The organism is Oribacterium sp. C9 (genome assembly GCF_002007235.1).
In the GTDB taxonomy this organism is placed as follows: Bacteria; Bacillota; Clostridia; order Lachnospirales; family Lachnospiraceae; genus Oribacterium.
Genome location: NZ_MUHW01000004.1, coordinates 1 through 57,671, shown reverse-complemented (window position 1 = coordinate 57,671; position 57,671 = coordinate 1). Strand labels below are relative to the sequence as shown.

Below are 57,671 nucleotides of genomic sequence, written 5' to 3'. Positions count from 1 at the left end.
TCTTCATGAGCTCCTCAGTATTTTTATTCTTATATAAGATGGCCTTTGCACTGACCATCTCTGTTGTGGTGAGTCCCGCACCCATTTCATGTACCAATGTTCTGAACGGGAGGTCTGTGACCCCCGCCATAGGCGCCATCACCACATTGTTTTTAAGTTCAATGTTTCCGATTTTCATTAATATTCTTTCTAAATCACAAATGTACTAAGAAAAACCAGCCTCGCCGGCTGGGCGGCATCCGCTTTCATAGAAAGCGGATTAATCCCCAAATAACGTATGATATGCTGTATTCTCTGCGTCCGGGTCATCCGGGTGTACCGGCATATCCCATGAGCCCGTCATACGGATGGAGCCCTGCTCATTCTCCGCTACTACCGTCTTGTCCACCTCGGAGGATCCATACATTGATTCTACCTCCTCGGCTGTCGCTCTTCTAACTTCAGCGATTCCCTCCGGGTTGTTGGCACCGGGCTCTGCATTTCTGTCCTCGTCTGTGATCTCTACCTCGCTCTCGCCTCTTCTGACATTGCCATGAAGAGCCTGGATAGCAGAATAATAGGTCTCAAGCTTTGTAAAAAGTGCTTCGTACTTCTCGGCGATGCTGTTGATCTTCTTTCTTGAGTTATCCTCATCGAACATAACATCTCCGTCCTCGTGCATCGACTTGAGCACCAGCTTGTTGTCGGCATTGAACTCCATAAGGAAGATACCGCCGATCTCTTCCGTATACTCTACGGATATTATCTTAAGCTCCTTAAGCACATCCTCCGGAAGATTGTTGTACTCCGGATTCATGAAAAACTTCTGATTATATGAATTAGCCGCGCAAAGGACCACGTTGTTTCCCTCGAGGCTTGAATTTGCATTTGTTGACATAGCTTTACCTCCATATCATATTGAACCCATACCGGCTCTAAAGTGACACATATTAAAGCGAAAAAGCTTTCGGACATAAGACTGAATATCGAAATCAGGTCACATCAGTCACTATTCTCCGTAACGCGTATGATAACAATTAAACGCATTCATATCACACATTCCGCCATTTATCTATTCACCGTAAGGCGCATGATAACACAATTATCAATTGTGTGCAAATAAAAAAGATAATCGTCCGGGCGAAGTCATGATAATAAAAAAGATGCGGTGAAGAAACTACCCACACCGCATCCCTATTATCTTCTATTATTTATTGATCCCGCCGGAATCAACTATGGTAAGCAGAATCGTCCGTTATCTTACGAGAAGACTTGCGATTCTGTACTGCTCCTCAGGGATATCCTTCTTCATCTGAAGTGCTTCCTGAATGTCGAAATCTACGAACTCACCGTTCTTATAAGCAACTACACGGTTTGACTTACCCTGACAAAGGAGCTCTGCTGCCTTTGCACCCATCATGGATGCATAGTAACGGTCCTTACAGGTCGGTGAACCACCACGCTGGATATGTCCGAGGATGGTAGCTCTTGTCTCGATACCGGTTGCAGCCTCGATACGCTTTGCCATAGATGCACTGTGACCGATACCCTCAGCATTGATGATGATATAATGCTTCTTTCCTCTCTTACGTGCCTCGATGATACGATTGATGATAGCCTGCTCGTCGCCATCGTAACGCTCAGGAATGAGGATCTCCTCGGCACCGTTGGCAACACCGCACCAGAGAGCGATATATCCTGCGCGCCTTCCCATTACCTCGATGATTGAACAACGCTCGTGAGATGTGGAAGTATCTCTCAGCTTATCGATAGCATCCATAGCTGTGTTGATGGCTGTATCAAAACCGATAGTATAATCTGTGCAGGCGATATCGAGGTCGATAGTACCCGGAACACCGATGGTGTTAATGCCTAATGCTGAAAGCTTTCCTGCTCCGCGGAAAGAACCGTCACCGCCGACAACGACTATACCGTCGATTCCGTGCTTTCTGCAGATCTCAGCTCCACGCTGCTGACCCTCAGGTGTTGTAAATTCCATACATCTTGCTGTATATAAAATAGTTCCTCCATGGCTGATGGTATCGGATACGGATGTTGTATCCATATCAACGATTTCCTCCTGAAGAAGGCCTGCATAACCTCTCATGATACCTTTAACCTTAAGTCCCTCATGAATAGCGGTTCTTACAACAGAACGAACGCAGGCGTTCATTCCCGGCGCGTCACCACCTGATGTTAAAACGCCTATTGTTTTTACAGATTTTGCAGCCATAGTTATTCCTCCACTTTTTGTCTAGATTCTCCCTAATAATAGCCTTATGGCGACATTTGAAATCGAAAATTAATTCAAACTGAGTTTATATAATAGTTTAATTTTGTATTTTTTTCAATACTTTGTATGTAACTTTGACATTTTTTTCACCAACCATATGTTCAAACTCCTTCAGTAGTGCATCATTCACATGAACCGCCTGATTCCTGTTCAGATTTTTCACTGCCTTTTCCTTTCTGAGATAAATAGATACAAAATCCGAACCCTGGTGTTCATATATGACCCTGTCTACCTTCTGCTGCAGACCAAGGAAGCTTTCCTTGGACTCAAACTGAAGCCACAGCTCCTTAGGTGCCTCCTCAAAGCTGTAGATATTGTCGGCAATGAGCTTACTGTCTCCGTCACCGGTGCCATCCACATACCCGTAAATAAACACCTTTCTGTCCTCGGTAAGAAGTGAACGCTTTATCTCGAAAACATTCGGGAATACTACAACCTCCACTGTACCCACCATATCTTCAAGCTGTATGAAAGCCATCTGCTTTTGCTGCTTCGATGTTATCTTGGTCTTCACCTCAGTGATGATTCCACCGATAGTGACCCTCTGCTTGTTCCTGAGATTCACATTACCGGACTCTGGATCCCTTCGGAAGTCAAAGCTCGACGCTGAAACATTGGCCTTTATAGCATCCATGTACTCGTCCAGAGGATGACCGCTGAGATAGAATCCCAGAGCCTCCTTCTCGAACTGAAGTATCTCTCCCTTGGTATATTCAGTGAGTTTCGGCATGGTGATGCGGAACTCCGCCGCTTCCTTGTTATCCTCTCCCAAAAGATCTGCGAGAGTCATCTGGCCTGCCATGGAATTCACCTTTTCCTTGGCCTTGCTGTCGATGATCATCGGCGTCACAGCCATCTTTTCCCTGCGGTTTCCCTTCATTCCGTCGGTGCCGCCGGCCTGGATAAAATACTCTATGGCTCTTCTGTTAATGCCTTTCTCCGTCACTCTCATGACGAAGTCTTCAAAATCCTTAAACGGACCATGAAGCTTACGTTCATTTATGATCTGGAGTGCCGCGGTACGTCCTACTCCCTTTACGGCACTGAGTCCATATCTGATGGCACCATCGCTTACTGAAAAGCCTATCTCTGCCGTGTTCACATCAGGCGGCAGTATCTTTATGCCGAATGACTTCACCACATCTATATATTCGGCAGTTTTTCCCTGATTATCCATAAAAGATGTCATAAGAGCAGCAAAAAATTCTGCCGGATAATAGCAGCGAAGGTAAGCGGTCTGATATGCTACCACCGCATAGCAGGCAGCATGGGACTTGTTGAAGGCATACTTGGCGAAATCGATCATCTCATCATAGATGTGATTTGCTGTAGTTTCATCTATACCCCTGGCGATACAGCCAGGGATCCCTTCCTCCTTGTTTCCGTAAACGAAATTCTGACGCTCCTTTTCCATGACAGAAGCCTTCTTCTTACTCATGGCACGGCGAACGAGGTCGGAACGTCCCATTGAATAGCCCGCGAGATCACGAACGATCTGCATAACCTGCTCCTGATAAACGATACATCCGTAGGTGTTTTCGAGGATAGGTTTTATCTCCGGGCAGTCATAGGTGATGAGTCCCGGATTGCGTTTTCCCTTTATATACTTCGGAATGAAATCCATAGGGCCCGGTCTGTAGAGTGCCACTCCGGCTATGATATCTTCGATGTTCTCGGGTCTTAACTCCTTCATGAAGTTTTTCATACCCGCAGATTCCAGCTGGAACACTCCCTCGCACTTTCCCTGTGAGATCATGTGATAGACCTTAGGGTCGTTGTAATCCATATTGTCTACAGTGAGCTCTATGCCACGGGACTGATTTGCAAATCTTATAGCATCCTTTATGACCGTCAGGGTACGAAGGCCGAGGAAATCCATCTTGAGAAGACCGAGCTCCTCAATAGTGGTCATAGTGAACTGGGTGGTGACAGAACCGTCGGAACCTCTGGAAAGAGGCACATAGTTCACTACAGGCTGACCGGAGATAACCACTCCCGCAGCATGCATGGAGCTGTGTCTCGGAAGTCCCTCAAGTCTCTTACTCATGGTGATGATACGATATGTCTCTTCGTCAGACTCATACATCTTTTTAAGATCCGGACTGATCTCGAGAGCCCTGTCCAGAGTCATGTTGAGCTCATTTGGAACCAGCTTCGCTATAATATCGCACTTCGCATAAGGTATGTCCAGAACACGCCCCACGTCTCTGATAACGCCCTTTGCCGCAAGAGTACCGAAGGTGACGATCTGTGTTACATTGTCCTTACCATATTTTTCAGTGACATAATCAATGACCTCCTGACGTCTTTCGTATTCGAAATCCACGTCCACATCGGGCATGGTTACACGTTCCGGATTCAGGAAACGCTCGAAGATAAGATTGTAACGCATAGGGTCGATATCGGTAATGCCTATGGCATAGGCGACTATGGATCCTGCCGCTGAACCTCTTCCCGGACCAACGGATATATCATGTGTCTTTGCAAAATGTATATAATCCCAGACTATAAGGAAATAATCCACAAAACCCATGGATGTGATGGTATCAAGTTCATACTGAAGACGTTCTCTGTGCCTGTCTGCTTCATCACCGTAACGCTCTTTCAGTCCGTTCTCACAAAGCTCTGTGAGATAACTGAGTGATGTATATCCCTCAGGAACCTCATACTTGGGAAGATGGTAATGTCCGAACTCTATCTCGACATTACATCTCTCCGCGATCCTGTGGGTGTTGTCCAGCGCTTCCTGGGCATATGGAAAGAGCGCACGCATCTCTTCCTCAGACTTAATGTAGAACTGTCCTCCCGGATAGCGCATACGATTCTCGTCCGCCACCTTTTTTCCTGTCTGTAGACAAAGAAGTATGTCGTGAGCCTCAGCATCAGACTTGAAGGTGTAGTGAATATCGTTTGTAGCCACAAGAGGTATACCTGTTTCTTCATGAAGCTGCAGGAGACCTGCATTGACACGCTTCTGCTCCGGATATCCATGATCCTGAAGCTCCAGAAAGAAATTACCCTCTCCGAAGATGCTCTGATAGTGAAGGGCTGCAGCCTTCGCCTCATCGTACATGCTTCTCGCCAGATTCTTCGATACTTCTCCCGCAAGACAAGCCGAAAGAGCTATGATTCCCTCATGGTACATCTCCAGAGTCTCATAATCCACACGGGGCTTATAGTAGTAGCCGTCTGTGAATCCCAAAGAAACTATCTTCATGAGGTTTTCATAGCCTGTATCGTTCTCAGCCAAAAGTACCAGATGATAATATCTATCGTCGCCCTTTACGATCTCCCTGTCGAATCTGGAACCGGAAGTCAGATATATCTCGCATCCAAGTATAGGCTTTATTCCCTGCTTCCTGGCCTCTTTATAAAAATCAATAACGCCATACATAACTCCGTGATCCGTGATCGCCATGGAGTCCATCCCCAGTTCCTTGCACCTCGCCACCATCTCCGGTATCCTTCCGGCGCCATCCAAAAGACTGTATGAAGTATGTACATGTAAATGTGTAAAACCCATCTGAAACTCCTTAATATTTATCACGACACTTATGTCATATCATAGCACATCAAGTTCAATTTTAGAATATATGTTCTGATTTTTATCAAAAAAAGACAGCCGCATAAGCGACTGCCTGAATATCCCGTAATGATCTATATGTCAATTAAACTGCTTCGCCGCGAAGATACTCTGAGATAGCAGTTACTGCATCAGCCTCATCTGAACCTTCTGCAGATACAACAAGCTCCTGACCGTTGTTGATGCCAAGTGCCATCATACCCATAATAGACTTTGCGTTAACTTTTCTTGGGCCGTCTGCCATGTAAATACGTGACTCATATCTACTTGCGATCTGTACAAGCATAGCAACCGGATGGTCATCAGATTTCTTTGGTAAATTTACTACCACGTTTGTGTCCTTCATCATTGTCCTCCATGAAGATCAGCTAGATGTCCGCAATGAAAATCACGTTTTACATTGCTAACCAACAAAAAACTCAACTTCTTTTTTATACTCCCCTTGCGGTCTTTTTACGTAACTCATCGGCAATACTTGCCAGCTTCCTCATACGGTGATTGGCTCCGCTCTTTCCAATCGGTTCACTCAGACGTTCTGCAAGTTCAGCAAGGGAAGCATTGGGATCCTCTAAGCGCTTCTCGGCTATCTCTCGCAGTCCCGGGTCTATCTTACGAAGTCCCAGTTCCTTCTCTATCAATTCTATATCTTCAATCTGCCGTATACCTGCCGAAACTGTTCTTTGAAGGTTGGCAGTCTCACAGTTGACACGACGATTTACTTTCTCGCTCACTTCCTTCAGGATACGCGTATTCTCAAATTCCATGAGTCCGTCAACCGCACCCATGAGATTCAGAACATCGGAGATCTGTGAAGCATCCTTTAAGTACACAACCAGATGACCGTTGCGATCCATGATCCTCGGCTCCAGTCCGAATGTACGAAGTTCAACAGAAACACGATCGGCATCTTCCGCTCCATCGCATACGAACTCCAGATGATAATCCTTCTTCGGATCAGTCACCGACCCGGAATTCAAAAAGCGTTCTCTGACATAAGAACGAGTCTCAAAATCACGTGAATCGACGTTTCCAATATTAATAACTTTTTCATAAGCTGTAAAGTCTTTTTTCCTTAACTCATCCTTTACTCTGCTTGAAAAAGACACCTTAGATTTTGACCCTTGCGCCATAAAACCTCCGGGCATTATATAAAAGTATTATAATAGTTCTTTAAAGCCGGTCACATTTTGTTGAACATTTTTCTCTTTATCAACAAATATAGGCGATTACGATGAAAAATCCATCTCCTATACAAGCTTCTTATAGTGTAACAGCTTTACCCATAAGAAAATTTTATAGCTTCAATGCTGGCTAATGTCTCTGTGGTCCAGTCTCAATCCATAATCCGCGGTCTTCTTCAGTTTATCATATAAAAGACTTGCTATAGTCACGGAACGATGCTTTCCGCCTGTACAGCCTATCCCTATCACCAGCTGATTCTTTCCCTCTTCTATATAATGAGGAATGAGGAAGCTGACCATGTCATGTAACTTTACCAGAAATTCATCAGCTGTGCCATCCTTCCTGACAAAATCCCTCACATCCTGTTCCAGTCCCGTATGAGTCTTTAGTTCAGGAACATAGTATGGATTCGGAAGGAATCTCACATCAAAAAGAAGATCAGCGTCATCCGGGATTCCGTATTTGAATCCGAAACTGAGTATGGTCACCTGCAGATTTTCATAGGCGCGGTTCTTCTCGAAGATATCCGCGATCTGCTTTCTGAGCTCCTTTGTAAGCAGATGGGATGTGTCGATGATGAAATCAGCCTTCTCTTTGAGCCAGCCCATTTCCTGTCTCTCGGCATCGATTCCCGTCTCCACCCTGCCATCCTTACTCAAAGGATGGGCGCGTCTCGTTTCCTTGAATCTCTTGATGAGAGCCTCGTCAGAAGCATTGAGAAAAAGGACATCGTAATCCACGTTGCCCTTTATATCCCAGTCATCAAATATCTCCTTAAGTAAAGGCAGGTCCTTTCCGGAACGCACATCTATACCGAGAGCCGCCTTGGTTATCTGCTCGTTTCCATCAGTTATGAGTTCTGCAAACTTGTCTGCCAGAGGAATCGGAAGATTGTCAACGCAATAGTATCCCATATCCTCCAGAGATTTAAGCGCTATGGTCTTTCCGGCGCCGCTCATGCCTGTCACTATCAGAAGCTTCCCCATAATTTGACCTCCGGAGTGAGCTCCACACCCTGCTCCATAAGAACTCTTTTACGTATTTCCGCGATCAGCCAGTAAACGTCTGCTGCCCTCGCACCTCCGTCGTTAATGACAAAGCCGCAGTGCTTCTCGCTTACCTGTGCACCGCCGTGTCTGAAGCCGCGAAGTCCGCAGTCCTCGATGAGCTTTCCGGCAAAGTGCCCCTCAGGTCTCTTGAAGGTGGAGCCTGCAGAGAATTTCTCTATAGGCTGCTTGTCCTTACGTCTCTGCTGGTAGTCAGCCATCTCAGCCTCTATAGCCTTTTTGTCACCCTTTTTCAGTGCAAATGTTGCCGCCGCCACAACATACCCCTCCTCGGGAACCACGCTGTAACGGTACGAAAGCTTAAGCTCTCCGGCAGGAAGTTCCTTTAACTTTCCGTCCTTAGTGATGACCTCAACCGATTCAAGAACATCACACATCTCTGTACCATAGGCTCCTGCATTCATGGTCACGGCACCGCCCACTGTTCCAGGTATGCCCCTGAGGGCTTCCATGCCTGTAAGGCTGTGATTTGCCGCAAACTGTGCTGTCTTTCCTAGAGATGTTCCGGCGAGGGCTCTGATACGATAGATTCCGTCAGCATCCGCACACTCTTCTTTTCCACCACCGGCGACAAATTCAATACCATCCAGAGATTTTCCTATCTCTATGACTATGGAATCAACACCCTCGTCACTCACCAGCAAATTTGTACCGTTTCCTATTATATTGTATAAAAGCTTCTCTGAGTGTAAGAACTCTATAAGTTTCATGAGCTCATACTCATCCTCAGGAACCACGTAAACCTTTGCAGGACCGCCTACTCTGAAGCTTGTATGCTTGTCCATAGGTTCATTTTTTAAAACCTTCATAAACCTCCAAATAAAGAGAATATATCATCAATCTTCGCCTGACTTCATGTTGGCTGTAACTCTGTCATAGAGTACCTGAGCCGCATTGTAACCCATCTTCTTTGCACGGTTGTTTACAGCCGCACACTCAACGATGATGGCGATATTACGTCCAGGACGAACCGGAATATCATAGCATATAACTTTGTTTCCGAGAAATTCCGTATAATTATCCTTGAGACCCAGTCTGTCGTAGTCCTTGTCCTTTGACCACTCGGCAAGCTTGATGACCATGTTGATATTCTGTGTATCCATAACGCACTCTACACCGAACATCTGCATAACGTCTATGATGCCAATGCCTCGAAGCTCGATAAAGTGCTTGGTTATATCAGGCGCTGAGCCTACCAGAGTCTCGTCACTTACCTTTCTGATCTCAACCACGTCATCGGAAACCAGTCTGTGTCCGCGCTTAATGAGCTCGAGCGCCGCCTCTGACTTACCGATACCTGAATCTCCCATGATGAGAACACCTTCACCGTATACGTCTACCAGAACTCCATGAACGGAGATCATAGGAGCCATCTTTACCTTCAGCCAGCCGATGATCTCAGCTTCAAGCTCTGTAGTAGGTCTCGGTGACTGAAGAAGCGGTATCTGAGCAGCACGGCAGGCGTCTATCATGCAGCTGTCGGGCTCGATATTTCTGGCATAAATGATGCATGGCATGTTGTATTTCGTGATGGCATCATACTTTGCACGGCGCTGAGGAGCCTCAAATGACATGAGATAAGCATTCTCAACGTTTCCGATGATCTGTACACGTTCAGAATCAAACTGATCGAAGAAACCTGTGAGCTGAAGCGCCGGACGGTTTACATTGGGAATATTTATAAATTTATCATCGGTACTCACATCAGGAGTGAGGTTAACAAGCTTTTCCTTCTTTATAAGTTCACTTACACTGACCTTGTCTACACTAGTCATAATGGGCCTCCATTCTGTAGAAACATAGTTAGTATAAGTATATTTTGCATAAGTAAAAAAATCAACAGCACATAGTCGATGGTCCGCTCTGCCATAGACAGCGGGACTTCATTCTGCAACCATCGGTCTCCGCTGCTTTAGCCGGTGGCACCCGCCGACTTGATTTCCTCATTAAATAGAACTATGCTGTAAATATCATAGCGCGATCAGTTGTTTGTTTTTTATTGTTGATATAAGCCCTGATCGGCAATATTTATTATTTCGGAGAAATGCAAATGATTTCAAAGTCATCTCCCATCGGAGTTTTTGATTCAGGTGTCGGTGGGATCTCGGTACTTCGTGTCCTCAAACACGATATGCCAAATGAAGATTATATATTTTTAGGAGACAGCATAAATGCTCCCTACGGGGAAAAAAGCGAAGAGCGGATAAAAGAGATGTGTGACAGCAACATTAACTTTCTGTTCGAGCATGGCGCAAAGGCTATAGTCATAGCCTGCAACACCGCTACCTCTGCTGCTGCCACCTACCTCAGAGAAAAGTACCCTGAAACCATAATAGTAGGTATGGAACCGGCAGTGAAGCCGGCAGTGGATAAGGCCGAGACAGCTTACCCACACGTCCTTGTTCTGGCCACCAGTGCCACCATCCATGGAGAACGTCTCCATCACCTCATAGGACGTTTTTCCGAAAATGCCGATATCCACGCTGTAGCGGCGCCGGGTATCGTTCCTCTCGTGGAATCAGGAAAAGAGAATTCCCGGGATCTTCTCGATTATCTGAAGGACCTTCTTAAGCCCTTCAGAAAAACAGAGGACGGAGGCGAAGGCAAGCTTGTGGACAGCGTCGTTCTGGGCTGCACCCACTTCCCCTTCGCCATGAAAAAGATACGTGAGGCACTGGGGTATGATGTGACCTTTTACGATGGAGCCTACGGAACTTCCAGAGAGACCAGAAGACGCCTAAAGGAAGCGGAGCTCCTTAACGACAGAAAGTCTGAAGGCAGTATCAGACTTTTCTCAACCGCAAAAGGCGAAGATCCCACTGCTCTTGCAGACAGGCTCCTGAATCTTCCTTTCGATTACTCACCTGAGAACTAGGCAGACATGTATACTGATCCTGTGACCCGGAGTCTGTACTGACTATAACAGTATCAGGTCAGTTCAAATCCTCTTGCATTTGCAGTTCTGTCGTGTTATAGTACTACGGTATTTCAAATTATATTGTTTGTAAGGTGGTGAGGATTTATGAAAATCGCACTTGTTATTATATTTTGTCTTATTGGTTTAGCTCTTTCTGCTATCATTCTTATGCAGGAAGGTAAGAGCGCCGGTCTTGGTGCTATTTCCGGTATGGCTGAGTCTTACTGGTCAAAGAACAAGGGTCGTTCCATCGAGGGTGGACTTGAGAAGTTCACAAAGTTCGCAGCAGTTGCTTTCTTTGCTGTAGCTCTCATCCTTGATATCATTTGGTAAATTAAAGCATTGATTTAATGACATTTGCTACGCGCCTGCATACAATGTATGCAGGTGCGTTTTTTATTGCACCACCCCATTTCGACGGACTATACTGTCCGGACAAGGAGTTTTTTTATTTATGGAAGATTATCAGAAGGAAAAGCTTTCCAAGCTGATCGTGGATCTCGTAAAGGACAAGATCTATCAGCCCATGAAGGCAAAGGAAATGGCAAATCTTATCGGCATACCAAAGGCTGAACGCGCCGCCCTCCAGGAGGTGCTGGACAAGCTGGTAGCCACCGGAAAGATAGGCATTTCCCAGAAAGGCAAATACGGACGTACCGAGAACTTCACCCACGTAGGTACATTTACAGCAAACCAGCGAGGCTTCGGTTTCGTAAGTCTCGAGGGTCATGAGGATGAGGAAGATATTTTCATCCCGGAGGACTACATCGGTCAGGCCCTCGATGGTGATAAGGTCAGAATCATTATCACAAGGAACAGTGACGGGAACCATCGTTCAGAGGGTCATATCACTCAGGTTCTCGAGCACGCCAACAAGGAAATTGTCGGTATATATCGAAAGAATAAATCCGTAGGCTTCGTTGAACCGGATAACCAGAGGATACTGAAGGATATCTTCATCCCTCAGGGCAAGGACATGCGTGCCGTCAACGGTCACAAGGTTGTAGTAAAGATCCTTAACTATGGAGACGCACATCACAAGCCGGAAGGCATCATCAAGGAGATACTCGGACATGTCAATGATCCCGGCGTGGACATCCTCTCTATCGTTCGTGCCTACGGACTTCCGGAGACATTTCCGAAGGACATCATGAAGGCGGCGGAATCCGTGCCGGACAGCGTGCCTGAGGAGCTCATCGCCCAGAGAAGCGCCCACGATTTCAGAGATCTTACTACTGTCACCATCGACGGTGAGGACGCAAAGGATCTGGATGACGCTATCTCTCTCGATTATGACGAGAAGACAGGCATATACAAGCTTTACGTACATATCGCAGACGTTACTCAGTATGTAACAGAACACTCCCTCATCGATCAGGAGGCTCTGAACCGAGGAACTTCGGTTTACCTCACAGACAGAGTCATCCCTATGCTTCCGAGAGTGCTTTGCAACGGAATCTGCTCTCTCAATGAAGGTGAGAATCGACTGGCTCTTACCTGTATAATGGATTTCGACAAGAGCGGTAAGATGCTGGATCATGAGATCTGTGAGTCAGTCATCAAGTCAAATAAACGAATGACCTACAACGGTGTTCATTCCATCCTTACAGGCGCAGAGCTCACAAACGGCGAGGACCTATCTACTTATCTTCCGTATAAGGAGATGATCGAAAGGATGTACGAGCTTTCAAAGATCCTTCGTAAGAAGCGTCATGAGCGCGGTGGAATCGATTTTGACTTCCCTGAGACGAAGATCCTGCTTGACGAAAAGGGTAAGGTCACAGAGATTCTTCCTTACATCCGCAACGAAGCTCACATGCTGATCGAGGACTTCATGCTGGCAGCCAATGAGACTGTGGCTGAGGATTTCTTCTGGCAGCAGATACCGTTTGTCTACAGAGTTCATGAGAAGCCGGATCCTGAAAAGTTCACGGCACTCAGCCTTGCAGTTTCCAATTTCGGTCACTTCATAAGAATGCGTGACGAGGAAAGCATACGACCAAAGGAAGTTCAGAAGCTTCTCGAGTCGATCGAGGGTACCCCTGAGGAGCCTATCATAAAGACCATGACCTTAAGGTCAATGAAGCAGGCACGCTACTCAACCGAGTGCAGCGGTCACTTCGGCCTCGCCGCAAAGTACTACTGTCACTTCACTTCTCCTATAAGAAGATACCCGGATCTCCAGATCCATCGTATAATCAAGGAGGATCTGAGAGGAGAGCTTAAGAACCGCCGCCTTGAGCATTATCGAAATCTGCTCCCCAACGTTGCAGATCGCTCTTCCACTCTGGAAAGACGTGCGGACGAAGCCGAGAGAGAGACTGACAAGCTTAAAGAGTGTGAGTGGATGATGCGTCATATCGACGAGGAGTTTGACGGCGTGGTTTCAGGAATCACCAGCTATGGTCTCTATGTGGAGCTTCCTAACACCGTTGAGGGTATGGTGTCTCTCCGACTTATGGACAGCGATTATTTCATATTCCACGAGGATAAGTACGAGCTCGTGGGAGAACGTACCGGCAAAGTCTACAGACTTGGAGACAAGGTTCATGTCAGAGCCATGAGAGCCGACAAGCTCACCAGAACCATAGATTTTCAATTAGTACAACCTGTCGAAGACTGATTTAAGTGAGGTAATATATGGCTAATTACGGAAAAGAAGAAGGCACAAAGCTTATTGCCAACAACAAAAAAGCATATCACGATTATTTTGTGGACGAGACCTTCGAGTGCGGCATCGAACTTGCCGGTACCGAGGTCAAGTCACTTCGTATGGGTCAATGCTCCATCAAAGAGGCCTACTGCAGTATACGAAACAGCGAGGTATATATCCTCGGCATGCATATAAATCCCTACGAGAAGGGCAATATCTTCAACAAGGATGCTCTCAGGGACCGTAAGCTTCTCATGCACAAGTACGAGATCAACAAGCTCGTCGGAAAGCTGAAGGAGCAGGGCTACGCTCTCGTTCCTCTCAGAGTTTACTTCAGAAAATCTCTTGTAAAGGTAGAGGTAGGTCTCTGCCGCGGTAAGAAGCTCTATGACAAGCGTGCGGATCTTGCGAAGAAGCAGCAGAAACGTGAGCTCGAAAGAGATTTCAAGGGATCAAATCTCAGAGTCTGATATCATAACATCACCCATGTGTTTTAATACATGCCGAAGATAATAAGTTATTTTTTCGCATTATTACAAACATGTGGGTTTTTTTTATTATTATGTATATATTTTTTGTCGATAGCATTTGTGATGTGTTATTGAGATTACGGATCATACTGTTTATTGGCGGAGAAATATGTATCAGAAAACTTTTATAGCTCGCGACATCCATGAAGTAAAAAAAATAGTCGAGAACTCTGACCTTAAGGGTTTCTTTTCCAATACAGGGGACGCCTATGTTCAGATATATACAACCAGAATTCCCGAGGAGGATCTGAAGGATATTCTGGATCTTGTTCATACATCTTTACCCGGTATAAAAACCGCAGGTATTTCTCTTTTTGGTGCACCGGAGATCAACAACGAAGCAATCATCATCCTGAGCTTCATGTTCTTCCACTCTACGCACATCGAGACCTTCCTTTTTGATTTCACAGATATGAGTGAAGAAGAGGGTTCTGCACAGCTTAACAGGTTCCTCCGTTCCGCAAAGGACTTAAAGGGAGTTGCATTGTATCCTGCAGGCTATTCCATCGGTATCTCCAAGATCATCGAGGATGTATCGGAAGGACTTTCACATATTCCGTTTTTCGGAAGTCTCGCCAGTGTTCATATCGATGACTTCAAGGCGACCCATCTTCCCTATGCATTTACAGATGACACAGTCAAGTACGGTCTTGCCGTAGTAGCTTTTTACGGTGAGAATCTCAACATCCTCATCGATGCATGTCTCGGATGGAAGCCTTTGGGCAAGGCATTTACTGCTCATGTCAATGACTCCATTCAGATGCGGGTCGGTGACACCTGTCTCGAGATGCTGGATGAAACTCCGGTCCAGGATATATACAAGTACTACCTCGATGCCGAGATCGAAGGCTATAACATGATAAACATTAACGAATTCCCTCTTCTTCTCGAAAGAGACGGAATTCCTATCGTTCGTATCCCTTTCTTTGCCGGGGACAATGGTGAGTTCTACTATTACGGTGACATAAAAGAAGGCGAAAAGGCTCAGATAGGCTACGGAAACCCCAGAGAGCTCATTCTGGAGTCCGAAAAGCTGAGTCTCAGAATGCAGGATTTCGTTCCGGAAGCCATGTCTTCCTTTATATGTGTCAGCCGTTTTATGCTCCTTCGTGATCGCTTTGTTTCAGAGATAGATAATCTGACCCGTATACTGCCTCAGGCCACTTATGCCCACGGCGCGGGTGAAATATACAAGTACAACGGTTTCGGTGGTCTCCTGTCAGGTTCCATCGTTACTGTCGCCATGCGCGAGGGTCCTATAACAGATTCCATGCCGAGGACAGACTTTGTACTTGGAGCCGAGCCCAAAAACAACGGACTGGTTCCTCTTTCAGAGAGACTTGTAACCTACCTCGAAAAGACCTCTCTTGACCTTAACGATATGGCTCTCAGAGCGGAGCAGGCAAATAAAGCAAAAAGTGAGTTCCTTTCCAGGATGTCTCATGAGATAAGAACTCCTATCAATGCTATAATAGGTATGAATGAGATGGTTCTGAGGGAATCCACAGATCCTCAGATCCTTGAGTATGCCGGCGGTATCGCCAATTCCGGAGACATGCTTCTCAACATAGTGAACAACATCCTCGACTTCTCGAAGATCGAGGCCGGAAAGATGACTCCTATCCCGGTGGACTTCGACCTGTTCAAGCTGATCATGGACCTTGTACAGATAGCCCAGCACTACTGTGAGAAAAAGAATCTGAAGTTTGATGTCATAGTGGATGACAACATGCCGTATCTACTTAATTTTGATGAAGTGATGCTGAAGCAGATCATCTCAAATCTTATTTCTAATGCGGCAAAGTACACCGACAAGGGTACAGTCACCTTCTCACTTGATTATGAGAAGATCGACGAAGAGTCAGAATATCTGACCGTTCATATAAAGGACACCGGTATAGGCGTAAAACCGGAGGATCAGAAGAGGATGTTCATCGATTTCGAACGTTTCGATGAGCAGAATCACCGCACCACTCAGGGCAGCGGTCTTGGACTTTCTATAGTACAAAGACTGCTCAATATGCATGACAGTAAGCTGGAATTTGTATCCGAATACGGCGTAGGTTCGGATTTCTATTTCACAATCAGGATAAATGTCCGTGATTGGGCAACTGTAGCCTCACATAAGGCTGATTATGAAGGTGAGATAATTAAAAACGCTCACTACCATGAATCATTTAAGGCGCCAAACGCTCATGTCCTCGTAGTTGATGATGTGGACGTCAACAGATTTGTTTTTAAATCTTTACTTAAAAAAACTGAACTGCAAATAAGCGAAGCATCCGGCGGTCAAGAAGCCCTTGACCTTTGCAGAAAGAACCGTTATGATTTGATTTTCATGGACCACCTGATGCCTGATATGGATGGAATACAGACCTTCCATGCTATACGAGCGATTGATCAGGACTGGGTAAAGGATGTCCCCGTCATAGCTCTCACAGCCAATGCTATCTCAGGTGCCAGAAACATGTATATCGAGGAAGGTTTTATAGATTATCTTTCTAAACCTATATCACCTACCTATTTAGAGTCAAAACTGATACAATATTTACCAGAGAATATAGTTCAGATAGTTGAGAAGGAAGAATCCGAAAAAACCACTGTTAAGGATGCTCTTCATATAAACAGTGCGAGTTCGAACCTTGACGACCTGGGTGTCATGCCTCAGATCTCTGAAGTAGACATTATGACGGGTCTCAAGTACTGCGGTGACTTCCTGACCTATCAGAAAGCACTTGCCGGATTTGTCGAGAACATACCAAAGCAGTTAGACAAATTCAATGAATATAAAGAATTAGACGATGCAGATGGATATACACTATTGGTTCACTCCATCAAGAGTACATCCAGAGTTATCGGAGCTTCTCAGATCAGCAGGCTGGCAGAGGTTCTCGAAAAAGCATCGAAATCACGAAATTTCGAGTTGATTCAGGATAATATGCCTATATTTATTTCAGGACTTTCAGCCATTTATGAAAAACTGGCTCCGGCCCTGAAACTGTTCCGGGAACGATATCCGTCAGGAAATCCGGAAACAACGACACCTTCTGCAGGTACGATAGTTTCCGACGTAAAAGCATCCAGTGGTTCCATAGAAGTAAAGACCATAAAATCGGGAGGAGAATCAAAGGATATGAGTAATGACCCAATTGGACGTATTGGAGAGATCCGTAAACTAAATGCGGAGGAGATGTCAAAGGCCTTTGGTGTTCTTAAAGAAAAGGCCGATGAATTCGACTTTGATTCATGTGAAAAGCTTGTTGATTTCCTTACAGCTCAGTCCGTATCAAATGAAATGAAAGCTACGCTTATGGAAGTCAAATCTGCACTTGAAGATATTGATTGGGACAGAGTACAGAGCCTCATCGCAGGTTTCTGATCTCTGATATTTCTTAGTAATAAGGACTTAGGAAAACACTGATATGTTCAGTGTTTTCTTGAAACATGTTCCAGTTTTAGACAACCATTCTATTTCACGGCGCAATATAAACTATTAAAACTTATTTATTTTATTAAGGGGCTATTATGGCAACAGACGATCGTAAATTAGTATTATTAGTAGATGATGACATCATGTATCTTAAGATGCTTCATGGTGCACTGATGCAGCATTATCGTATCGCTATGGCGAAAAACGGTGATCAGGCACTGGCATATCTCAAAAAGAATAAACCTGATCTTGTTTTGCTTGATTACATGATGCCGGTTAAATCAGGTCGTGAGGTTTTCTATAACATGCATGATGACCCTGAGCTTTGTGATATCCCGGTCATCTTCCTGACAGGTGCCAACGATGCTGAGAGTGTCATGGAAGTCCTTAAGTTAGGTCCTGCAGGATATGTACTTAAATCCACAACTCTTATAAAGATAGCAGAGACTGTCAATGCTTTCTTCAAAAAGCAGGCACAGAATACAGCTTCTGAATCAGCGACACAGGACTGAACATTATATATTATGATTTGAGAGGTCCGAAAGAATCAAATTAAATCAGGCAGTGTTACTTTTTATGGTAACACTGCCTTTTTACGTTAAACATCCCACACAGCTTTCGGCATGTGAGATGTTTTATTTTTATTGTTTTTTATATTCCCTAAACTTATGCGGAATCAGCTTCTGAGTGAAACACCCATTCTCTCGAGACCGTTAAGGATCTTCTTAACAACTCCGTTGATCTCATCATCTGTAAGTGTGTGATCCTGTGCACGAAGTGTAACCTTGTATGCCATTGACTTGTAACCGGCAAGAACCTGAGCACCGATATAAACGTCGAAGAGCTCAACATTCTCACAGAGCTTACCTGTTCTCTGAATTAGAACGTCCTCGATCTGACCTGCTGTAACATCAAGTGGTACAAGCATAGAGAAGTCTCTGGTCACAGACGGGAACTTCGCAAGCGGTGTGTACTTGGTATCGTCGTTAACAAGAGGATAAACCTCAGGCATATCGAGAACTGCAACATAAGCCTTCTCACCGATAGAATAGTTCTCAAGAACTGTAGGATGGATCTCTCCGAGGAATCCGATCAACTTTCCATCATAAATGATATTAGCGCGGCGTCCCGGGTGAAGGAATGGCTTGGTGCAGCCTGCTGCATCATACTTGAAACGTCCGAGGATTCCGAGCTGGTTAAGGATATCCTCAACGTCACCCTTCATGGTGAAGAAATCTCCCTCGCCGATGAAACCGAGTGTCAGAGTCATACGCTCGTCAGGAAGCTCAGTGAGTGGTAATGCCTTCGGAATATAAACATTGGCCATCTCATAAAGCTTTGCAGACTTGTTTCTGCGGTTATAGTTTGTTGAAAGCGAAGTGAGCATTCCGTTAAGGCTGGAGGTTCTCATAACCGAGAAGTCCTCGCCGAGAGGATTGCTGATCTTGATCTGCTGCTTCTCTACTGCATCCTCAGGGAAAAGAAGCTTGTCGTAAACCTTTGGAGACTCGAAGCTGTACATGAAAGCCTGTGAGTAGCCAAGAGCCTGAGCATAATGTCTCACTCTCTCATTTACTGCAAGATCAGGAGCAAGTCTTCCTGCTACATCTGATCCACCCGGAAGTGTAGTAGGAACGTTCGCATAACCAAAGAATCTTGTGATCTCCTCAGCCACATCACACATACGGTGAATGTCCTGACGGAATGTAGGTGCTGTAACTGTAAGAGTATCTCCGTCAGCTCCGATCTCTGTGCTGAGCTCGATCCTCTCGAGGTACTCCTTCATTTCCCCAGCTGTAAGATTGAATCCGATAAGGTTGTTAATGTCTGAAGCCTTGCAGACAACAACTGACGGCTCACGCTTTACAGGATATACGTCGATCATGCCACCTACAACTTCACCTGCCTCAAGCTCCTCGATAAGTGCACATGCACGATTGATAGCTGACTCTGCGAGATTTGGATCCAGACCCTTCTCGAAGTAAGCGGAAGCATCTGTTCTGTCTCCAACCTTACGTGCACTGAGACGGATGTTTGTTCCGTCGAAGGTAGCAGCCTCGAAGACCATAGTCTTTACATCATCGGTGATCTTTGAGTTCTCACCGCCCATGATTCCGGCGAGACCGATGGCACCCTCTGCATCGCAGATAGTAAGGATAGTGTGGTCGAGCTTTCTCTCCTGCTGATCCAGAGTCTCGAAAACGTCACCGTCCTGTGCACGCTTTACGACGATCTTGTGACCTCTGATCTTATCGTAATCGTAGCTGTGCATAGGCTGACCATACTCAAGCATAACGTAGTTTGTGATATCAACGATGTTGTTGATAGGACGGATGCCTGCACTTGCAAGACGGATCTGCATCCACTTTGGTGATGGAGCTATCTTGATATTCTTTACCATTCTTGCTGTGTAACGTGGGCAAAGGTCTGTGTCAATGACTTCGACACTCAGGTAATCATGAACATCCTCGTTGTTTCCTGACTTCTCTTCCTTTGGCATGTGGAATGCCTTCTTAAATGTTGCGGCACCCTCTCTTGCGATACCGATAACACTGTAGCAGTCTACTCTGTTTGATGTGATCTCATACTCGTGGATAGCATCATTGAAACCGAGAAGTGTAGGTGCATCCTGTCCAACAGCGGTTCCCTCAGGGAAGATATAGAGACCCTCCTCAGGTGCTTCAGGATAGAACTCACGGCTTGAACCGAGCTCCTCTATTGAGCACATCATACCGTAAGACTCGATTCCTCTAAGCTTTCCTGCCTTTATAACTACTCCATCCTCAGGAAGCTCACCGCCGTCATGTCCTCCGGCTACCTTACCGCCGTCGAGAACTACAGGAACAACGTCTCCTACCTTCTGGTTCTGTGCTCCTGTTACGATCTGAACGAAATCATCCTGTCCTACGTCTACCTGACAGATCCAGAGGTGGTCTGAATCAGGGTGCTTCTCCATGGACTTGATCTGTCCCGTTACGATCTTATCAAGGTTCTTATTTAAAATGCTGCAGGTCTCTACCTTTGTACCTGTGAGAGTAACTGCATCTGTCCACTCCTTTGGTGTACAGTCAAGATCAGGAACATACTCCTTGATCCAATTCATAGATGTATTCATTTTGATTCTCCTCTATATATTCGAAATCTACTGTATCTGAATTCTGATGTTTTCTCATATCGGCTATGTGCTGTACTATGCTGCACTTAGCTCCGTATCACTCGAAAATGACGATAAAGCTCCTTTATCAGAACTGATTGAGGAAACGGGTGTCATTCTCATAGAGAAGACGCATGTCATCAATTTCATACTTGAGAAGAGCGATTCTCTCCAGACCTACACCGAATGCAAAGCCCTGATACTCGTTAGGATCGATTCCGCACATCTCGAGAACGTGTGGATGAACCATACCACAGCCGAGGATCTCGATCCAGCCCTCTCCCTTACAGAAACGGCAACCCTTTCCACCGCACTTGAAGCAGGATACATCAACCTCTGCTGAAGGCTCTGTGAACGGGAAGTGATGAGGACGAAGCTTTGTCTTTGTTTCAGGTCCGAAAAGCTCCTTTGCAAAGGTATCAAGTGTTCCCTTGAGATCTGCAAATGTAACATGCTTGTCGATCACGAGACCTTCAATCTGGTGGAAAGAAGGTGAGTGAGTAGCATCAACAGCATCTGAACGGAAAACACGGCCCGGACAGATCATTCGGATAGGAAGCTTACCCTGTTCCATGACTCTTGCCTGTACTGATGAAGTCTGAGTTCTGAGGAGGATATTCTCATTGATGTAGAAGGTATCCTGCTCGTCTCTTGCAGGATGTCCTGCAGGGATATTGAGCTTCTCGAAGTTATATTCGTCAAGCTCGACTTCAGGTCCTTCAACAACCTCATAGCCCATACCCACGAAGATCTTTTCAACCTCTTCAAGGGCCCTTGTGTTTGGATGAGCATGACCGTAAGCCATCTTCTTTGCAGGAAGCGTTACGTCGATGGTTTCTGAAGCCATCTTTGCTTCCTTTGCCTTCTCCTGAAGCTCTGTCATGTGCTTCTGAAGTTCCTCTTCAACCTCCTGGCGGATAGCATTGACCATCTGACCGAACTTAGGCTTTTCCTCTGCGCTCAGATCCTTCATAGACTTAAGAAGGGAAGTGATCTCACCCTTCTTACCAAGAAATTTTACTCGGATATCATTAAGTGAATTGATATCCTGTGCTTCACGGATACAATCCGAAGCAAGCTTCTTCAGCTCTTCCAACTTTGTGTTTTCCATGTTTTTCTCCTTATTATTACGGATATAATCCGATTTTCCTTCATGAAATCGGATTATTATAATGAGAAAATGCCATTTAGTGCGCTTCGCGCAGGCATTTTCGTTTGATTTCGGCTAAAGCCGAAACCAGCCTCGCCGGCTGGGGGGCATCCGATTTTCCTTCGGAAAATCGGATAATAAATAAAAGTCCCTGTGTCAAAAGACACAGGGACGAATTATCGCGGTACCACCCTAGTTCCTGATAACGCCAATACAGCACTTTATCAGACTCTCAATATGCTTAACGCGCATACACGTTCCGGACTACTACGACTTCACCCAGACAACTCCGGTGGGAAAATTCGTTTCAGATATCTCTCAGACCGCTCTCAGCGCCTCACGGTCATTCTCTTTAGAGAGATGGTTCCGAACTACTGAACACCATCAACATCTTTTAGTTTATTTGATTAAAACTTTGTTCATCATATTTCTTTCTCGCAAAAAAGTCAAGATAACTTTGGGTTATATTCCATATGCGATACTACTTATGGCTTGATCTTCATCTATGGTTTTACATCTTCTTCAGACACTTTTTTCTGTTTGTCTCCCAGCTTCAGCCATGTGCCGTTTTCTCTCAGAATCTCAACTCCGGTTTTCCACTTCATATCTGACTCCTTTTTATTTATTCGGAAATATCATACTGTACCTCTCATGTGTACGAGTCCAAGCTTGACCGCCTTCCTTTCTGCATCCCCACGTCCTTTAACACCCAGTTTTTTGTAAATGTTTCTGTTGTGCTTTTTCAGACCATCGTAACTTATACCGAGATTTGCACATATCTCATCCATGGACAGCCCGGCACAAAGCATTGAAAGCACCTGAGACTCACGATTGGAAAGAGACACTTTTTCCTTTGGAATATATTTTAGATAATCAGGGAAAAAGCCTGCGACCTTAACACACTCCTTATAGGCAGTATGAAAATAACTCTTATCTATGTCTCTCAAAGCACCATCCTCAGACAGTTTTATGAGAAGCGGAAGTAAGGCTATTCCCTCAAGAGAAACTACCCTTGTAAAATGATATTCACCTGCTCTTCTCAACGCATCAGTCAGATGATTTTTCCAATGCTCATCTCCCATACGATAAAGGACAATCGACTTAAGAATCTCATTTTCAATATAATAGAGCCTTCTTTCGTAAGACTCGAAATACCCTGTCAGAAATACAGAAAGGTCAAATGCTTCCTGAAGTCTGTTCACTGCAATAAGACATCTCAGCTTTATCATCTGCCTGTACCTGTCAAGAGTACAGAACATAACTCTGGCATCCGGAACGCTCTCGATATATCGTGTCAAATCACCATCTGTTCCTCCAAAAAGAGAAAGCTTGGTTCCGAAGGCATCTATATTCGGAAGAAGATGAAGTGCTCCCTCATTTCTTACCCTTTCACAAAAAGTGTCATAGACTCTTTTTGCTGAAGGAAGCTGTCCCTCCAAAAGATGCTGTCTAACCTGAATTCCCACAGAAACAAAACACATTTCGATTTTTCCGCCATGAGCAGCGTCTTCATAACCGTCATTGCATCTTGTAAGAACCTCATAGGGAGACATTGTACCTTTTTCAAATCCGCTTTCTGCAAGTGCGATAGTGATGAGACCGTTTCCGTAACTTCCGAATAAGGATGTCAGGGCGGATCCCATAAATTTTGCAATCTGGGTATCATTTTTTGACCACTCACAAAAATCCAGCGATCCATTCATGATTGATGGAAGATTGCCTGTCACGGTAAACTCCGGCAGAACGATCTCTCCCTGCTGAACAAGACCGAACACATTTTTCATGGTCCGCAGTATCCCCTTACTTCCCCTGTGAGGGAGGCAGATATCCAGATATGCAAGTCTTGTCTTCGCTTCACGTCGGAGTTCACGGCTGTTCTGCGGATTCTGATAGAACTTAAGAAGCTCGCCATACCACTCCTCTGACTTATCAGGACGTAATGTAAGATCATAAAGCATACTCATCCCTGCCATCAGCACAGGTGATCTTTTTATATTCTCTTCAGGAGTTTCGAGATAATACTCCCTTGTTTCCACGTAATGTCCCGTTCCGGGGTGCCTGTAGGCGTTGTGTATCAGAAGTTCCCTTATCCTATCGGTAGCTCCTGCCTTTTTGTAGTATTTAAGGGCGTTGGATATATCATCATGTAATTCGTAATAGTACGCCGCTTTTCCGTAGTTTGATCTTATATCCTCCGGAGACCAGGATATCTTCTGTTTCCACATAAAATAGCCTTTTGTTTCCGGTCTTATGCGATAATACCCCTCTGTTCCTATTATCAATTGATTGGTTATCTTCTTTGAGTATTCAATTACAGATAAGATATTTCTGTTTCCGGTAAGATACTCTGCCATCTCAACAGTAAATTCATCATATTGACAGACGTTCAATGCAAACTGAACAAATTCGTCGGACCACTGTTCGTAGACCTGACCATCCCAGATATGATATATATCCTGCAGAACGGCATTCCTTATTTCATCAGAATATCTGTAACCGCCCTCCATTCTCATGGCATAGCAATGCACAGCCCGCGGATATCCTCTTGAGGTTCTCGTGATCGGTTCAACATCTTCCGGACACAGTTCCTGCCCTCTCTCACTGAAATACTGTATTATTTCCTTTTCGGTAAAAGCAAAATCCCTCTCCTGTATCCGTACAAAGTCCAGGTCCATCTCCTCAGCCGCAAGATACTTAGGCACACCACCCCTTGTCAGAATAATGACATGAATCCCCTTTTCTCTCAAAAGCTTCCTGACAAAACGTATGGATTCTTCCTCTGATATCCAGTGTAGATCCTCTATGATGACAACACTTCCTTTGAAGGAATCAAGTTTTTCCGTATCCTTGATCCTTCCATCGGCACATCTGAGAATAAGCGGATTTTTCCTGCGGTAGAAATACTCCGCAGCCGCAGTCTTTCCCCAGCCTGTTGCAGCAGTCATGATGACCGGTGAGAAAAACTCCTCCGCTTTTTTCAGCTTTTCATATACCTTTGGAACCTTTATATAGCCCATAAGGCGCGTCCTCCCATCAAATCATTTCATGATAATATTTTAATGCAAACTATGCCCATAAAGAAGCAGCATCCGAGCTTTTTCATCACTCGAATGCCACTTCCATAAACATCTTTATTTAGCTTTGAAAATCACTGAACACATCAGCAAAAACAGATATTACTTAGCAACAGCCTGATAAAGTGCATCTGCCTCTTCCTCTGAAAGACGTGCTGCTCCGTAGATATTTCCATCTGAATCAACGATATAAAGGTCATCGCCATTCTCAACGTATCCGATCTTTGTCTGTCCTACAGTAACAAGAAGATACTCTGTACCATCATCCAGATTAGCCTTTTCAACACTGTACTCTGCAACTGCTTCATCACTACCGTCATTGATGTAAGCAACATCACCGGCAGCACCCTCATAGAAAGCGATCATAAAATCGCTGCCGTTACCGTCGGTGGCATAAAATCCATCAACATACTTAACATCAGAATTGGCATCAGCTACTGTCTCAGCCTCTGAATCCTTAACAGTCATTCCATCAACAACATTGCCAAGACCTTCGATGATCTTTACCATAGCGTCATTGATGTCCTGGAAATCCTTGCTGTTTGTGAAATCAGCCTCGCTTAATTCACCCATCTCGCTGATAATATCCTTAGCCTGAGTCAGAAGAGCCTCAATGTTATCGTCCTGTTCGATCTTGTCATTTAAATAAAGATCCTCAACCTTACCATAAACATCAGTCAGGATCTTATAATTGTCCTGAAGGTCCTCAAATGTAAGTGATCCTGCTTCTGAAGCTGCAGCTGTTGTTTCAGCCGCTGTGGTCTGTGCAGCTGTTGTTTCAGCTGCTGTAGTCTGAGCTGCTGTTGTTGCCTCCGGAGCAGTAGATGAACCGCCGCATCCTGAAAGCATAAAGCTACTGATTACACCTGCAAGCATCACAGTCAAAAAAGTTTTTTTCATAGTTACCTCCGATATGTTGTTTTCTGCCAGATCACCGGCAAATTGCTAACGCATACATTTATATCAAATTGTATACACAATCGGATAGTACCCCTGTGGCTACCTGCGCTGTTTTTTTCTGATAATGTGCCTTTTTTCCCTCATTGTATTCAGAAATGTCATTCAGGAATCTTTATTTTTTCCCAATACAGGCATCCCCCTTCAGAATCACGTGTATTCTTAGCCTGTCTGTAGATTCCGGCATCATACTTATCTCCCGGATTTCTCACAAGGATGTTCACATGTTCAAATCCGGCACTTTTTGCGCTTGCCAATGCCTCTTCAAAGCACCCATCCAGAAGCTCTTTCTGATGGGCATCAGATGAAATAAGGATCTCACCTCCGATTTCACAAAGGTACTTAAGCAGCTCCGGTCCCGGATATGCATCTTTCTTCCTGCCTCTGTTTACGGCACCGCAGTTCATCTCAAAGGGTATGCCGTACCTGACAAGCTTATCAAGGGCTTTTCTCGCCGGTCTCAGATAGTTCTCAGAGGTCTCGGAAAGAAAATGTCCACCGTCCTCCTTCGAGAGGTCATTGAATCTAGTGATGAGATCAAAGTGTCCTATAAAAGCAGGGCTCATTCGTTCACAGATAAGGGACTCGAACTCAAAATATCTCGCTGACATCTCATAGAAATCCCCATTGAAATATTTTTTACATTTATCATGAAGAACTTCGACACTTCCGTCCACTCCGCAGAGTCCTGAATCCGGATCTGTCTCAAGATGGGTTCCGTTCTCAACTGTTCTTTCCCAGACTTCACTTCCCGGTACAGGAATAAAATGAGTAGAACCGATGTAATATTCAACTCCCGGCACTGCTTTCGGATCGTAGGCATTATCAAGCTCAACGCCCCGAATGATGTCAAGCTTTCCCTTGTAACACTTCTGTAAACGTCTTATCTCTTTGTCATATTCCGAAAAATCCATTCTGACACCGGGATCGATGTGACCGCTGAATCCGAGATGAGTGAAGCCCTTTTTTATTGCTTCTTTAACTACATCCTCTGCAGTATCCGAACCATCACAGAAAGTGGTGTGTGTATGATAGTTTGCTTTTATTTCCATTCAGACCTCCAAAATTGAAGCTTTTATACATCCATAAAATTCTATGAATATGTGACTGATAACCCCCGCCTGATCCGGTCTTGGCTGATTTCACATCTCAAACGGCGAATCTGAAGCGAAAAACACGCAGTTTTGTGGTGCATATGGATTCAACTCATCATCGCATGGAAGAAGGAATGTGTAATTGAAGACCTCTGCGAAGACCTCCATATCCTTTTTCGGCTGCAGAGAGCCCGGTCCTTTAAGAGGGATCACCATATTTGCGGCATATATTCCATTTTCATTGAGACATGTCTTTATGAGCTCTGCAGATTTTTTCAGCAGTGAGCTGGACTTATGTCCCACGAAGGCATCATTTATGATGACATCATATTTCAAAGAGTCTTTTTCCGGTTTCGAGATCATACCGGACCCGTTCTTTGTATTTTGAGCTTCGGTATCTTTTTCTGAAGCTTCCATCTTGTTTTCACAGCTTCTGATCTTCAGCGCCAGATCAATGAGATAGGCATTACCATCTCCTACTATGATCCTGAGATGCTCTCCGGCCTTCTCCTCCAGCTCACTCAGTCCGAAATATCCCCTGGCAACATCGATAACTGTCTGGCTTATCTCTATTGCGTCGATATAACGGTTCGGAAACTTCTCCAGATAATACTTCGGATAAGCAAACCCACCGCCGCCTATGAGAAGAGTCCGCCTTATGTTCTTATTCAGCCTGAAAATCCAGTTAAAGCTCTCCATATAATCGAATGGAAGCTCCAACTCGCCATCTCTTTCAACAAGCTCCGCCGACTGCATGGAACCATCCACCAGAAGAAAACGCATGTATTCTTCGTCATAGTACCCTTCGCAGACCTCTATCTTCCCTGTCAGTGGGTCTTCTGTTGTATAAAGCGTCTTACGCTCGTCAATTATGTCGTCTATATCAAATTTATCCATCAAAAAATCCTTTTCACTGCTGTATCATCCTGACTGCAGGGGCGGAGATTCCCGCTTCCTTGAACTTCCTCGTGATCTCCTGCATCAGTTCATAGTAGACATCCCAGTAGTCGACGGTCTTCACCCATGCTCTCGCCGTAAAGATCATGGATTCATTGGTTCCTCCGTCTATGGACGCAAATGCCTTGTGGACGGGTGCATCCTTCAGTACTTTGGCATTAGCCTCCATGGCATCAAGCAGTATGCTTCGTACTCTGTCAATGTCTTCGCCCTTTCCTGTACTGAACTGAAGATCCACTCTTCTGAATTCCTCACAGGAAAAATTTGTAATGCTCTTATTCATAAGCTCCCCGTTTGGGATCATTATCTTTTTGTTGTCGTTGGTGAGTAGTGTGGTGTACATGATGCTGATAGCTTTGACATTGCCCTCAACTCCGTTTGCAAGGATATACTCACCAACATTGAAGGGTCTGAAAATGAGAAGCATGATGCCTCCGGCGATGTTTGAGAGAGCTCCCTGTAAAGAAAGTCCTATCGCCATACCCGCCGAAGCCAGCACCGTGATCACTGATGCCATGGGAACTCCCAGAACATTTATGATACTAAGTATCATGACGATGTCCAAAAGGATATTCACACCGCTGATCACAAAGGTGGCTACTGTTTTATCTGCTATGGAAATGGCATGCAGCTTCCTGACCATCTGCATGATGTACCTGATGGCGAAGCGCCCGATTATAAATATAAGCAGCGCCAGTAAAAGCTTACCACCCGCCTGAGTGCATAAACTTACGATCTCATCCATCATTTTTTCTATATTCAGCATAATCCTCCTCCCTGCCTGTTTTGTTCATACATTGCACATATAGTGTGCCCTGATACGTACACAACTTCGCAGTCTGCTCTTTCAACTCGCAAATCCTGGTACAGATCCTACCGCAGTTTCTTATTTCCATATCATCACTTTTCGATTCCAAGTGCCTGAAGCAGTCTCCGGTAATGCAGGAACTCGGACTTCCCATTCAATTCTTTAATTTCTTCGATAGTTGCAAATTTATGATCGATAGCTTCCGATTTCTGGATATTAACGTCCTTTTCTTCAAAAGGAAAAACAAAATGATAGATATCCACGAAATAATTGTCCCCTCTTTCGAGATCCTCATTCATGTAGGAGAAAACCGGAATTTTCTGCTCATCCGAACAGACTGAAATTTCAAGGTCTGTTTCTTCCTTTACTTCCCTCGCAACTGCTTCAAGAGAGCTCTCTCCCGCCATTGATGCTCCGCCAGGGATCTCCCACGCACCTGCTGCCCATTTCTTATCGAGAGCACGACGGGTTATAAGCATTTTACCATCAGACGGTCTCTCCAGAATAGCCAGAACATACATCATGAACTCTCCCTTCTTAAGGGGTGTCTTTCTGTCGGCTATGCGCCCCGTCTTCTGTCTGTTTTCATCATATATATCCATGTATTCAACTGTTTTACCCATTATTCCTCCTAAACCCGGATCATACCGGAAATACTTATATTTTAATAAAAGCCTGTCCATCATACAATGACGAACAGGCTTTATGTGCTGACTATTTTCAGATCTCATCTTTTACATTTCTCGCCGGCTTGTTCTCCTGCCAGTCTTTATAAAGTGAATCATCGAAACAGCTGTCGTTTCCTCTATGACACGCCGGACCATCCTTCACCACCTGAACGAGAATAGCATCCCTGTCGCAATCAGCCTCCATGGTGACGATATGCTGAAAATTGCCGCTGGTGGCACCCTTTAACCACAGCTCCTGTCTGGAACGTGACCAGAAGCAGGTACAGCCCTTTTCAAGAGTTATGCCCAGGGATTCACGATTCATATAAGCAAGAGTCAGAACTCTTTTCGTAACATAGTCCTGAACTATGCATGGCACCAGCCCCTTATCATCAAATTTAATTTTTTCGATATCAAAATTTTCGATAGCCATATGAATCTCCATTCTTAGATTCTAACAGGAATGTTTTCTTCCTTCAGTCTCTTCTTCAGGTCATCTATCTTCACCTCTCCAAAATGGAATATGGAAGCCGCAAGACCTGCCGAGATATCAGGGATCTCATTAAACAGATCAACAAAATCCTGAATGGATCCTGCTCCTCCTGAGGCGATGACAGGAACCTTCACCAGCTCATTGACAGCCTTCAGCATCTCCAGATCGAAGCCCTTCTTCACGCCGTCGGTGTCGATGGAATTGAGAACCACCTCTCCGGCTCCGCGCTCAACACCTTCCTTTACCCACTTAAGAGCATCCATTCCGGTATCCACACGTCCTCCGTTTAAAAAAACATGATAGACTCCATCAACTCTCTTCGCATCCACGGAAAGTACCACGCACTGATTACCGTATTTCTTTGCGGCTTCATCGATGAGGGAAGGATTCTTGATGGCACCTGAATTCACAGAAACCTTGTCGGCTCCGCACTTCAGCACCCTGTCGAAATCGTCAACAGTATTAATGCCTCCGCCTACAGTCAGTGGAATAAAGATCTGACTTGCCACCTCCGTAAGTATATCCGTGAAAAGCTTACGTCCTTCAAAGCTAGCCGTGATATCATAAAATACCAGCTCATCTGCTCCGCACTCACTGTAGAACTTTCCGAGCTCCACAGGACTGTTTACATCCCTGAGCCCCTCAAAATTCACACCCTTTACAACACGCCCGTCCCTTACATCAAGACATGGAATAATTCTCTTCGTAATCATGATTCACTCCCACCATTCAATAAATGCCAAATCATAGATCCTGATAAAATACTATCCGGAATAACCTCTGTTATCAGTTCAGGAATTCACCAGTTTAAGCGCCTCTGACAGCTCGATAGCACCGTTGTACATAGCTTTTCCAAGTATGGCTCCATAGATATTCATGTTCTTAAGTGCCCTTATATCATCAAGTGTAGAAACTCCGCCTGATGCGGTAATGTCTATGCCGGAAAGTTCTGACAGCTTCTCATAGAGTGGAAGGTTTGTACCCTTCATGGCACCGTCCTTTGAAATGTCTGTAACTATAGCAGTCTTCACACCTATTTCCCTGATATCCTGAAGGAAATCAAACATATCGATATCCAGTACGTCCAACCAGCCGTTTACAGCAACTAATCCGTTCTTTGCGTCGACTCCTACCGCTATTTTCTCTCCCCATCTGGAAACAGCTTCCTTCAGAAACTCAGGATCCTTCACTGCCTTTGTGCCGAGGATGACTCTCGAAACCCCTGCATTGAGATACTTCTCTATAGTTTCGAAGGACCTGATTCCACCACCTATCTCTACCTTTAGGCCGGTATCCTTTGCTATGGAGCTCACCACGTCGAAGTTCGGTGTGGTTCCATCCTTTGCGCCCTCCAGATCCACGAGATGGAGCCATTTGCCTCCCATCCCCTCTATCTTCTTTGCTATCGCCAGAGGGTCATCACTGTAGACAGTCATTTTTTCATAATCACCCTTCAGTAACCTCACTACCTTATGATCATATAAATCAATCGCAGGAAACAAAATCATCAATCAACCTCACATATCAGAAATATCATTCCAAATATCACTTGCCCGAAAGCTCTGTCAGTTGTCAGGTTCACCACGTATCAAAGCGATGACACCACACTAAGATCAAAGCTCTGCAAAAGCCTTCAAAATCTTCATGCCTACCTCACCGCTCTTCTCCGGATGGAACTGAGTGCCATAGACATTGTTATTCTGCACTGCTGCAGTAAGCGGAAAACCATACTCCGCTGTTGCGGTAAGATTTCTTACGCACTCAAAGGCGGCAAAGCTATGTACGAAATACACGTGATCTCCCTCATTCAGATTTCTGAAGATCGGTGATCTTCCTGTAGGAGCACCAAAGGCATCACACTTATCCTTTGAAAGTCCCAGCCTTTCTATGAAATGAAGGCTGTTCCAGCCCATGTGAGGAATATCCAGATTCTCGGGTATATCGCCTTCCAACGGTCTAACCACTCCCGGCACCAGTCCCAGACCTTCATGTTCACCGTACTCATAGGACTTGTCGAAGAGAAGCTGCATCCCGAGACATATACCGAGAAACGGCTTTCCTGTAGCTGCCTGCTCCTTTACGAAATAAAACAGATCCTTGTCCCTAAGCTTCGAAACCGCATCCCCGAAAGCTCCTACTCCCGGAAGTATGACATGATCTGCCTTATCGATGATCTCCTTTTCCGATGTCACCACCGCCTCGGCTCCGATAGATGCTATAGAACTTTTCAGTGAAAAAAGATTTCCTACTCCATAGTCAATTATTGCTATCATAATAGTTCTCCTCAGTCCCTGTCCTCTTTTCCAAATCTGATATCCACAGCACGGGCATGAGCTGTGAGACCTTCCTTATTTGCGAAAAGTGAGATCTTGTCGTAATCCTTCTCCAGAGCTTCCTTTGTGTAGTAGCTGTACTGCATCTTCTTAACGAAGTCATCTACAGACAGCGGACTATAGAAACGGGCTGTTCCCGATGTAGGAAGTGTGTGGTTAGGACCTGCGAAGTAGTCACCCGTAGGCTCAGCATTGTAACGACCGAGGAACACAGAACCTGCATTCTTTATGAGAGGGAGATAATCGAAAGGCTGATCCACACAAACCTCCATATGCTCAGGAGCGATGCGGTTCGCAGCTTCTATTCCCTCCATGAGATCACGGGCTACGATGATCTTTCCGTTGTTCTCTATAGATGGACGAGCAATGTCTTCTCTTGTCAGCTTCTTAAGCTGAACCTCCAGTTCCTCCTGAACCGCCTTTGCAAGCTCCATGGATTCTGTGATGAGCACTGCAGAAGCATTCTTATCATGCTCTGCCTGACTGAGCAGGTCTGCCGCCACAAAACGGGGATCCGACTTTCCGTCTGCGAGAACCAGAACCTCTGAAGGTCCTGCTATCATGTCGATTCCAACCTGTCCGAAGACCTGCTTCTTTGCCTCCGCCACGAAAGCATTGCCTGGACCTACGATCTTATCAACTCTCGGTACAGACTCAGTGCCGTAGGCAAGTGCTGCAACAGCCTGCGCGCCACCAACCTTAAAGATACGACCCACTCCCGCAACATGTGCCGCTGCAAGGATGTAAGGATTGACAGAGCCTTCCCTGTTCGGAGGAGTAACCATGACGATCTCCGAAACTCCTGCGATCTTTGCAGGAATGGAATCCATAAGAACAGTTGAAGGATATGCCGCTGTACCACCGGGAACATAAAGACCTACCCTTTCAAGCGGGATGACTCTCTGACCGAGGATAACTCCCGGCTTATCTGCCATGATGAAGCTGTTTCTAACCTGCTTACTGTGGAACGCACTGATGTTCTCTGCCGCCTCCTCAAGCACTGCGATGAACTCAGGCTCCACCTGATTAAGAGCTGCCTCAATCTCCTCCTCAGTAACCAGAAAATCCGAAAGATCCACATGATCGAACTTAGAGCTGTACTCTCTCAGGGCATCGTCACCCTTTTCTCTCACATGAGCGATGATATCCTTTACGATATCCTCAACACTGCTGGTCGGCTCAAAACGGGCGAAGATCTCTTCGTCCTTTATCTTTCCCATCTCATAAATTTTGATCATTTATTTCTCCTTTAGAAGTAGCATTGCGTGAGCGCTAGCGGAGCAATGCGTAGGACTTATACTTTTGTATTATTACATTTTAATGCTCCAGCTTGATGGTCTCCACCTTCTCGCCGCTATTCACTATCCTTCCAAGTCCGTCGCGAAGCTCCATTATCTTCTCGTGCTTGAACTGGAAGCTCACCTTGTTGCAGATCAGTCTCGCGCTCACCGGCACCACTTCCTGAAGTACGTGGAGATCATTCTCTCGTAAGGTACTTCCCGTCTCAACTATATCGAAGATCACATCACTGAGTCCGAGAAGCGGAGCGATCTCTATGGAGCCGTTCAGCTTTATGATGTCAATGTCTCTTCCTATAGACTCATAGTACTTGCTGGCAACATTGGAAAACTTGGTCGCAACTCTCAGAGTCCTCTCTTCATTGTCATAAAAATCCTGAGGGCCTGCCACGCACATACGGCATTTTCCTATATCCAGATCCAAAAGCTCGTAGATATCCGGTTCATATTCAAGCAGGATATCCTTTCCGCAGACGCCAACGTCCGCTGCGCCTCTCTCAACATATATGGCAACATCCGACGGCTTGACCCAGAAGTAACGAACGCCCTTTTCTGTGTTTTCAAAAGTCAGCTTTCTGTTCTTCTCAAGTATGGCAGGACAGTCAAAGCCCGCAGCCGCCATCATGGAATATGTCTTCTCACCGAGGCGTCCCTTTGCAAGTGCGATGTTTATCATATTTCAGCCGCCTCCTTTTCCGCTTCCTGTAAGCTTAATGTCTTTCTCGCTTTTATCTTATGCTCCATAGTACTGAGCTCATCCAGTCTCACACTTCTCACCTTACAGTCAGCATGGTTAAATGTCTCAACAACTGCCGCCACCTTCGCCGCAGTATCCTTTTCACCGTCATAGGTGATGAGATAATCCACATCATAGTCATGAGGCTTCACAAGATAGTTCTCAACCGTATCTAGGTAAAGAGCAAAACCTATAGCACCTACCTTACGTCCCATCTTCTGAGGAAGCTTGTCATAGCGTCCGCCTGAAAGAACCGTGAACGGAATATCCGCAACAGCTCCCTGGAACATGATTCCATTGTAGTAGTCCATGGAATTCACCAGAGAGAAATCAAGGAATATACAGTCAAGTACACCGAAGCTTTCAAAAATAGCCGCAAGCTCTGCGAGATGTGAAGCCATCATGGCAGAGACATTGGAAATAGCATACTTCTTGAGCTCTGCGACACCCTCCTTGAAAGGCATGTACAGATCCACCATCTTTTTAAGCGTAGCGGCACTTGCCTCAGTGAGCATATCCTTGCTGACCAGCTCGTCAAAACCTGCGGCATTTTTCATGGAGAAAAGCTTCAGAGCCTCTTCCTCCGCCTTTTCACCGAGCCCCATAGTCTCAAACATCTGCTTGAGAAAAGCCGCATCTGAAATTCGGATAACATACTTATCTGAAATAAGCTGGAGAGATTTAGCCGCCAGAGCGATGACCTCCGCCTCACTATAAGAATCGATCTTTCCTATACATTCGATACCCGACTGAAGTATCTCATGATATCTGTGATTCTTCGGACGATAAACAGTCTCGTTGTAGTAGACCTTCTCCTCACCGCCGAGATTTGACTTGATGATACTGAGGGTCACATCCGGCTTCAACGCCAGAAGAGAACCGTCCAGATCAGTAAAGGTAATAAGCTGATTTGACTTAAGAAAATCCCTGTTATCAGCATAAAGATCATATGGTTCAAACTTCGTCATCTTAAACTGACGATAGCCGTATCTTTCATATAGATTGTTTAATTTTGTGGTGATCATCAGGCAAGTACCCCCTTGGTGCTGGGGATGTCAGTTCCGAAACGTTCATCCATGGAAACCGCCTCTCGGAGCGCACGGGCGAGTCCCTTGAAACATCCCTCTGCTATATGGTGGCTGTTGAAACCTGCAAGCTCGCGCACATGTAGCGTGATGCCTGCATTAGCCGCAAATGCTGTCATAAATTCTGTCACAAGCTGAGTGTCGAAGGTTCCTATCTTTTCCGTCGGAAACGGGATGTCTCCATAGAAGCCTCCCCTTCCGCTTACATCAACAGAAACAAGGATCAGTGCCTCATCCATGGGAAGTGTGAGGCTGGCGTATCGCCTGATACCCTTCTTATCCCCGAGAGCTTCCTTCAAAGCTTCACCCAGTGTGATGCCAATGTCTTCGACGCTATGATGGTCATCCACCCAGGTGTCTCCTTCACAAGTCAGGCTCATCTGGATGCCGGAGTGACGGCTGAAAAGAGTCATCATATGATCAAAGAATCCTATACCTGTCTTGATCTCTGATTCCTTGCCGTCTCCGTCGAGGTCAAGCCACAGGTTCACATCTGTTTCATTTGTTACACGATTTATTTCTGCTGTTCTCATTTCCACACCCCAAAAGTACTGTATTTCAATTCAACTAATTATTCAGGAACCGCATCTCAGGTCCGGGAAGTCAAGGAGAGCTGATACCTGATCCAGAAATGCGTCCATCTCTTCTCTTGAACCGACTGTTATTCTGTTGAAGTTTGAGATCTTCGGATCAGAAAAATGTCTGACAAGAATTCCTTTTTCCTTGAGAGCCTTATACAGCTCTCCTCCCTCTATCATATTGCTTTCAGCAAAGAGGAAATTGGTCTCCGACGGAAGAACTCTGAATCCCAGTCCTTCCAGAGCTTTCTTTGTATATGCTCTGTTTTCCTTTATCTTCCGGCAGTTTAAATCAAAATATTCTTTATCCCTCAGTGCCTCCACCGCGCACTTCATGGAAATTCTGTTTACATTATATGGATTGTTGGAATTTCTCAGAGTCTCCAGATCCTGAATAAGCGCTGAATTTCCGAGAGCAAATCCCACTCTCGCACCAGCCATGGATCTCGATTTCGAGAAGGTCTGAGTCACTAAAAGATTATCGTATTTATCGATGAGTGCGACAGCCGAAGATCCCTCCTCCGCAAAATCCACATAAGCCTCATCTATCATGACAACATGGTCTCTGTTGGCTTCACAGATCTTCGAGATATCATCGAGGCTTAACCTGATTCCTGTTGGAGCGTTTGGATTTGCTATGACAATGCTTTTGCCTATACCCTTGTAGCTACTCTCAGAATTTGCGCTCGAACTACCTTCTGAACTTTTGTCAGCTTCTCCCTCTGAGTTTCCTTCAGATGCTTTTTCTCCAAGATATGCACTTATATCCACTGTGAAGTCTTTATTTAAGGGCTTTATATCTGTTTTAACCTGATTGAGATCCGCGATAACACTGTAGAAGCTGTAGGTGATGTCAGGGAATGCTATTCCATCTTCACAGAATGCCATGAAAGCATAATTGAGAACCTCGTCAGAACCGTTTCCGATGAAGACATTGTCCGTATTTACAGAAAAGGTCTCAGCTAACTGCGCCTTCAGAGGCTTAAGCTCAGGGTCAGAATAGAGTCTGAGATCTGCTGCCTCTCTGTCATTGACCGCTGCGATAACTCCCGGTGCAGGCGGGAAGGGAGACTCGTTTGTGTTGAGCTTTATGTACTTCTTATCCTGTGGCTGCTCGCCAGGTGTATAAGGCGTAAGCCCTTTATAAATCGAATTAAAAAACTTTGACATGTGGCACCCCTTCTCTATCAAAAGTCTGATCGTTTTTCTAAATCAATGCAGAAAATCCCATCTGATTAAAGCTTCCGCTCTCATATATACTTGTACTCTTTTAAGTATATCATCATAATAAAACTTTCTGTCATAAGATTTCATTATGTCTGCAATTTCCGCTTCATCGCTCTGCCATGGTAGCACGCTAAAGTGTATGAATGAAATAATACAGACCTCCCGGCGGTCTGTCAAGAAAAATTTAGAGCTGCGATTTCTCGCAGCTCTCTTCAACTTTTTAGTCCCAGCAAATCTATCTTACTGATATTATTATAGCAATTATTGCCATATTTTAGCTATATTGATATAATAGTAGCAGTAATTAAGGAGCATATATGGACGGATATATTTGGGAAACTCCCTCTGAAATAAATAAAAATCTTGCTCAAAGAGTGAAAAAAATCAGAAAACGAAGAAAGATCACTCAGGTTCAATTAGCAGAAAGAAGTAATGTAAGTTACGGGGCTCTGAAGAAGTTCGAACAGACCGGCGAGATATCACTTCTGTCCCTGACAAAGATTTCACTGGAACTGGGGATAGCCGATGAGATCAAAGAACTATTCACTCAGGTCCCCTACAGAGATATCCAAGAGGTCATAAATGAAGCAAAAAACACTTGATGTCTATTACAAAGGAAAACTGGTCACAGGGATTTCCCTGTATGATTTAAATTCCGATTCAGTTTCAGCCTTTTTCCTATCATACTATCAGCGCCTCCTATACATCAGAACTCTCAGCTATAATTCCTTATCCCTTCTGACTTTTATAATACTCTTCCATCTCCTTGATGAACTCCGCCTCGCTCTCTCCCAGTCTTTCAGAAGCTATGGCAACATCCAAAACCTTATCCTTCACCAATGAGAACAACAGCGACTTACTTCCTTCAAGACGACCTTCTTCCCGGCCTCTCTTAAGCCACCTGTCTTCCTGTAATTCAAGTACCTGTCCACCCACGAGATTCACCATCCTTTCCTTCAATTCATCATTAAGTTTCCTTGTCACATGACTCAATATAATCTTTGACAGCTCGGCAAGCTTTCGCGTATCGTCTTCAGTGATAATTCCACTTTCACATGCCTCAATCAATCTTCCATAATATTCTTTCAATTCTGTATATATTTTAACATATTCAGGATCGCTAATATCTGATATTTTTCTAAACCGTTTCTCATATCTTATAGCATAAAACGGAATCAAAAAATATAGCTCATTGTTATAAATATCATCCTCTGAAAACATCTGCACATTCATTACCGGAACCGGCATGACTATCTCCTGACCCGAAAATCTGTATATTATCTTCATTTCCGAGAACTTATCCTGACCTTCGAATCCCCTCAGCTTGATGAGTCCTGAACTCGGAAGTTCAATGCTTATGGCGTAGCCATCCGACATCTGCTCCGCTCCATCCAGGGCTATACGTACATTATATTCCGCCAGTCTGAACAGTATACTTCCATCCTCAGTAGACTGACACTCTACATGATAGTACTTACCTGCTATCTTAAAACAACTGTCCGATAGTTTTCTGGAAATCTTTAAGCCATCATCATCGACAAAATATCGCTCATTTGCAATCCTTTCCATTTCCTCCCGTTCAGCCAATGTGGCTTTAATCCCAAACATCATTTCGATAACAGGTATAAGAAAATGCCCCATTTTTTCTGTTTCTGTCTTAAATACATCATCAAATGGCGTGCCAGATACCATATTCTCTCTTTCTTCTTTCATTTTCGCACCAAAAATACAGCTTCCGTATATCAATACCAAGCTTCATTTAATAAACATTTCGTTAATTGGATTTCTCTGCGATACGCAGCTTTAAGATTTTTGTCTCCTTAGAACAGAGACCAGATTATTCAGTACTGAAAAAGCACCGGCAAGGAGTCTTTCACTCCTCACCGATGCTCTTTATGTTAAATGTTTACGAACCTCATGTCAATGTATACATCTGGGTTTATTGTTTTACTCAATAAAGGAGAGCTGCGATTTCTCGCAACCCTCACAATTTATTGTCCTGCACCTACGAATCGATTATCTGGATTACTGTTTATATATATACCTCCATTAATTGATGTACCGGTGATATTAGGTGTTCCTCCTGTTCCACCAACCAGCCCTCCGGCCGCGTTAGAGTTGTATATCAATATCGCTGAACAACCATTTATAAGTGAATTTGTTATGGTAACATTGCCTTCACTTCTTCCTATCATTCCTCCGGCTGCACCATAGTTATCACCTAAAACAGCATTCACATTTTCATTTATTGCAACATTGTTCATAGATACAGAATGTTTTGCATAACCTATTATTCCACCAATATATTTTTTTCCACTGACATTAACACTATTGAATATATTGATATTTTCTATTGTTACAGCTTTATTGCATTCTCCTATAAGACCTCCGATATTTTGTCCATTAGTGATATTGATATCTCCCAAAACTGCAACATTATTCACATAAAGATTCTCCCTTGCTTTTCCTACAAGTAGTGCCTTTGGATCTCCACTTGCACTCTCACTTACCACTGGATCTTTTAATATCAGATTCTGTATAGTCATGTCTTGTATGGTACTGGAAAATAGTCCGACAAACGTCTCCTTCATATTTTGATTTATTCTTAGTCTATAAATCGTATAACCTCCACCATCATAACTTTTCAAATCGGGACACATTAAAGCCATCATCATACCCGGAGCAATAGTATTACCATGAGATTCATGAATATTTGCATCTGGATTTTCAGTCAGATACGGAGGATATAATGCAGTATAGTATGGTTTTCCTTTTTCATAACTTCCGTCGTCCTCCCAATATATATTTCCTGTTTGTTTTGCTCTCGTAACAGTAATTCCGAGTTTCGAAATATAAGGATTAAGATTTTCAAGATGCCTTGCATTTCCTATGAATGCAGTATAGGTATTTGGACCATCGTCATTAGGTTCAATTCTCTCAAACAGACTATTTACTTCTACATATTTAGAAGATTCATTACTAAGACCTTCCAAAGTATCACTTGAATATAAGCTTATATTCTCACCAGGAATCAATTCAACACCATTACCAGAACGCCCATCGAGAATTTCATAAAAACTTGAACCTTGTTGAGCTATATCATCAAATGTTATTTCAAGATATCCATTCAATATACCTGTTACAAATTTTGCTATAGCATTGGTAAATGAAAGTGTATTTCCGCCCCAGTCCGGATGTTTGATAATTACCCTATCTTCATTAAACATCACTTTCCATCTGAACTCAGCATTACTTAGTTCCCCTTTTAATCGAATATATCGTACGTAATAAGTTTCACCATCCAGATTTTCAGTTTGCCACCCAACATCTGGAGGAATAAGATTAAACTTTAAATCATTGCCATTAAGAACATACTCTATGGATTCTATCTTCTCCGGCACTACCCAGTCACCATAAAAAACATGATTTGTACCTATCATGGTACTGTCCTTATATGGAAATCTTTCGTTAGCAGGCGTCCTGTTAAAAGTTTTTACATCCATCTGACCTACGTCTTCCTGTACTATATGAGTATCGTCATGAGCTACTGGAGTTATTCCGCTGATCGTACAAGAATTATGGCTAAAAGATACGTTTTTGAGATTTGTATCATCATTAAAATCCTTTCCCATCAATACATAAACGTTTTCAAAGGAATTATTATCTGACGGACCAGGTTGTTTGTAGTCTCCAATAAATGAACCGGCATAAGCTGTGCCAGCATAAACTTTGCCCTCCATGTAACAATTACTATATTGCTGGTGTTTATACTGAATTCTTCCAACAAATCCTCCAACTGCTCCATCATTTGATTTAGATTCCCCACAGTATACAGATGCTGTTGTAAAGCAGTGTTCTATTTTGGTTATAGAGTCTATATTTGTCTCTAAGTTACCGAAAAATCCTCCTACAGCTTTATTTCCACAAATATTATAACCACCTTCATGCTCAGGACTAATTGTATTCGAATCACCGGATACCACATAATCAGCCAAATACTCTTGACTCGAATTAATATGTCCGCCAACAAAACAATCTGTAATATTAGTAGCTTTATCAGGTTCAAAGTCACCGATAAATCCTCCGGCATAAGCCGCCTTATCTTCTGCATACACATAGGACGATGAACCACAGTTACTGATATTATATCCACCACCAACAGCACTGCCTATAAATCCTCCGGCATCTGTACCATTACCGTTATCCTTAACATATATTGCTCTGATCAATGATTCTTTTCCGTAGATGAATACATTAGTAATATTTAAAAATCCACTTGAAGAAACATTTCCGATAAGTCCTCCGGAATATCCGTTCCTTGACACTATCGTAGGTTGAACAACATAAAGGTTTTTAATATCCTTAGTTGCATCAGAGTTTATATTTAATTTTCTGAAAAGACCAGCACTATATTTTTCATTATTATCAGTATCACCACCGTTGCTTATTAAGATGTTATTAATGCTATGTCCGTCACCATCGAAATCGATAATATTATCATTAACTATTCCATAAAAGGCATTGTTATCTGAAACAACATCATACTCGTTAGTAGCCGTATATGGATAAATGCTAAACTCTTCACTGCTTCCGTTCTTTATTGCAGTTATGAAATCGGTATAATTTGAAGGCATAACATTTGTATTACTTGGATCATTTGCTTTCCAATAAAGATTTCTGCATATCTTAGCTTTCTTATATGTATATCCAACACCGGAAACTGATGTATCCAGATTCTGAAGATGTCTGAAGTTTGATATAAGAGCTATCTCTCCATACGCGCCTGGGGTTTGAACATTATTAGCCTTATCAATATCGCTATAATAGGAATCTTTATAGCTTGAATTTCCTGAACCGGATTTAAAAAGGCTGTTTGTCCTTCCTGTGATAGGCGCACGCATCTCTTCTGGAAGCTTAAGTTCTGCATCAGCATCTGTACTTAATGTATTCCAGGAAATAGCGCCCCATTCTGCCGTCACTCTTATGTCTTCACCAGGAGTTAGATTGGTAAACATAGCAGCGAAATTCTTTTTAAAAGTAGTTATGTCATCAAGGTCAATATAAAACTTTGTTTTATCATCCTCTACCTTTCTAACAAGACTCATATCCGATGGGAACGAATACTCAGGAAAAACTACATCATTATAATCAGAAGTATCCCCACCACCTGAGGCAGTTATATTGGTAATCGCTGTATTTCTGTTGATTGGTACTATATAATCTGGAAACAACTCAAACTGCATATATGCCGTTTGAGCACTGCTTTCACCTTCAATACACATAGATACATAGTTATGTACCCCCGCTCCTGTTGAAATATCACTCGTGGGCACATTAAGAATAGCCGTCAGTTTTTCGGCATTCCTGATTTGAAGTACTAGGCTGTAGTCCTCTACTTCTGTCCAATCACCATAATGCATGTTTATGGTTCTTGAAATTCCTTCCAGCTCGGTAGGTAAAGTAGGTGCAGGTATTTCCATTATAGTCCAATATGGATATACCTCTCCCAATGTACTATCCCATGGCTTGGCATCATTTGTACTTCCGGATACCGAAATTTCATTTCCTCCGGTTGATGAAATATAGTCAACATTTCCACTTGCACTTGCGCTTAGAGTAGCGTTAAAGCCCTTTCCTTTGAGAAAATAATTATTTCCATGCGCACTTACACCTTGACATGCAAAACCTGCGGCTGTACCACCGGCTGCTATGTTTACCGGTCCGGCACTGTAGCAGTTATTGACCTCCATAACTGTACTCTTTCCAACAAAGCCTCCAGCATATCCACTGCTTGAAGAGGAATATACTGAGCATGTGCTATAGGAACCGTAAATTCTTGTTTGCGCAGAATTATACCCGATAAATCCACCTGCTATGCTATCTGAAATTACATTATAGTTTTCCGCAGTGGCATTTTTAGCAGTACCAGTTCCATAGTTACCATCTTTCGTATGTCCTGATGTATAGCAGAACAAAATATCACTATTTCCCTTTTCGATATAGCCTATGAAACCACCGGCATTTGCTGTAGCAAAAACAAATGAAGAGCAGTAAGTATTTGTGATTTTAAGTCCACCGTTGGAAATGCCCATGATTCCACCGGCATTTTCACCTGAAACCATGGCATTCTTTCCTGTCACAGAACATGAATCCATGATGACAAGACCGGCTGCACTTCCAAGCACACCACCGGCATTTTTTCCTGTGACTGTAAATTTTTCTCCTGCTGCAGAGCATGATTCCATAGTTACTGCGCCTGCTGCATTTCCAAGTATTCCACCGGCATCACCATTGTCTGAAGTGATATTCAATTTATTACTATACACAATGCAGTTTGTAATATTTGATTTTTCTGCTGCTATATCTCCTATAATTCCACCAGCGGAAGCTCCTTTAGATGTTATATAATTTTCATTTCCTTCCTCATTTAAAAAAAATGAATTATCTATATTAAAAGTGCCTGTACTATACCCTACTAACCCTCCGGCCTTGCCATTTTCTGCTTTTACATTTGTAGATTTTATCGTACAATTCTGTATCGTGAGTTTTCCTGCACTGTACCCAATAAGACTACCTGCATTGGCAGAAGCCTCGAAAGTACTATTTTCAACAGTCAAGTCACGTAGTTCAAAAAGATTAGTCTCTGCAAATATTCCTGTATTTCCATTAGCTCCTTTCTTTGAATCAACATTAGATATACTATTGTTAAGTCCATCATATTTAATAAGCCCACTATTTGAGATACCATAGTAACCAGTTGTTGAATCTGTTCCATCATATTTATAAATAGTATTAGCATTATTTGTATCCGATACAAAAGAATCAGTTCCACTATATATTAGGTCAACTATCTGATATGCCTTAGTAACACTAATTTTTGACGCCTCGTTAACCAGCCCATTCAAATTAGGGTCATGTGATTCTTTGAAACAAAGATTAGATATTTCCGTACTAAGATTCTCAAGATGTCTAATGTTTCTTATTACTACACCATTGGTATCTATCAAATTATAGCTTCCAAATAGACTGTTAACACCCTTTACTTCATTACTTACCTTAGGTGCTGTAATAGCTGATGTATCGCTTATAGTTGCAACAACTCTAATATCTTCCCCTGGTATAAGCACAGGGAATGATTTGCAAAAGTGTCCCTCTTTATCTGTTATATCGTCAAGTATGAATGTTAGAACTTCTATTTCTTTTCCATCTTCAATTATTACCTTTTGTTTTATTGTCTCATAAGTCCTTGATTTTTTTTCTTTATACTTTAATGGAATATTTTCTTCTTCATCTGTTACAATCTCATAGCTAGTTAAAAAACTGTTTCCTGTTGATTTAATTTCAATTGTCTGAGAATTTTTACTGGTCTCACCAGTAACCTTCAGAGTAATTATTTTTGAAGAATCTCCCTCTTTATAATTTGGATTAAATATATTGGCTGTAAGCTTCGCCTCATTATCGACAGTAAGTGTAAGTGGTATCAACGTACCATTTGGAATCTCATCCTTACCATCTGAAACATATCGTCCAATAACAGAGTCTTCATCAGAAGATGGATAATGCTTACGTTTTTCCTTTTTATTTACTGCTTCTTCTATATCTTCCTTCTCGTTTTCATATGAGTCGTTAAATGTATGAATTTTCGCTGATCCAAAAAAAGTATGGGTCTGCCCAGAATAAAACACCCCAAGAATACTTGCAGTTTTAACATCATAAACTATGATATAATTGCCGTTATCCGAAATCTCTTGATCAATTGAAAAATCAGGCAACATATAAGATAGTACCCCTGATTTCGATGAACCTATTGAATCACCATTATAAACCTTGTATCGAAATTCATGTTCTGTTCCCGTCAATGTTCCGATATATGACGGAATATCTGTTATTTTATCCCCAAAAAATTCTTCATAAGATGATTCATCATTCTTAAGCTTTGACATTTTTCTTTCATATTCGCCACTTGCATAGGCTTCACTTAGATGATTTTGTGCAACGATAAAAAGTTCCTTTGCCGTGTTATCCATTTCCAGAACTTGAAAATTTCTAACATAAGTATTTATCGCAACAAAAGAAACTCCTGCAAGTATCATCATAATGGCAACCACCACTAGAAGTTCAGCAAGAGTAAATCCATTTTTATTCAATTTAATTCTTCTTATTTGTTTTATTCTATCCATAAGTTCAAAGCTATATATTGAAATATCTTATTCAGAGACTTAGCACGCGTAGATTGTTATTATTGATTTCACGCTCATTTTCATTAATCAAATTCATTCGGCTTTTAATGTTTGAATTGTAAGGTCAATTGGTAATATTACTTCTGAATCATCCACAACAGAAAGATTTATAGGAATTACCATTGTTTTGTCGGTTTGAGATTCAGGATCATCTATCTTCCAATCAATATATATACTTTCCTTTTCCTCATATGAAACCAACTTTTCAGTAACTATATTTCCATTAGGTCCATCATAAGAAATCCATATTCCTTTGTTTTTACCATTATCTTTTTTTTCAAATATCGTTTTTTCCCCATCCTCTATGTGGCAAAAAGTAATTGCATCTTTAGATGAACTCACTTTAATAGTACTTGGTTCCGCATATATAAGTTCATCCTCAAGTAGTATCATAGTGGTGCTTAAAAGCATCTGTGCTTCTGCATATTTTGTTACCTGACAATAAACTTTTATAGCTGTTCCTATTCCAGCAGATATCATGATTCCTACTAACGATATAATAAGGAGTGTTGATAGGGTTTCTGTCAACGTAAATCCACTTTTGCTATTTACTTTTCTAAAAAAATTACTCTCTTCATTCATATCTTTTAATTATCATACTATGTGTGATTCCATTGCTCTCAGATGGTTGATTCTCATACACTTTCACATCATATGATTTCTTATCGTAGACCAATGCTGTATCATCAAACTTTAAAGTTCCATTTTCTATCTTTACACCATCTTTTATAACCATTTTTGAAATCCATATATAATAATTTTTGATTGTATCTCTGCCATTTTCAATAATATTCTTTGATGCTACAACCATGCTTGCAAACATTATCATGGCCAACACTGCTATAAGTGTTGAAACTAGAACTTCAGTTATTGTCTCCCCTCGTGAACTATTTAATTTTTTAAATATATTTTTTTTATCCATTCAGAAAACACCTTTTTATCACAAGCACATAGGCAAATAAGACGCATAACAAACAATAATCAAGACACCAAAAACAGATGTTTGCTTTATCTCTTTTCCAATGATTTTGTTTCAAATGTAAAAATATATGTTTTTTTCTCAACAAGATCACCCGCTTCAGATTCTTTTGAATACTTAGGCTCTTCATTACATTGCATCTTAAGCTCTATTGAATATTTATTATCTTTTTTTTCACCATCTTCCGAATTAATGAATTTCAAAGTCAAAACTCCTGTGGAGTCCATCTTTGCATCCATATTAACAGATAATTCTCCTTCAGTATTTTCAGATATTGTTATATTTCTAGGCAAAGGATAATATTCTATTTTTTCATTTTCACTCCCCTTGAACCAAGGATCATAGAAAACATATGGATATTTTTTATCTTCGTGAGAATCGTTATATTTTTTTTTCTTGTCATAATTACTAATATTCTCGTTCATAAGCATGTATAATATCATGCCGGAATTTGGCGATGAGATCTCAGGTAATGCACTTGAAGTATTCTTTTGTCCACTGTCATCAACTTCAACCTTATAAAACACAGGAGGAGTATATATATACGTTGTTTTAGTTTTATAACTTACATTTCCTGTTACAGGGTCGGTAATTGGTACCATTTCCACATGTTTCCTAACCTTTTCTTCAGCTTCAATATATTCTTTCTTATTAAGCTGTTTCTCAACAAATTTGGTCGCCGATCTCACCGCATAGTAATTCTGATCCGTGTCCCTCATTACGCTGAGTCTTCCTGCTGTTGCGGTGGCGCTCAGAAGTATCATGGATCCGGTTACAGCACAGATTGCGAAAAACAAAAGCGCCATCATCAGAGTCGCCCCACTATTTGATTTTAGTTTTTTTACTGCTGCGCTCATTTGCACCTTCTAATCCATGACTGCCGATTTTTTCCGTTCGTCAGCTTTTCTATTCCGAACTGACGATTTTTCAATCAGCATCTTTCAGCTCAGTACCACTTGTTTTTTCTCACTCGGTATCTTTTTGCAAACTCGTCGATTTTCGATCCCGAATTGTCTTCTTTTTAACACCGTACCACCGTCTGTTATCCCTGCTCTGCTGCGATTGATTCCGCTATTGTCTCCAGCGAATTTCTTTCAAGATTTGAAAAATCCGCCTTGCCGAGACCTATGTACTCGCTCTTCTTTTTCGAATCATCCATCACGAGTCCCGCTGTAGTCTGGGCGCCTATCAGAGTCTCATAGAAAGTCACTGTCATGTTGCACTTCACCGGGCTGTTCAGCACGCTGGAGTACTCATCTGTAGATCTGTTGTCCACCGCAGTGATATTCACATTTTTTATCATGCTTCTGTATCTGCTGTCATGAACCATCTGTATGATCTTCCTGCAGATCCTGTAGTCCGCTGCTGTAAAGCTTATGTTAATGTCTCTGCGTACAGTATTGTCCTCTGCCACAGGTGTCTCGAAACCATAATTATATGTTTCTGCCAGCGGAACGAATATGGTGTTCAGGAATGCCGCCTCTGCCTTGAAGTTGTCATAGGTGGCAACCAGACCGATCATGGTCTCCTGATTTTCCGTAACTTCGTCCTTCATGGACTGTATGAGCTCTGCTCTGGTATACTCTGTTGCGATCTGCTCTTCGATAAGCGTAGTGTCCGCCTCGGTCACTCTCTCCCTGACCGGCAGATGTATAAATCTGTAATATACAAGCCCCAGTAAAGCCAACGTCAAAACGAGCAGAAAAAATCTTTCAAATTTAGTAAATGGTCTGCTAAGCATCGTTTTCCACTCCTGCAAAAATGAATAAATAAAAACCGTGTATCTTATCCCAGAGGTGAGCCTCCCTGTATGGAGATAGCCCCACTACCGAAACCACCGCTATTCGGTGTGTCGATAATCACATTCTGCCCCGGTGCTCCTGTAACTGACTGTGCAGAGGCACTCTGCTGCTTCGATGCAGCCTGAGCTGCTGCCTGCTGCTGAGCCGCCGCCTGTGCTGAATTCTGTGAAGACGACTTAGAATTTGATTTAGAAGCAGAAGCTGAAGCATTTCCGGAAGAGTTACCTGAACTTCCACTCTTTGAACCGGTGCTCTTCGAACTGCTCTTTTCATTGCCGTTCTCTTTCTTCTTACTGTTATCTGCAGCCGCGGCACTCTCCGCTGCAGCCTCTGTTTCCTCTGCCTTCTCCATGATAAACGGAATATATGCATGCTCTCCGGATGCCTCTCCGTTTGGACTTGCATCAAGATAAGCATCAACAGCCTCACTGTTTCCACTGGCAACAGCCTGCGTCACCTCATCAGGTGAACGGAAATGAACCTCAATAGCTGCATCCACATACTGAGGTATGATAATGTTTCCATCAGCGTCCACCATGCTCTTATTTCGATTCTGTTCAACAGTACTTGCGGTCTGAGCTGTTACATAATTGATGTACTCAGATTCCTCGAGAGATCTGATGATCTCCGGAAGACGATTGGCATCTTCTATTCCGAGCCTGATATCCGCAACATTGCTGGATATGGTAACACTCTGAATAGCTCCTATCTCTCGAATACGCTCATCAATGATATTGAGCATAGTCACCATATCCTGAGCGGATGACTCCTGCTCATTCATATAACTGTTTCCGTAATGGCTGTATTCCAGTCTGACATCAGGATACTCATCATTTTTCCTCTGAATCTGTTCCAGCTCTTGCTGCTTTTCTTTGTAGTAGCGTTCCGCCTGATCTGCCTTGCCCAGCTCTTCGTAAACACCGTATTTTGTAAACAAGAAAAGAAGTATGAGATAAATAGTGAACAGCCCAATAGAGAAGGCGATATGTCTCACCTTCCTCTCATGGTACATCAGATTTATCTGTTTTTTATAAGGATACTTCTTGTCCATTTTCGTGATAGCCAAATAAATGCCCCCTAAATATCACTGTTTCCTCTGTTAAGCTGCTCAGTAAGTTCTTCAATGGTTTTTAATGTACTTTCCTGAACTGCCTTTGATTCATCATTTATTCTTTTATCTTCCGAAGGTCTCTTTACCCCATAGCTGTCTGTCCGGTCATCATATCCCGGCTCACTGTCATCAAGTCTTACCAGTATCTCATCGGAATCTTCAATTCTATGTAATTTTTCACCCTCATCTGGAGCAGCACCGCCATACATTTTACTGTCGGTAGGAGCTCCCTCCGGTATCTTTACGAGCACATCAGATTCTTCTGCTGCGCCCGATTCCTGATCGCCGTTCTTTTCCTCAAGCTTCTCAAGTCCCGATGAAAGCATAGCCCCTTCCGACAGATCCTTTGATAAAGAAGCATCCCCATCCTTCTTTATCCTGTCCACACCGGCTGCACTTTCGAAACTTTCATGAAACTTCATGATCTTATAGAGCTCTTCCTCAGAAAGAGCTGCCACCTCATCGCCCGGATCCATAGACACCCCATAGCTCTGTGGACTCAGATCGAAACAAGTCTTCATATCCTTATCCAGAGAACCATCCATGACACTGAGAGGTTTCACAGGTATATTCACTGTCTCCGAAAGGATCTCTATGAGCTTTTTGATATTACCTGAGCCTCCGAAATAGTACAGCGTATCGATGGTGTTCGCAGTATTGCTGTAGCTGTAGAAGTTCAGCGCTCTCATGATCTCGACAGCTCTGCTTTCGTAAAGCTGTATGAGTTTGTCATGAGTCTGGATGTCGTTAACATTCTCCTCTTCCGAGATACGGGCTATATGAACATCAGTGCCCGTGATGCCGGATATGGTTTCTGCAAATGAATATCCTCCGGGTTCCAGACTTCTAGTTACGTCATAGACTCCGTGATTGTAAAAATGAATCTTGAAGCTCTGATCACCCATATCAAGGATCGCATAATCCTTATCCTTAGGTACGTCAAAAAGCTGATTATATCTTCCCAGAATCCTCTGGATCCCGATGACATCCGGAACCAGTCCAACTGCCTTGAGCTTGGCATTTCTCGCCAGGTTTCTGTACTTTTGTATGAGTTCCTTGCTACAAGCCACAGCCAGAAGCTTCATATTCTTATCATTTCTGTCTATGACTGCGTAATCGTAAAAATATTTATCGGTATTATCTGATATGTAATCGTGAAACTCAAACGGCAGGTTCAGCTCCAGCTGCTTGACAGTCATGAGTGGAAGATTCACTGCCCTGACATAAACTCCGCTCACCGGAACACTGAAAATGACATTTCTGCATCGTATCCCATGTGCCTTGAAGGTGTTTTTCAGAAAATCCGCCATGGCATCCCAGAACTGAATCATGCCGCCTCTGACAGCATTGTCCGGGACATTTTCATAGAAGAATTTCTTGATACTTCCCTTTACCATATAGGAAACTTTAATTCGATAATCGCCGATATCAACGCCGACAACTTTCGTATTCTTCATTCACTAACCTCATATATATTATTCTTTATATTATGATGATTTTACTGATGTAAAGTTTTGATCTAAGTGCGCATGCATGTACAGCGTGCTTGATCATATTTATATAAATGACTAAATGCAGAGATCCGCATTTACACTTAATTCTCATTTAAACTGCACAATCTTTATGCCAGTAAACTAGTATACCAAATTACAAACTCGCTTCCAATCGTAATAGAAACCAAAGATGCCACCGAAATAGCCGGTCCAAAAGGGATTTTTTCCTTTTTCAGGCAAAATACAAATAAGATCCCTACGATACTGCTCAAAAACAGATTAAAAAATGCTACGAAGGTACTCATATACAGTCCGGTCATGAACAGTAGCTTAATGTCTCCGCCTCCCAGCGATTCTTTCCCCGATACCTTGTCGAAGATCAGTGACACTATCATCATGAAAAGTGAAACCGCCAATCCGCTCACCAGCCCTATACTGAAATCTCTAAGTAAATATGAAAAGAAGCTGAGGCCTATAAAATCACCCGGGATGGCTGCATCTTCCATATGCATATATTCCGGTGACAGATAGCTCATGACACCAACTCCCTTTGTATAGGTAATAAGTGGTAATGTCAGAAGCCACCACAATATGCCTGCCACATGAAATCTGTCCGGTATGGTATATGTCTTCATATCCACGAGGCTGAGCCCCATAAGTATCACTGCAAGTCCCATATTTCTGAGACATACAGCTGAAATGTCAAATTTCAGAACTGTAACTGCAAAGATCACACCCAGTATCAATTCGACCCACGTGGACTCTGAACTGAACTTAGCTCCGCAGTACCTGCACTTTCCGCCGGATCTGAGATACGAAACTATCGGTATCAGATCCATAGCCCCCAGCTGATGTCCGCAAACATCACAGTGGGAATGTCCCTTCAGCACGCTTTCATTTTTCACTATACGCCAGGCAGTACAATCTATAAAACTTCCAAAAACTGTCCCCAAGATAAATGCCAGTCCCAGTATATATATCATCAAACCCAAACTCGTATTGTACATACCTGCTTCCTTCTTGATCCCCTGATGTTTCTGTTGAATTCATATTCGTTCCGATCTTTCTTTTGGATAACCAACTTCATATAGAAGAATTGTACAATCAGAAATCGGTACGTCTTGCATCACAACTATTCATGCAAATTATGAGTACATTTATTCCATCAGTGATCCTTCATATTATTTATCGGATAAATATTAAAATCATATAAAACATAATAATAATTTTGCTTTTAAATTTTACCTTTTTAAATGAATTATATGAATATATTCCACTAAAAAATTTGAGAATTTCTTTCAATTTTTAATATTTTTTTCGAATTATTAAAATTTTTTATTTGATATTTGCATTTAATGCATAAATGCTATACTCTTAGTATTGCATGATTAAGTTTAAAGTATAGAAAAGCTTGGCATGTGACGTCGGTTCTTAAATAAAACAATGTATGAACCAGGACTGACGTTCCCATTATAAGGAGGGGGTAAGTATGAAGTTAAAGAAAGTTTTAGCAGCCGGAATCGCATCACTTATGATCGTTGGTTCTGCAATGACAGCAGTAGCAGGTCAGTGGATGGGATTTGGTACAACATGGTACTTTGTAAAAGATAATGGTACTTTTGCCGCAAATGAGTGGGTAGGACACTACTATCTCGGACCTACCGGTGCGATGCTTACAAACACTTGGACACCTGATGGTTATTTCGTAGGCGCTGACGGAAAGTGGATTCCAAATGCAGAATCAGGCGACGTTCACAACAGCCTTGCACATATCGGAACATATCAGTGGACATATACAAAGTACACAAACGGTTCTATCATCTACGCTAACTATGTAGATACACGTGAAGTTTCTATCAACGCTGATAAGACTCTTACTGTTATCCAGAGACAGAACGGTATCGGCGGAGCTGTATCACAGCTTACTTTCGAAGGAACAAATGAGTACATCAGCGTGATCAACGGTCTCAAATATAACTTCTATCCAATAACCGGTGAGCTCGTAGTAACTGATGCTCAGGGCACAGAGATGCACTACGCAAGAAAGATGTTTGGTTGATTTAAACCTCATATGATTTCAATCGGGCAGGAGACTTTTCTCCTGCTCTTTTTAATCACGAAAAAAGGTTCTGAGATTTATGTATCTCAGAACCTTTTAGTTTATAGTTACATCAACAGAATCAGACCACCCTGTCATAAGTGGATCTTTCCTCATCCAGCAGATACTCACTCAGCCTCTTCTCATCCTTTATCGACGCAGCACTCTCCGCATAACGGGCTCCGTTACGATGAGCGATAGTGGAATGATTGATCTTGGCGTTTCTAAGCTCTTCTTCGGTCTTCGCGTCACGCAAAATACGTTTATACTCCTTAAGCTCCTGCTCTCTCTCAGCTACCTTACGATAAGTTTGAGGATCATACTGCTGTAGATAAGCCTTTTCACTTGGTGTCAGAGTATCTCCGTTCTTTACCTTACGCTTGAGACTGTCCAAGCTGATCTCGTTAGGGCGTTCAAACACGATCCTGTTATTCTTTGCCTCTTCGGAATCTTCATTCTGAAAATCTTTCGTTTCAGACTGATTCGTCTGATCAAGCTTGTTGTTGTTCCTACTGCGCATCTCTAGATACTGTTGCCAGCGACTTTCCGTACTAATACGTTCAAGGTTATCGTATCTGGCAACGCCTTCTACTGCCTGATAACTCATAGGGGTACCTCCTTGTAATCAGCGTGCCGCACTCCTTTGCAGCATTACCATGTAAATACACGAATCTACTTATATAGTATAATTAATTGTACTATAAAAAATATAAATAGAAAACCCCTTATATATTATTTTGACGTGTCGATGCTATTTAAATTTTAAATTTGTCCGGCCTTTTTCTTTAAAGTAAATTTATCGACCATCTCTACAGCAAAGGAAATCGGATATAACTGAACCATGGTCGAGTGGATGAGATCTCCGATCTCCATCTTGAAGGCAACCTTAACAAACATATCCTGTGGTGAAGAAAAGATCTTCTCAAATGTCTTTACACTATCTACATCTATCTTACATACCTCAGGCGGGCTAATATCTACCATACGATCGAGAAGTGTCGCAAGAGATGTTGCGGAAGCTCCCATCATCTGGTTCATGGCTTCAGAAATAGCACTGAGATGCATTTCGTTAACTTCACCCTCATTATTTGTGCCGTCTCCGCCCATCATGAGATCTGTAATCGCTACAACATCGGGCTGCTGGAGAATGAAAACATTGTTTCCATCAAGTCCCACGATATAGTGGATCTGAACGAAGATACATGTTTTCTCGTAATCGTCCAAAGCTGCACTTCGATTGATGATACTGACTCCCGGTGTAGTGATATTAACCGGAAGATTTACCAGTTTACTTAAGTTAGTTGCAGCATTTCCCATGCTTATGTTAGCGATCTCACCTAAAATATCCTTTTGCTCATTTGATAACTCACTCATCAGCGTTCCCTCGATATCATTCTATACGTCCATCAGTTACCTAGGAAGACTCATCAAAATTTATAATTTCAGATAATGTAAACATCCCCTGCGATAAACGCAGAAAAGCAAAGTAATTCCGAGTCCTCTTTATATTTATCGGTCAAAGCATTGGCATAATAAGAAAATATCGAAAAAATTTTTACCTTCAAGCTGATTTATGACAGATTCATCCCAACTCTGCTGTGATAAATTTTTCCTTGAAGACCTCCATGGGCACAGGCTTCGAATAGAGATATCCTTGCATCTTGTCAACCTCGCAGGCTTTCAGTACATCTCTCATCTCTACGGTCTCAACACCTTCTGCACAGGTTAAGGACCCGAATACCTCTGCAACTTTATTTACAAGCTTTATAAGAGAAAGCTGCTTGTTATCCTCTACTATGTTTTTCACGAACTGCTTGTCTATCTTCACCACATCGATATACAGATTCTGCAGTAACTCAAGAGACGAAAATCCGGTTCCGAAATCATCAAGAGCAATCTTTATCCCCTTCTCCTTCAAATTAAGACTGATATCTTTCAGCAGTTCTTTATCCAGCAGTCTGCATCGCTCTGTGATTTCCAGGCACAGATTTTCTGCAGGATAACCTGTATCTTCAAGTGCTCTTGTTACAACATTCAAAAAATTCATCTGCTGGATCTGAGCATAGGAAAGATTGACACTCAAAACAAAATCCGGATTTGCCCTTACTATCTCCAGGCACTGCTCCATGGAATGTCTAAGTATCCACTCTCCGAGTTCAGGGAAAAGCGAATCATTTTCGACTATAGGTATAAAATCATTGGGCATGACGATATTACCATCGTCATCCCTCCAGCGAATCAGCGCCTCAGCCCCCACGAGCTTCTCAGACCTGGAATCCAGAATAGGCTGATAATATATAATGAAATTCCTGCATCCGTCAGCTACGCTCTTTCTGATATTGTTTATTCTCTCAAGCTCATAAATACAATTCTTTGAATTTCCTGTATCAAATACACAGAACTTTCCCTGTTTATTGTCCTTTGACTCATGATAGGCATGATTCAGACATGACAAAATAGTATCGGCATCGACATCGAATCTGTCCACCGATATCGCTCCGGCATTGATATTGACCTTTATCTTCTCACCCTCAAATAAAAACGACCTGCTGGATCTGTCTCTGTAGAACTCATAATTTTCTTTGAGCTCCTCCATGGTTGCTGTTCTGGTTATCATAGCGACCTTAACGCCATCCAGCCTGTACATTTCTCCCATATCCCTGTCATGTGCCAGCATAAATCTGATCACGTGTCTCATGATCCCGGTCCCGAACTCATAGCCGAAGAGATCATTGATCCTTGCATAGTTTGTTGAACCGTACATCACTATCCTGAATGGTACATGAGACTTCAGATACCTGTTAATGTCATAGAAAAAGCCATTCTGGTTCTTTAATCCGGTTATATTATCTATATAACTGTTAATGGAATGATTTCTTATCATCCCTACAAAATACTCGGGCTCATTATACTCATCCTTAAGGATCACTCCTCTGCAGGTACAGGTTATATATTTCCCGGAGATATCCTTCACTCTGTACTGTACATCATGCCTGCCTTCACCGGTATTAATGAGTACATCTATATTTTCTTTGTAAATGTCTATATCCTCGGGATGAATCAACTGCTCCCATTTATCTCCGGCAGCATACATATATTCAGCGGGCAGCCCGTACATTTCAACCGACGATTTCGACCAACGTGAATAATCATATTTAATATCACTTACATATACATCAGTACCTTCCGCAACCAACGCATATGATTCAAAGATCCTATTCAGCTTATCGATTCTGTTTTGTGTAATTTCCTTCATATCGCCTGATAACATGTCTTGAAAAATCCTTTTTTCAATGTTTAAGTCAAATGTTCCTCGCTGTGATTATCAGCAAGATAGCATTATACCCTATCACGTACCGGAAATTACATTTACCGCTTGCAAAAAAGTATTATTTTTTTATAAATTAGTTAAAAGTATGTCTCTAAATCTACATTCTTAATTTGCAAAAGCACTTATTTAACCTATAATCGTTATAGGAACTTTGTGATTTTTAACTATATTTTTAATTATGGTAAAGCTTAACGATTATTTGTATGAAGGACATACTGTCCTTGAGATTCTTCATAATTACAGCAGAGATCTGAAGAACAGCGCTCTAAGCTCTCATAACCAGATAGACATTGCCCACTGCAATTTCCTGATCGAGCTGTCTCAGATTCTTGAGCACAATGAGTTCTTGACTTCGGAATCCCAGCGTATACAGGATTTCTATATTTACATGTCTCAGAAATATCCGTTCCTTTCTTTCAACCTGAAGGGCAGGATAAAATCCTTACTTAGGGCTGAAAAAAAGTTCAACGGATATATAGTTCAGTTCATCTACGATTACTATAAGCAGAACGGTGAGTATCCTCCTCTTTCTGCCATCAAGGCGAAAGTTCACAATTTCAAGGATCTCATCGCTTATCGTATCGTTATCTCTCTGCCTGTCAGCAATCTCGAACCAGGCGAGAATCAGGCGGAATCTGAACTCCATTACTTATATGAGCTTGCCAATGTTTTGCCCGAATTTCTAGAGCAGCGCGGTTTTACTGCAGAGCTCGCTTCACTGAAGCAGGAGAAAGTCTCTCCATTGCTCTCTCCTGCGGTGAGACCGTACTACCGTGACTATATAGCAAATCCCAGAAGTTCAGGCTACAGATCCCTGCACATCACTTTTTATGATAATATTTCCCGCGGATTCACAGAGCTGCAGCTTCGCACCAAGGACATGGACGACTTTGCCGAGATCGGCACAGCCAATCACTACTTCTACGAGAAGAAGCAGGAAAATCCTCTTGTGCAACGCAATACCATTCCTGTAGGTGAGTGTATCTACTTCGATGAAGCCTATAACCGTATCATAGAACTCAGAAATCTGGATTTTTCAAAGGTTAAAGTCGATATGTTCAATGCTGTGGATAACACAAAGCTTAACGATGGATGTGGATTTTATAAAGGCCGTCTTATCCTGCCGTATGAACATCTTGCCAGACCAAAATGATATGATTATTTTAAATTTGTATAGAAAAAACCTGTTTTCAATCGAAAACAGGTTTTTGCATTGCGGGAGAAGGATTTGAACCTACGACCTTCGGGTTATGAGCCCGACGAGCTACCAGACTGCTCCATCCCGCGATAATAAATTTTGTTATTTTCAAAAATATAATGGGGCCTACAGGGCTCGAACCTGTGACCCCCTGCTTGTAAGGCAGATGCTCT

The 57,671-nt window shown here is 42.9% G+C and carries 46 protein-coding genes, 1 tRNA gene, 1 pseudogene and 1 other annotated feature (1 of these 49 running past the window's edge); of the genes and pseudogenes, 9 read left to right on the top strand and 39 right to left on the bottom strand.

Annotation, left to right across the window (positions count from 1 at the left end; all coding sequences use genetic code 11):
• The 9 genes from dusB to hprK form a co-directional block, all read right to left on the bottom strand.
• Positions 1–184, bottom strand: the 5' end (the start) of a protein-coding gene (gene dusB, locus BXO88_RS03765; RefSeq protein ID WP_078036431.1) for a tRNA dihydrouridine synthase DusB. It extends 782 nt beyond the left edge of the window; only the first 184 of its 966 coding nucleotides appear in the window; it begins with the start codon at positions 182–184; its stop codon lies beyond the left edge, outside the window.
• A gap of 75 nt (positions 185–259) precedes the next feature.
• Positions 260–877 (bottom strand): DUF6145 family protein, encoded by a 618-nt coding sequence (locus BXO88_RS03760; protein ID WP_078036430.1) that lies wholly within the window; start codon positions 875–877, stop codon positions 260–262.
• A 357-nt stretch (positions 878–1,234) separates the two neighbouring features.
• Positions 1,235–2,212: a 6-phosphofructokinase gene (pfkA, locus tag BXO88_RS03755; RefSeq protein WP_044996673.1), complete on the bottom strand. Its 978-nt coding sequence runs from the start codon at positions 2,210–2,212 to the stop codon at positions 1,235–1,237.
• Positions 2,213–2,309: 97 nt separating this feature from the next.
• Positions 2,310–5,795: a DNA polymerase III subunit alpha gene (locus BXO88_RS03750; protein WP_078036429.1), complete on the bottom strand. Its 3,486-nt coding sequence runs from the start codon at positions 5,793–5,795 to the stop codon at positions 2,310–2,312.
• A gap of 145 nt (positions 5,796–5,940) precedes the next feature.
• Positions 5,941–6,201, bottom strand: coding sequence for an HPr family phosphocarrier protein (locus tag BXO88_RS03745; RefSeq protein WP_078036428.1), 261 nt, complete (start codon positions 6,199–6,201; stop codon positions 5,941–5,943).
• 85 nt (positions 6,202–6,286) lie between these two features.
• A complete protein-coding gene (whiA, locus tag BXO88_RS03740) occupies positions 6,287–6,985 on the bottom strand; it encodes a DNA-binding protein WhiA (RefSeq protein WP_036611980.1) in 699 nt (232 codons plus the stop codon).
• Between the two features lie 171 nt (positions 6,986–7,156).
• A complete protein-coding gene (gene rapZ / locus BXO88_RS03735) occupies positions 7,157–8,023 on the bottom strand; it encodes an RNase adapter RapZ (protein WP_078036427.1) in 867 nt (288 codons plus the stop codon).
• Positions 8,008–8,913, bottom strand: coding sequence for a UDP-N-acetylmuramate dehydrogenase (murB, locus tag BXO88_RS03730; protein ID WP_078036426.1), 906 nt, complete (start codon positions 8,911–8,913; stop codon positions 8,008–8,010). The genes rapZ and murB overlap by 16 nt, the downstream gene beginning before the upstream one ends.
• Positions 8,914–8,940: 27 nt before the next feature.
• Positions 8,941–9,879: an HPr(Ser) kinase/phosphatase gene (gene hprK, locus BXO88_RS03725; RefSeq protein ID WP_078036425.1), complete on the bottom strand. Its 939-nt coding sequence runs from the start codon at positions 9,877–9,879 to the stop codon at positions 8,941–8,943.
• Between the two features lie 275 nt (positions 9,880–10,154).
• Between hprK and murI the strand changes: the two genes are divergently transcribed.
• The 6 genes from murI to BXO88_RS03695 all read left to right on the top strand — a co-directional run bounded on the left by murI (position 10,155) and on the right by BXO88_RS03695 (position 18,146).
• Positions 10,155–10,979: a glutamate racemase gene (murI, locus tag BXO88_RS03720; RefSeq protein WP_242945142.1), complete on the top strand. Its 825-nt coding sequence runs from the start codon at positions 10,155–10,157 to the stop codon at positions 10,977–10,979.
• A gap of 147 nt (positions 10,980–11,126) precedes the next feature.
• Positions 11,127–11,354 (top strand): preprotein translocase subunit SecG, encoded by a 228-nt coding sequence (gene secG, locus BXO88_RS03715; protein ID WP_078036423.1) that lies wholly within the window; start codon positions 11,127–11,129, stop codon positions 11,352–11,354.
• Positions 11,355–11,475: 121 nt separating this feature from the next.
• Positions 11,476–13,644 (top strand): ribonuclease R, encoded by a 2,169-nt coding sequence (rnr, locus tag BXO88_RS03710; RefSeq protein ID WP_078036422.1) that lies wholly within the window; start codon positions 11,476–11,478, stop codon positions 13,642–13,644.
• Between the two features lie 17 nt (positions 13,645–13,661).
• Positions 13,662–14,144: an SsrA-binding protein SmpB gene (gene smpB, locus BXO88_RS03705; RefSeq protein WP_078036421.1), complete on the top strand. Its 483-nt coding sequence runs from the start codon at positions 13,662–13,664 to the stop codon at positions 14,142–14,144.
• 169 nt (positions 14,145–14,313) lie between these two features.
• Positions 14,314–17,583, top strand: coding sequence for an ATP-binding protein (locus BXO88_RS03700; RefSeq protein WP_078036420.1), 3,270 nt, complete (start codon positions 14,314–14,316; stop codon positions 17,581–17,583).
• 146 nt (positions 17,584–17,729) lie between these two features.
• Positions 17,730–18,146, top strand: coding sequence for a response regulator (locus BXO88_RS03695; RefSeq protein ID WP_078036419.1), 417 nt, complete (start codon positions 17,730–17,732; stop codon positions 18,144–18,146).
• 164 nt (positions 18,147–18,310) lie between these two features.
• Here the strand turns inward: BXO88_RS03695 and pheT are convergent, their stop codons facing one another.
• The 17 genes and pseudogenes from pheT to BXO88_RS03610 all read right to left on the bottom strand — a co-directional run bounded on the left by pheT (position 18,311) and on the right by BXO88_RS03610 (position 37,189).
• The gene (gene pheT / locus BXO88_RS03690) at positions 18,311–20,749 is read right to left on the bottom strand and encodes a phenylalanine--tRNA ligase subunit beta (RefSeq protein ID WP_078036418.1); all 2,439 of its coding nucleotides are present in this window, start codon (positions 20,747–20,749) and stop codon (positions 18,311–18,313) included.
• 127 nt (positions 20,750–20,876) lie between these two features.
• Positions 20,877–21,827: pseudogene (gene pheS / locus BXO88_RS03685) on the bottom strand (phenylalanine--tRNA ligase subunit alpha); the annotation flags it as partial.
• A 275-nt stretch (positions 21,828–22,102) separates the two neighbouring features.
• Positions 22,103–22,335 (bottom strand) — a binding site (T-box leader).
• A gap of 238 nt (positions 22,336–22,573) precedes the next feature.
• Entirely contained in the window at positions 22,574–24,955 is a 2,382-nt protein-coding gene (locus tag BXO88_RS03680; RefSeq protein ID WP_078036416.1) for a response regulator transcription factor, read from the bottom strand.
• Between the two features lie 159 nt (positions 24,956–25,114).
• Positions 25,115–25,912: a hypothetical protein gene (locus BXO88_RS03675; protein ID WP_078036415.1), complete on the bottom strand. Its 798-nt coding sequence runs from the start codon at positions 25,910–25,912 to the stop codon at positions 25,115–25,117.
• Positions 25,913–26,070: 158 nt separating this feature from the next.
• Complete coding sequence (locus BXO88_RS03670; RefSeq protein ID WP_078036414.1) at positions 26,071–27,021, bottom strand: PHP domain-containing protein; 951 nt, start codon at positions 27,019–27,021, stop codon at positions 26,071–26,073.
• A gap of 90 nt (positions 27,022–27,111) precedes the next feature.
• A complete protein-coding gene (locus BXO88_RS03665; protein WP_078036413.1) occupies positions 27,112–27,960 on the bottom strand; it encodes a spermidine synthase in 849 nt (282 codons plus the stop codon).
• Positions 27,961–27,973: 13 nt separating this feature from the next.
• On the bottom strand, positions 27,974–28,786 hold the full coding sequence (locus BXO88_RS03660) for a mechanosensitive ion channel family protein (protein ID WP_078036412.1): 813 nt from the start codon (positions 28,784–28,786) through the stop codon (positions 27,974–27,976).
• A gap of 134 nt (positions 28,787–28,920) precedes the next feature.
• Positions 28,921–29,451 (bottom strand): NUDIX hydrolase, encoded by a 531-nt coding sequence (locus BXO88_RS03655; RefSeq protein ID WP_078036549.1) that lies wholly within the window; start codon positions 29,449–29,451, stop codon positions 28,921–28,923.
• Positions 29,452–29,548: 97 nt separating this feature from the next.
• The gene (gene hisI, locus BXO88_RS03650) at positions 29,549–29,929 is read right to left on the bottom strand and encodes a phosphoribosyl-AMP cyclohydrolase (protein WP_078036411.1); all 381 of its coding nucleotides are present in this window, start codon (positions 29,927–29,929) and stop codon (positions 29,549–29,551) included.
• 14 nt (positions 29,930–29,943) lie between these two features.
• Positions 29,944–30,702 (bottom strand): imidazole glycerol phosphate synthase subunit HisF, encoded by a 759-nt coding sequence (gene hisF, locus BXO88_RS03645; RefSeq protein WP_078036410.1) that lies wholly within the window; start codon positions 30,700–30,702, stop codon positions 29,944–29,946.
• Between the two features lie 78 nt (positions 30,703–30,780).
• Positions 30,781–31,497, bottom strand: coding sequence for a 1-(5-phosphoribosyl)-5-[(5-phosphoribosylamino)methylideneamino]imidazole-4-carboxamide isomerase (hisA, locus tag BXO88_RS03640; RefSeq protein WP_078036409.1), 717 nt, complete (start codon positions 31,495–31,497; stop codon positions 30,781–30,783).
• A 105-nt stretch (positions 31,498–31,602) separates the two neighbouring features.
• Entirely contained in the window at positions 31,603–32,262 is a 660-nt protein-coding gene (gene hisH / locus BXO88_RS03635) for an imidazole glycerol phosphate synthase subunit HisH (RefSeq protein WP_078036408.1), read from the bottom strand.
• An 11-nt stretch (positions 32,263–32,273) separates the two neighbouring features.
• A complete protein-coding gene (gene hisD / locus BXO88_RS03630) occupies positions 32,274–33,560 on the bottom strand; it encodes a histidinol dehydrogenase (RefSeq protein ID WP_078036407.1) in 1,287 nt (428 codons plus the stop codon).
• A 79-nt stretch (positions 33,561–33,639) separates the two neighbouring features.
• Positions 33,640–34,296: an ATP phosphoribosyltransferase gene (gene hisG / locus BXO88_RS03625; RefSeq protein ID WP_078036406.1), complete on the bottom strand. Its 657-nt coding sequence runs from the start codon at positions 34,294–34,296 to the stop codon at positions 33,640–33,642.
• Positions 34,293–35,381, bottom strand: a complete 1,089-nt coding sequence (locus BXO88_RS03620) for an ATP phosphoribosyltransferase regulatory subunit (protein ID WP_078036405.1) — start codon at positions 35,379–35,381, stop codon at positions 34,293–34,295. Before BXO88_RS03620 ends, hisG begins: the two co-directional genes overlap by 4 nt.
• Positions 35,381–35,974 carry an imidazoleglycerol-phosphate dehydratase HisB gene (gene hisB, locus BXO88_RS03615; RefSeq protein ID WP_078036404.1) on the bottom strand — a complete coding sequence of 198 codons (594 nt, stop codon included), beginning with the start codon at positions 35,972–35,974 and terminating at the stop codon, positions 35,381–35,383. The genes BXO88_RS03620 and hisB overlap by 1 nt, the downstream gene beginning before the upstream one ends.
• A 42-nt stretch (positions 35,975–36,016) precedes the next feature.
• Entirely contained in the window at positions 36,017–37,189 is a 1,173-nt protein-coding gene (locus BXO88_RS03610; RefSeq protein WP_078036403.1) for a pyridoxal phosphate-dependent aminotransferase, read from the bottom strand.
• Between the two features lie 374 nt (positions 37,190–37,563).
• Here BXO88_RS03610 and BXO88_RS03605 point away from each other — a divergent pair, with 374 nt between their 5' ends.
• Positions 37,564–37,848, top strand: a complete 285-nt coding sequence (locus tag BXO88_RS03605; protein WP_078036402.1) for a helix-turn-helix domain-containing protein — start codon at positions 37,564–37,566, stop codon at positions 37,846–37,848.
• A 127-nt stretch (positions 37,849–37,975) separates the two neighbouring features.
• Here BXO88_RS03605 and BXO88_RS03600 read toward each other — a convergent pair whose 3' ends face one another.
• From BXO88_RS03600 to BXO88_RS03560, 9 genes are all read right to left on the bottom strand, one after another.
• Positions 37,976–38,959 (bottom strand): hypothetical protein, encoded by a 984-nt coding sequence (locus tag BXO88_RS03600; protein WP_139355497.1) that lies wholly within the window; start codon positions 38,957–38,959, stop codon positions 37,976–37,978.
• 278 nt (positions 38,960–39,237) lie between these two features.
• Positions 39,238–45,393, bottom strand: coding sequence for a prepilin-type N-terminal cleavage/methylation domain-containing protein (locus BXO88_RS03595; RefSeq protein ID WP_168171607.1), 6,156 nt, complete (start codon positions 45,391–45,393; stop codon positions 39,238–39,240).
• A 126-nt stretch (positions 45,394–45,519) separates the two neighbouring features.
• Positions 45,520–46,068, bottom strand: a complete 549-nt coding sequence (locus BXO88_RS03590) for a hypothetical protein (protein ID WP_078036399.1) — start codon at positions 46,066–46,068, stop codon at positions 45,520–45,522.
• Positions 46,061–46,408 (bottom strand): hypothetical protein, encoded by a 348-nt coding sequence (locus tag BXO88_RS03585; RefSeq protein WP_078036398.1) that lies wholly within the window; start codon positions 46,406–46,408, stop codon positions 46,061–46,063. Before BXO88_RS03585 ends, BXO88_RS03590 begins: the two co-directional genes overlap by 8 nt.
• Before the next feature lie 86 nt (positions 46,409–46,494).
• On the bottom strand, positions 46,495–47,322 hold the full coding sequence (locus tag BXO88_RS03580; protein WP_139355496.1) for a hypothetical protein: 828 nt from the start codon (positions 47,320–47,322) through the stop codon (positions 46,495–46,497).
• Positions 47,323–47,507: 185 nt separating this feature from the next.
• The gene (locus BXO88_RS03575) at positions 47,508–48,206 is read right to left on the bottom strand and encodes a hypothetical protein (RefSeq protein ID WP_078036396.1); all 699 of its coding nucleotides are present in this window, start codon (positions 48,204–48,206) and stop codon (positions 47,508–47,510) included.
• A gap of 44 nt (positions 48,207–48,250) precedes the next feature.
• Positions 48,251–49,333 carry a hypothetical protein gene (locus BXO88_RS03570; RefSeq protein WP_139355495.1) on the bottom strand — a complete coding sequence of 361 codons (1,083 nt, stop codon included), beginning with the start codon at positions 49,331–49,333 and terminating at the stop codon, positions 48,251–48,253.
• Between the two features lie 11 nt (positions 49,334–49,344).
• A complete protein-coding gene (locus BXO88_RS03565; RefSeq protein ID WP_078036394.1) occupies positions 49,345–50,835 on the bottom strand; it encodes a type II secretion system protein GspL in 1,491 nt (496 codons plus the stop codon).
• 164 nt (positions 50,836–50,999) lie between these two features.
• On the bottom strand, positions 51,000–51,878 hold the full coding sequence (locus tag BXO88_RS03560; protein ID WP_078036393.1) for a prepilin peptidase: 879 nt from the start codon (positions 51,876–51,878) through the stop codon (positions 51,000–51,002).
• Between the two features lie 482 nt (positions 51,879–52,360).
• On the opposite strand from BXO88_RS03560, the gene BXO88_RS16275 reads away from it, so the two are divergent.
• Complete coding sequence (locus BXO88_RS16275) at positions 52,361–52,930, top strand: hypothetical protein (RefSeq protein WP_139355494.1); 570 nt, start codon at positions 52,361–52,363, stop codon at positions 52,928–52,930.
• Positions 52,931–53,051: 121 nt separating this feature from the next.
• On the opposite strand, the gene BXO88_RS03550 is transcribed toward BXO88_RS16275, so the two are convergent.
• The 3 genes from BXO88_RS03550 to BXO88_RS03540 form a co-directional block, all read right to left on the bottom strand.
• Entirely contained in the window at positions 53,052–53,576 is a 525-nt protein-coding gene (locus tag BXO88_RS03550; protein WP_078036392.1) for a hypothetical protein, read from the bottom strand.
• A gap of 155 nt (positions 53,577–53,731) precedes the next feature.
• Entirely contained in the window at positions 53,732–54,343 is a 612-nt protein-coding gene (gene fliY, locus BXO88_RS03545) for a flagellar motor switch phosphatase FliY (RefSeq protein WP_078036391.1), read from the bottom strand.
• Between the two features lie 208 nt (positions 54,344–54,551).
• Positions 54,552–56,225 carry a sensor domain-containing phosphodiesterase gene (locus BXO88_RS03540; protein WP_168171606.1) on the bottom strand — a complete coding sequence of 558 codons (1,674 nt, stop codon included), beginning with the start codon at positions 56,223–56,225 and terminating at the stop codon, positions 54,552–54,554.
• A 253-nt stretch (positions 56,226–56,478) separates the two neighbouring features.
• Between BXO88_RS03540 and BXO88_RS03535 the strand changes: the two genes are divergently transcribed.
• A complete protein-coding gene (locus BXO88_RS03535) occupies positions 56,479–57,453 on the top strand; it encodes a hypothetical protein (protein ID WP_330395067.1) in 975 nt (324 codons plus the stop codon).
• 60 nt (positions 57,454–57,513) lie between these two features.
• Here BXO88_RS03535 and BXO88_RS03530 read toward each other — a convergent pair.
• Positions 57,514–57,587, bottom strand: a tRNA-Met gene (locus BXO88_RS03530).
• Between the last annotated feature and the right edge of the window lie 84 nt (positions 57,588–57,671).

Bases quoted from the DNA above. Each gene is read 5' to 3' on its own strand.
- BXO88_RS03745 (WP_078036428.1), bottom strand. From the start codon at position 6,201: ATGAAGGACACAAACGTGGTAGTAAATTTACCAAAGAAATCTGATGAC.
- BXO88_RS03565 (WP_078036394.1), bottom strand. From the start codon at position 50,835: ATGAAGAATACGAAAGTTGTCGGCGTTGATATCGGCGATTATCGAATT.
- BXO88_RS03655 (WP_078036549.1), bottom strand. From the start codon at position 29,451: ATGGGTAAAACAGTTGAATACATGGATATATATGATGAAAACAGACAG.
- murI (WP_242945142.1), top strand. From the start codon at position 10,155: ATGATTTCAAAGTCATCTCCCATCGGAGTTTTTGATTCAGGTGTCGGT.
- BXO88_RS03550 (WP_078036392.1), bottom strand. From the start codon at position 53,576: ATGAGTTATCAGGCAGTAGAAGGCGTTGCCAGATACGATAACCTTGAA.
- BXO88_RS03660 (WP_078036412.1), bottom strand. From the start codon at position 28,786: ATGCTGAATATAGAAAAAATGATGGATGAGATCGTAAGTTTATGCACT.
- whiA (WP_036611980.1), bottom strand. From the start codon at position 6,985: ATGGCGCAAGGGTCAAAATCTAAGGTGTCTTTTTCAAGCAGAGTAAAG.
- hprK (WP_078036425.1), bottom strand. From the start codon at position 9,879: ATGACTAGTGTAGACAAGGTCAGTGTAAGTGAACTTATAAAGAAGGAA.
- BXO88_RS03580 (WP_139355496.1), bottom strand. From the start codon at position 47,322: ATGAGCGCAGCAGTAAAAAAACTAAAATCAAATAGTGGGGCGACTCTG.
- BXO88_RS03575 (WP_078036396.1), bottom strand. From the start codon at position 48,206: ATGCTTAGCAGACCATTTACTAAATTTGAAAGATTTTTTCTGCTCGTT.
- hisH (WP_078036408.1), bottom strand. From the start codon at position 32,262: ATGATAGCAATAATTGACTATGGAGTAGGAAATCTTTTTTCACTGAAA.
- BXO88_RS03540 (WP_168171606.1), bottom strand. From the start codon at position 56,225: ATGAAGGAAATTACACAAAACAGAATCGATAAGCTGAATAGGATCTTT.
- BXO88_RS03610 (WP_078036403.1), bottom strand. From the start codon at position 37,189: ATGTCAAAGTTTTTTAATTCGATTTATAAAGGGCTTACGCCTTATACA.
- hisA (WP_078036409.1), bottom strand. From the start codon at position 31,497: ATGATTTTGTTTCCTGCGATTGATTTATATGATCATAAGGTAGTGAGG.
- hisI (WP_078036411.1), bottom strand. From the start codon at position 29,929: ATGGCTATCGAAAATTTTGATATCGAAAAAATTAAATTTGATGATAAG.
- hisB (WP_078036404.1), bottom strand. From the start codon at position 35,974: ATGAGAACAGCAGAAATAAATCGTGTAACAAATGAAACAGATGTGAAC.
- hisF (WP_078036410.1), bottom strand. From the start codon at position 30,702: ATGATTACGAAGAGAATTATTCCATGTCTTGATGTAAGGGACGGGCGT.
- BXO88_RS03695 (WP_078036419.1), top strand. From the start codon at position 17,730: ATGGCAACAGACGATCGTAAATTAGTATTATTAGTAGATGATGACATC.
- rapZ (WP_078036427.1), bottom strand. From the start codon at position 8,023: ATGGGGAAGCTTCTGATAGTGACAGGCATGAGCGGCGCCGGAAAGACC.
- BXO88_RS03585 (WP_078036398.1), bottom strand. From the start codon at position 46,408: ATGGATAAAAAAAATATATTTAAAAAATTAAATAGTTCACGAGGGGAG.
- smpB (WP_078036421.1), top strand. From the start codon at position 13,662: ATGGCTAATTACGGAAAAGAAGAAGGCACAAAGCTTATTGCCAACAAC.
- pheT (WP_078036418.1), bottom strand. From the start codon at position 20,749: ATGAATACATCTATGAATTGGATCAAGGAGTATGTTCCTGATCTTGAC.
- BXO88_RS03620 (WP_078036405.1), bottom strand. From the start codon at position 35,381: ATGATCACCACAAAATTAAACAATCTATATGAAAGATACGGCTATCGT.
- BXO88_RS03665 (WP_078036413.1), bottom strand. From the start codon at position 27,960: ATGGATAAATTTGATATAGACGACATAATTGACGAGCGTAAGACGCTT.
- BXO88_RS16275 (WP_139355494.1), top strand. From the start codon at position 52,361: ATGAAGTTAAAGAAAGTTTTAGCAGCCGGAATCGCATCACTTATGATC.
- secG (WP_078036423.1), top strand. From the start codon at position 11,127: ATGAAAATCGCACTTGTTATTATATTTTGTCTTATTGGTTTAGCTCTT.
- pfkA (WP_044996673.1), bottom strand. From the start codon at position 2,212: ATGGCTGCAAAATCTGTAAAAACAATAGGCGTTTTAACATCAGGTGGT.
- murB (WP_078036426.1), bottom strand. From the start codon at position 8,913: ATGAAGGTTTTAAAAAATGAACCTATGGACAAGCATACAAGCTTCAGA.
- fliY (WP_078036391.1), bottom strand. From the start codon at position 54,343: ATGAGTGAGTTATCAAATGAGCAAAAGGATATTTTAGGTGAGATCGCT.
- BXO88_RS03675 (WP_078036415.1), bottom strand. From the start codon at position 25,912: ATGAAAAAAACTTTTTTGACTGTGATGCTTGCAGGTGTAATCAGTAGC.
- hisD (WP_078036407.1), bottom strand. From the start codon at position 33,560: ATGATCAAAATTTATGAGATGGGAAAGATAAAGGACGAAGAGATCTTC.
- BXO88_RS03605 (WP_078036402.1), top strand. From the start codon at position 37,564: ATGGACGGATATATTTGGGAAACTCCCTCTGAAATAAATAAAAATCTT.
- BXO88_RS03750 (WP_078036429.1), bottom strand. From the start codon at position 5,795: ATGGGTTTTACACATTTACATGTACATACTTCATACAGTCTTTTGGAT.
- BXO88_RS03600 (WP_139355497.1), bottom strand. From the start codon at position 38,959: ATGAAAGAAGAAAGAGAGAATATGGTATCTGGCACGCCATTTGATGAT.
- hisG (WP_078036406.1), bottom strand. From the start codon at position 34,296: ATGATAAACATCGCACTTGCAAAGGGACGCCTCGGTGAGAAGACATAT.
- rnr (WP_078036422.1), top strand. From the start codon at position 11,476: ATGGAAGATTATCAGAAGGAAAAGCTTTCCAAGCTGATCGTGGATCTC.
- BXO88_RS03680 (WP_078036416.1), bottom strand. From the start codon at position 24,955: ATGGGCTATATAAAGGTTCCAAAGGTATATGAAAAGCTGAAAAAAGCG.
- BXO88_RS03590 (WP_078036399.1), bottom strand. From the start codon at position 46,068: ATGAATGAAGAGAGTAATTTTTTTAGAAAAGTAAATAGCAAAAGTGGA.
- BXO88_RS03560 (WP_078036393.1), bottom strand. From the start codon at position 51,878: ATGTACAATACGAGTTTGGGTTTGATGATATATATACTGGGACTGGCA.
- BXO88_RS03700 (WP_078036420.1), top strand. From the start codon at position 14,314: ATGTATCAGAAAACTTTTATAGCTCGCGACATCCATGAAGTAAAAAAA.
- BXO88_RS03760 (WP_078036430.1), bottom strand. From the start codon at position 877: ATGTCAACAAATGCAAATTCAAGCCTCGAGGGAAACAACGTGGTCCTT.
- BXO88_RS03670 (WP_078036414.1), bottom strand. From the start codon at position 27,021: ATGGAAATAAAAGCAAACTATCATACACACACCACTTTCTGTGATGGT.
- BXO88_RS03535 (WP_330395067.1), top strand. From the start codon at position 56,479: ATGGTAAAGCTTAACGATTATTTGTATGAAGGACATACTGTCCTTGAG.